This window comes from Pseudomonas sp. IPO3774, from assembly GCF_013386835.1.
Classification (GTDB): Bacteria; Pseudomonadota; Gammaproteobacteria; order Pseudomonadales; family Pseudomonadaceae; genus Aquipseudomonas.
In genome coordinates this window covers 42,709-98,270 of the sequence record NZ_JACAQY010000011.1, presented here as the reverse complement: position 1 = coordinate 98,270, position 55,562 = coordinate 42,709, and the positions used below count along the sequence as shown (strand labels likewise).

Sequence of the window (55,562 nt, the reverse complement as noted above, 5' to 3'; positions counted from 1 at the left end):
GCCAGGCAAAACAGGAAGACGATGCCCAGGGTCACGGCGGAGCACACCGGGCAGGCGAAGAAGTTCGACCAGCTGCTGGCCGTCGGATTGCCCAGGCCGGCATCCGAGGCCGGCGCCTTGGTACCCAGGCTTGAGCAGAACTGACCGCCCAGGCCATTGAGCTCAAGCCCCATCATCTGCCCATGGCCCAAACCGCAGACGAACACATTGAACAGGACGCAAAAATACAGGGTCCAGGCAATGAGTGAACGGTCCGGGCGGGAGAGTTTCATGGCGGCGACTTTACCATTCCCCCTGTAGGAGCTGTCGAGCTTTAGCGAGGCTGCGATGCAGGCGCCACGGTCTTGCAGGAATACCGAGCCGATCCCTTCGCAGCCTCGCTCAAGCTCGACAGCGCCCACATTTGGTCTTGCTCGGCAGGGCCTGTGACAGAACGTCGCAGATTACGCCCAGAGGCCCGGGTTGTTAGAATGCCACGCTCTCCTCGCCTGATTTAACGCTTCGTGGTACCCAGGCGCTTCACAGGATGCACAGTTGATGAGTACGTTATTCACCCGCCGCAAAGTCCTCTCCGGCATGGGATTGCTGGGCCTGGGCCTGCTGGCCGGCTGTGACAACAGCCCGAAACTGAACTTCAAGTACGGCAAGGATCTGAGCGACAAGATCATGGGCCGTACCTTCAAGCTCAAGAACACCGACGGCGAGACCGTCACCTTGAGCTCTTTCCGTGGCTTGATGCCGGTGGTGTTCTTCGGCTTCACCCAGTGCCCGGCCGTGTGCCCGACCACCCTGGCGCGCATGGCCCAGGCGAAAAAACTGATGGGCCGCGACGGCAAGATCATGCAGGTGGTGTTTATCACCCTGGATCCGGAACGCGACACGCCCAAGATACTCGACGCCTACGTCAAGGCCTTCGACCCCAGCTTCCAGGCGCTGTACGGCACCCCGGAAGAAATCGCCGTGGCCGCCAAGGAATTCGGGATCTTTTATGAAAAGATCCCCGCCGGCGACAGCTACACCCTCTCCCACACCGCCACCAGCTTTGTGTTCGACACCCGGGGCACCCTGCGCCTGGGCTTGTCTGCCTCGCTTAACGCCAAAGAGTGCGCAGAAGACCTGCTCACCGTCATGGAGGTCTGCTAATGACTGCCGTTCAACACCTCAAGCGCTTCGCCCTCGGTCTCTCCCTGCTGGGCCTCGCCGCCCACGCCAGTGCACAGGCAGTGGTCACCGACGCCTGGGTACGCGCCTCGGTACCGGGCCAGCCGTCCAGCGGCGCGTTCATGACCGTTACCGCCGACAGCGACAGCAAACTGCTCAGCGTGGCTTCGCCGGTCGCCAAGACCGTGCAGATCCATGAGATGACCATGAAGGACGACGTGATGCGCATGGGCCCGGTGGACTCGGTGCCATTGCCCGCCGGCAAGGCCGTCAAGCTCGACCCGGATGGCTATCACGTGATGCTGATCGACCTCACCGCCCAGATCAAGGAAGGCGACCAGGTGCCGCTGACCGTCACCGTGGAAAATGCCAAGGGTGAAAAGCAGTCGATCGAAGTGAAGGCCCAAGCCCGTGCGTTGAATGCGACGGAAACCATGGATCACAGCAAGATGCACTAAAGCGCAGATCAAAATGTGGGAGCGGGCTTGTGTGGGAGCGGGCTTGCTCGCGAATGCGGTGTGACAGTCACCGGATGTATTGACTGATCCACCGCTTTCGCGAGCAAGCCCGCTCCCACATTGGCCCTTCAATGCCTGAAAAATCGGGCGTCCGCTTCATACTTTTTTCGTCTCGCATCAACACTTTCTATATATTTTCAATCTGCAATACAACTCGTTAGCCTGCGCAAGCCGGACGCGTCTCCCTGTCGCCGTCCGGCCAGATAATTCTAAAAATAAGCAGCAGACAACGGGAATAACAATGAACAAATCCCCCATTACCCTGGGCTTGACTTCGGCCACCCTCGGTTTGACCCTCGCCTTCCCAACCTTTGCCGAAGCTGACTTTTTCAAAGACAGCAAGGCCGACCTCGAATTTCGCAACTTCTACTTCAACAGCGATTACCGCCAGCCCAACGCGAGCCAGTCCAAACGCGATGAGTGGGCCCAAGGGCTGATCCTCAATTACCAGTCGGGTTACACCGAAGGCCTGGTGGGCTTTGGCCTCGATGCCATCGGCCTGCAGGGTTTGAAACTGGACTCAAGCCCCGACCGCCAAAACACCGGCCTGCTCCCCGTGGGCGAGGATGGCGCACCGGACAGCTACAGTCGAATGGGCGCCACCGCCAAGGCGCGGATCTCCAAAAGCGTGCTCAAATTCGGCACGCTGATCCCCAAGCTGCCGACCGTACTGCCCAACGATGGCCGGCTGCTGCCCCAGACCTTTCGCGGCACTCAATTGACCAGCCAGGACATCGCCGGCCTGACCTTCGATGCCGGGCGCCTGACCAGCAACACCCTGCGTAACGACAGCGGCCATGCAGACATCGAAGTCGACGGCAAAGGCATCAAGGGCGCCGTGCCCAGCGATAAATTCGACTTCGCCAGTGCCAGCTACGCCTGGACCAAAACCCTGGTCACCGGCTACCACTACGCCAACCTCGAGAACAACTACAAGCAACACATCTTCAACCTGGTCCATACCCTGCCACTGGGTGACGCGCAGTCGTTCAAGACCGACCTGCGTTACGCCGACTCCAGCAAGGAAGGCAACAGCAACATCGACAACCAGGCCTTCGGTGCCAAGTTCACCTACAGCCTCCACGGCCACTCGTTCGGCGCCGCCTACCAGCGCATGAAAGGCACCACCGGCTTCCCCCACCTGGACGGTACCGACTCCTACCTCGTCAACTACGTGATGATCTCGCCGGACTTCGCCAACCCCGAGGAAAAGTCCTGGCAGGCCCGCTACGACTATGACTTCGCCGCCCTCGGCATCCCCGGCCTGACCTTCATGACCCGCTACCTCAAGGGTGACAACTTCGTGCGTACCCGAACCCTGGAAGGCACCGAGTGGGAGCGCAACACCGATATCGGCTACGTGTTCCAGAGCGGTGCCCTGAAGAACCTTGAAGTGAAATGGCGCAATGGCACGTATCGCAGCAATGGTAGCGGCAGCGATATCGACCAGAACCGCTTTATCGTCAGCTACACCCTGCCCTTGCTGTGATTTTTCCCGGAGCGTTGCACATGAATAGCAGAAAAAGCCTGATCCACCTGGCCGTCGCCTTTGCCCTGTTCAGCAGTTACGGCGCCCACGCCGCCGACACCGGCGCGTTGCCCTGCAAAACCACCGAAGAGTGCGCCGCCCAGGCGGCCAAAGTCGGCGCCACGCCGGGCTCCTCGCAAAGCGCCCACAAGGCCAAGGGCGACCCGACCCAAACCCAGTTCGCCTGGTTGAACCGCATCAACAAAGCCTCGATCGTGATGCTCACCGAAGAAGGCATCGTCAAGCCGGACATGGGCCACAAAATCGCCGGCGGCGTGCGCTTTGCCATCGACCAGGCCGACCAGCCCGATGGCAAGCGCCCGGAAGACGTGCTGCAACTGGAAAAAATCATGACCGACAAGATCGGTCCGGAAGCGTCGCTGATCCACTCCGGCCGCAGCCGCCAGGACATGCTCGCCACCTACCGCCTGGCCAAACTGCGCTCCCAGGTGCTGGCCTACAGCGAGGCACTGAACGCCACCCGCCAACGTATCCTGAACATCGCCGACAAGAACATCGACACCCTGGTGCCCGCCTACACCAACGGCGTGCAGGCCATGCCCATCAGCTATGCGCACTACCTGCTGGCGTTCGAAGCCGCATTTGATCGCGACGGCCAACGCATCCGTGAACTCTACACCCGCCTCAACCTGAGCCCGATGGGCACCGCGGTACTGGCGAACTCCGCTTACCCGCTGAACCGCGAACGCCTGGCCGAGTTGCTGGGGTTCGACGGCGTGCGGGAAAACTCCCTGGATTCGAGCCAGGTGTCGACCTACGACATCCCGATCGAGGCGGCCAACCTCGCGGCGTCTTCGGCGATCCGCATCGGCGCGATGATTGGCGATATCCATACCCAGTACCATCAGATCCGCCCCTGGTTGCTGCTGGACGAAGAGTCCACCTACACCAGCAGTGCGATGCCGCAAAAACGCAACCCGGGGTTGTTGATGCGCACCCGGGAATCGGCCTCCGACGTGGTGGGCCTGGCGCAAACCGTGACCTTGCGCGCGCATAACGTCACCACCGGCATGACCGACTACAAGTTTGCGTTCGATTCATTGGGACTGTTCCAGTCCACCGATGACATGTTCAAAAGCATGGATGCCGTGCTGGATGCGCTGCAGATCAACCCGCAGCGAGCGCTGGATGAGCTGGAGTCGGAATGGACCACGTCCATGGAGTTGGCCGACACCCTGGAGCGTCAGTTCAAGGTGCCGTTCCGCATTGGCCACAGCTTCGCCTCGTTGATCGTCACCGAGGCGCGCAGCAATGGCACCACGCCGAAGACCTTCGCGTATGCGGACGCGCAGAAGCTGTACACCCAGGCCGCGGACAAATACAAATGGACGCCGAATACGTTGCCGCTGGATGAGGCCGGTTTCCGTGCTGCGCTGTCGCCGACCACGATGGTCAAGACTCGCAAGGGTACGGGTGGGCCGCAGCCGGAAGAGGTCAAGCGGATGCTGGTGGAAGCGCGCAAGAATCTCGACGCGGACCAGAGTTGGTTGAAGGAGCGTCGTGAGAAGCTGAAAGGTGCTGAAGGCAACCTGGACAAGGCCTTCGACAAGTTGCTCAACGCCAAGGGCTGAAATGCGATCTGAATGTGGGAGCGGGCTTGCTCGCGAAGGCGGTGTATCAGTTAGCAGATTTATTGGCTGACCCACCGCATTCGCGAGCAAGCCCGCTCCCACATTTGACCGCGTTTGGGTCTGGAAAGCATGTTCGGCTCAGTGACTCAGTTCCCGCTTCAACACCTCATGGTCAATCGACTTCTGCCACCCGCATATCGCCAGGCACGCCACACAATTGCCCAGCACATTGGTCAACGACCGACACTTCATCAGCCGCTCCACTCCCAACAGCAACCCCACCCCTTCCAGCGGCACCAGTTGCAGGATGTTCAAGGTAGCAATCAGGGTAAACAGCGCCGAGCCCGCGACACTGGTAGACCCCAGCGAGGTAAACAGGCAGATCACCAGCACCGCCAGCAACTCGGGCACGGCAATCTCCACCCCGGCGAGGTGCGCCAGGAACATAATGGCAGTGGTCAGGTAAAGATTGGTACCGGCCAAGTTGAACGTATACCCGGTGGTCAACACCAGGCGCACTAATTGGCGATCACAGCCCAGCGCCTCAAGTTTGCTGACGCAACCTGGAAGTGCGGCCACTGAAGAGCCGGTGAACGTCACCAACAACAACTCTTCTTTCAAGTAAGAAATTAGCCTACTCAATTTAACGCCGAGCAGGCGGGTAATCGTGGCGAACACTAGAATGACGAACACCGCGCAAACCAGGTAAATAACAACAATGAACTTCAAGAGCGGCAGCACCGAACTTAAACCGTACTTTCCCACCACAAATGCCATCGCCCCAAACGCCGCCAGCGGTGCGAACTTCAGGATAAACCGCAGCAACCAGAACAACCCGGCGACCGCCGCTTCCAGCCAACCGAGGCAGCGGTTTGCGACCTGGCCGCCACGCCCCAGCAGCAGGCCGCACAGCACCGCCACCAGCATCACCTGGAGCACCAGGCTTTGGGTGAAAACCTTGTAAAGACTGGACGAAATCGAGGTCATCGACAGCTCGTGCAGCAGCGTTTCGGGCGCGGCAGGCGGTGTCAGATGATCAAAATCCAGGTTGGCCACTGCCGTATGATCCAGGCTGAACAACCACCCCGTCGACATTCCCAACACCAATGCAGCAAGGGACATCAGCTGGAAATACACCACGATCCGCCCCACTACATGCCGATGGTGGGGCTCGCGCTTGATACCTGCGACACCGGTCGACACCAGCACAAACAACAGAAATGGCATCAGTAACCCGACCACTTTTATAAAGGCGTCACTGAGCAGCTTCATCTCGATTGCCACGCCCGGATAAAACAGCCCTACAACCATGCCAAGAGCAATGGCAATCAAAATAGGCAAGGTAGCATTATTGGCAAGTCGGGTTGGCATCAATGCTCCATGGTCTTTTTATTTATTGTTATTGTCGGATCAGGCCACTTTCGGCATATTGGTCGCCAAGGCGCACTCAGGCCACAAATAATAAAGTCTTGTCACGGGATATACCACCATGGAACTTCGCCATTTACGTTATTTCATCATGGTGGCCGAAGAGCGACATTTCACCCGCGCCGCCGCTCGCCTGAACATGCAGCAGCCGCCCCTCAGCCAACAGATACGTGCCCTCGAACAAGAGCTGGGATTCGACCTGTTCAAGCGCCACCCCAAGGGCGTCGACCTGACTGCCGGCGGGCTGGTGTTTCTCGATGAAGCGCGAGTGATCCTCGCCCGCGTCGAGCAAGGTTCCCTCAAGGCGGCTCGCGCTGCCCAGGGTATCGAAGGCACGTTGGTCATTGCCTTCACCAGTTCCGCCGCCGCCCACCCGCTGATCCCGCGAATCATCCGCGCCTACCGCGAGCAATACCCGGGCGTGGAGCTCTCGATCAACGAAGGCAGCGCCCGGGAAGTCACCGAAGACACCATCGAAAAACGCATCGACATCGGCATCCTCCGCGCACCGGTGGGCGACCACCAAAGCCTCACGTTCCACCGATTGCTCAACGAAGAAATGCTGCTGACCCTGCCCGTCGGGCATGCGCTGCTCAAGGGTGCCGAGCCAAAAATCACCATGGCCGACCTCAAGGACGAACGCTTCATCCTGGTCCGCCGCCCCGGCGCGCCGGGGATGTACGCCAACCTGATCAAGGCCTGCCAGAACGCCGGCTTCGAGCCGAAGATTGCCTTTGAAGTGGAGCGCATGCTGACCAACGTCAGCCTGGTGGCCGCAGGCGAAGGCATCTCGGTGGTGCCGGCGTCGATGCGCGACGTGCATCGCGAAAGCGTGGTGTACTGCCGGATCAGCGATGCACGGCCAAGGTTGCTGGCACCGATCACCCTGGTGCGGCGCGCGTTCAATCCGTCGACGCCGTTGCAGAATTTCATTGGGCTGGCGCGGGAGTTGGCGGGGGTTTATCGCAAGGGTTGAAGGGCGATGGAACGTCAATCGACCACAAATAACTTTGCGCCAATGGCAGTGGAGGAACGATGCCCCTCCATGTCATTGCCCACCTGATAACTCATCCCGGCAGTCAGCGTGAACTGCCGGCCATCCTCCAGCTCGGTGTGCAGCTCACCTTCCAGGCACAGGAGGATATGCCCGCGCCAACACCAGTGATCCGCCAGGTAACCGGCGCTGTATTCGACCATGCGCACACGGGTTGAACCGAACTGGCAAGTGCGCCAATACGCACTGCCGGTTTCGCCGGGATGCATCACCGGCTCGAGGGTCGACCAGTCGGTGGTGCCAAAGGGGATTGCGGTCAGGTCCATGGTTTTCTCGGCATTGAATAGGTATGGATGAACCGTATCCATAAGGTGAATGCCGCGATAGAGACAGATCCGCTGCATTTGCGGGATACAGGGCGATGACTCTTGGTATCCTGCCAAGCCTCTTCGCATGGAAGCCCGTCGATGAAGATCGATCCATCCTTTGTTGTGCATGAGACCGAGCACTGGCTGCTCAATCACCACCTGTCATCCGCACTGCCGGGCTACCTGATGCTGGGTGCCAAGGCGCCGGTTGACTCACTGGCCGAGATGCCCGATGCGGCGCTCGCGGAGCTGGGTGGGTTGCTGGCCAAAACCCAGCGGGTCATGGAGGCTCAGTTGAAGCCCAAGTGGCTTTACATCAGCCGGTTCGGGCATATGCCGGGCTTCCCGCTGCACTTTCATTTCATACCGGTGTATGGATGGGTTGAAGCGCTGTTCTGGCAGGATGAGCGCTATCGGGTGTTGCAGAATTTCGGGACGCAGCAGAAGGCTACCGACGGTGCGGAGCTGACGCTTTTTATCTGGCGGGAGTTTGGTGAGAGCCCTACGCCGCCGGTGGTTCAAGGAGCTTCGGTGAGCGAGGTGATCAGGTGTTTGCGTACGGAGTTCAATACCCAGGACGACACATGACCTGTGGCGAGGGAGCTTGCTCCCGCTGGGCTGCGCAGCAGCCCCAGGAAGGTCAGCGAGTTCTTTCAGTCAGATTGCGATAGCTTTATTGGGGCAGCTTCGCGACCCAGCGGGAGCAAGCTCCCTCGCCACAGCAAGCGCCCTCACCACAGTTTTTCCGTGTCAGCGCAAACGGCGCAGGTGTTTACACATAGGAATACAGGCCAACTGCAACCCCGATGGCGAGTGGTAGATCGCCTGCTCATCGCCCACATACCCACACCGTCGATAAAAATCCGCCGCGTTCAACGTCGCGTCCAGGATCACTTCCTCGATCCCCAATTCCTGCGCCAACGCTTCCAGATACGCCAGTATCTGCTTGCCAATCCCGCGTCCGGTAAACCCGGGCAGCACAAACAGCGCACCGATTTCGTTGTTCGCCAGATCCAGCATGCCGGTAGCGACCGGCTCACCGTCGACAAATCCCAGGTAAAAATGCTTGTCCATCAGCGTGTCGTAACCGTCCTTGGCTGCGCCTTGCGTCCACAACATCATCTGCTCGGACGTATAGGCGCCGATGCATTGGCTGCGTATGGCCAACAGGCGAATGTCGAAGGCTGCCTGTGCATCTTCCAGCGTGGCGCGTCGTATCTCGAGCATCTGTCCCTCCATGGACGTCAGGCGTTCTCGTCACCCGGTCGGGTAAACGAATAGCGATCAATATCGGTCCTCAACTGCCAGCCCTGGCCCTGCCAATAACGGGCAGCGCTGTCGTTGGTCTTGAACACATCCAGGTGGCATTTGCGGATGCCCAATTGCGCCAGGCGGGTGAGGCAGCGCTCAACCAACGCGTTCGCAATACCCTGGCGCCGATACGCGGGCAGCACCAGCAGGTGCTGCAAATACCCGCGCCGGCCATCGTGCCCGCACATCACGCACCCAACCAGCCCCCCATCGACCTCGGCGACGAAACTCATGCCTGGATTGCGCTCCAGGTAACGCTCAGTGGCCTCGCGGGAGTCGGCATCGCGCAGGGAGATGCCAGGCGTTTTCTGCATCAGTTCGAGCACGGCGTCGTAGTCGGCAGTGCTCATTACGCGAATAGTGACCATGGTGTTCAAAGCCCTCTGAGTTCGCACTGATTTTGCCTGTAGTTGTGCCGGTCGCGCACGCATAAATACACGACCGGATAACCGCTTGAGTCAACGCAGCTGAAACCAGGTGGTTTTCAGCTGCGTGTACTTGTCAAAAGCGTGCAGCGACAAATCACGCCCGAACCCGGATTGCTTGCCACCACCGAACGGCACCGCCACATCCAGGGCGTCGATGGTGTTGACCGACACCGTCCCGGCATTCAGGGCACGGGCCACGCGGTGCGCACGGTTGAGGTCATCACTCCATACCGAGGCCGCCAGGCCGTAGAGGCTGTCGTTGGCCTGCTGTATCGCCTGCTCTTCCGTGTCGAAAGCGCTGACGGCAAGCACCGGGCCGAACACTTCATCACGGGACAGGGCCATGTCGCGGGTCACGTCGGCAAAAATGGTTGGCTGGATGAAGTTGGAGGAGCCATTGATGGCCAACTGTTCGCCACCGCACAACAGCCTGGCGCCCTCCCCCTGGGCCTGGCTGATGGCGTGCATGATGCGTGCGGTTTGCTGACTGTCGACGATGGCACCGGCCGCACTGCCCGGGTCCAGCGGATCACCCGGCATCCAGGCGCGCGACTTGGCGATCAGGCGCTCGACGAATTCGTCATGGATGGAGCGTTGCACGTAGAGACGGGAGTTGGCCGAACACACTTCGCCCTGGTTGAAAAAGATGCCGAAGGCGGCCTTCTCCGCCGCAAGGTCAAGGTCCTGGCAGTCCTCAAACACCAGGTTCGGGCTCTTGCCGCCACACTCCAGCCACACCTGTTTCAGGTTGGACTGGGCGGAGTACTGCATGAAGTATTTGCCCACCTGAGTGGAGCCGGTGAACACCAGGCAATCCACGTCGGGGTGCAGCCCCAGGGCCTTGCCGGCACTGTCGCCGAGGCCGGGCACTACATTCAACACACCTTCCGGGACACCGGCTTCCAGGGCAAGCTGGGCCAGGCGCAGGGCAGAAAACGGCGACTGCTCGGCAGGTTTCAAGACCACGCTGTTACCGGCCGCCAACGCCGGCGCGAGTTTCCAGGCGGCCATGTCGAGCGGGAAGTTCCACGGCACCACCGCCGCGATCACCCCCAGTGCTTCACGCGTGATGGTTGCCAACGCGTTGTGAGCGGTGGGCGCGACTTGATCGTAGAGCTTGTCGAGGGCTTCGCCGTACCAGGCAAACACATTGGCGGCGCCGGGCACGTCAACGTTGTAGGCGTCCATCACCGGCTTGCCCATGTTCAGCGAATCGAGCAGCGCCAGTTCCTCGCGGTGGGTCATCAGTAATTCGGAGAGCCTGATCAAAATTTTCTTGCGCTCCACCGGCGGCATCCGTCGCCAGGGGCCGGTCTCGAAGGCCTGGCGTGCGCCGCGCACGGCCAGGTCGACTTCTGCGTCACCGCAGGCTGCAACCCGCGACAGCAACTGCTGGGTCGCAGGGTTAATGGCATCGAAGGTCGCCCCGGATGCCGCATTCACTGAGCGGCCACCGATCAGGGCGGTGTTGATGAACGTCTGGCGGGCAACACGCTGTTGCCAGTAGTTAAGGTCGAACACGTTGTACTCCCAATGAATGGCGATGGATAAACGAGGGGTTCACTCGGCGATCTGCAGTTCCGGCATCTTCACGCGCAGCCCCCGCGTGATGCCCAGCAGGCACAGGAGCCCAAGCCCCATCCAGCACAGGCCGATGGTGAACGACAGGCTGGAAAGGCTGCTCCATAGCCAGATCGTGCTGAGGAACCCAAGCGCCGGCACAACGGCGTACAGCAAGTAGTTCCTGGTGCCGCGCAACTTCTGGTCGACCAGGTAGTGCTTGATCACCGCCAGGTTCACCGCCGAGAACGCAAACAGCGCACCGAAGCTGATCATGTTGGCGACGGTATCCAGCGTGATGAACAAGGCAATCAGCGAGAACAGGCTGACCAGCACGATGGCCGTGGCGGGCACGCGCTTTTTCGTCACCAGCTTGCCGAGTACGCGGGGCAGCGCGCCGTCACGCCCCATGGCGAACAGCACCCGCGACACACTGGCCTGGGAGACCATCGCCGAGGCGAAGCAACCGGCGACATAGGTTGCGGTAAAGGCGGTCACCAGCAGTTCGCCGCCCACCCGGCGCATCACATCCACCGAGGCGGCATCCGGGTCGACGAAGCTGTTCCATTGCGGGAACACCATTTGCGCGAAATACGAAACCAGCAGGAACAGCAGTCCGCCGAACAGCGACACCACCATGATCGCTAACGGGATGGTGCGGCGTGGGTTGGGGGTTTCCTCGGCCATGGTCGACACCGCATCGAAGCCAAGAAACGACAGGCACAGCACCGCGGCGCCCGCCATGATCAGCGGCGCGCTGAAGCCTTCATGGTGGAATGGCGCCAGCAGCGACACGGGTGCGGACTGCTCGCTCAGGGTGTGCACCGACAACGCCACGAACACCACGATGAACACCAACTGAGCGACGATGAGTATCCAGTTGACCCGGGTGATGGACTCGATGCCCACCAGGTTCAGCGTGGTCACCAGGGCAATCGAGCCGAGCACCCACACGGCGGTCGGCACCCCGGGAAAACACTCGGACATGTAGATGCCGATCAGCAAATAGCTGAGCAACGGCAGGAAGATGTAGTCCAGCAACAGGGTCCACCCGGCGATGAAGCCGAAGTAAGCGCCAAACGCCTTTCGGGTGTAAGAGTAGACCGAGCCCGAATAGGGATGCGCCTGGACCATGCGCCCATAGCTGTAGGCCGTCAGCAGCATGGCGGCGAGAGTCAGCATGTAGGCGGTCGGCAAGTGGCCCTTGGTCATTTGGGTTACCAGGCCGTAGGTGGTAAACACCGCCAGCGGCACCATGTACGCCAGGCCGAACAGCACCAGCCCGATAAGACCCAGCGGCTGACGGAAGCGGCGGGACGAGGCGGCTTTGGGTGAGGATTGATGAGCGGGTGTATCGGTCACGTTTGTTATTGTATTCATGGGTGACTCCTGGAAATGGGGATGCAGGGCGTCGCGGCATTCGATGGCATCGATGCCGTTCAGCGTTGCCTGATGGAGGTTGCGCACCACCCCTCGCCTGGGGTGGCGCGCTGGTCACTTCAGAGTTTTCCCGCGATCCGTGCGGTGCGATCCACGGCGATGCGGGTCTTTTCAACCAGCTCGTCCAGCTCAGTGCGCGTGGCCACCAGTGCTGGCGCCATGATCATGCGGCCCAGCGTCGAGCGAATGATTACGCCCTCTTCGAAACCAAACGTGCGGCACTGCCAGGCCAGGTCATTTTCGTTCTCGAAGCGCTTGCGGGTGCTCTTGTCTTCAGCGAACTGCAAGGCCGCGAGCAGGCCCGTGCCCTGGATCTCGCCGATCATCGGGTGATTGCCAAACACTTCATGGAGGATTTTTTGCAGGTACGGTCCGGTGTCGTTCTTCACCTGGCGCACGATGCCTTCGTCCCGCAGCGCCTTGAGGTTGGCCAGCGCCACCGCCGCCGCCACCGGGTGCCCGGAATAGGTCAGCCCGTGGGCAAACACGCCGCCGCGCTCCACCAGCGCATCGGCCACGCGCTTGCTCAGCACCAGGCCACCCATCGGCAGGTAACCGGAGGTCAGGCCCTTGGCGATGGACAGGGTGTCGGGCTCGAAACCGAAGTGTTGATGGGCGAACCATTCGCCGGTACGGCCAAAGCCACCAATCACCTCATCGGCACACAGCAGCACATCGTATTGCCGGCAAATGCGCTGGATCTCGGGCCAGTAGCTTTCCGGCGGGAAGATCATGCCGCCCGCGCCCTGGAACGGCTCGGCGATAAACCCGGCGACGTTTTCAGCGCCCAGCTCGAGGATTTTCTCTTCCAGCTGCAAGGCGCAGCGGCGGCCGAACTCGGCAGGCGTCAGCTCACCGCCATGGGCGTACCAGTAGGGTTCGTCAATGTGTGCCACGTCGGGAATCAGGCCGCCCATCTCGTGCATGAACTTCATGCCGCCCAGGGCAGACGCCGCCAGCGTGGAGCCGTGATAACCATTCCAGCGCCCGATCATGATTTTTTTCTGCGGTTGGCCGACCACTTGCCAGTAACGGCGCACGGTACGGATCAGTACTTCGTTGGCCTCGGAGCCGGAGTTGGTGTAGATCACGTGGCTGTAGTGGCCCGGCAACAGGCTGAAGAGCAACTCCGACAGCTCGATCACCGCCGGGTGGGTGGTGTGGAAGAACATGTTGTAGTACGCCAACTGGTCCATCTGGGCGGCGGCGGCAGCGGTCAAGTCCCTGCGACCGTAACCCAGCTGGGTGCACCACAGGCCCGACATGCCGTCCAGGTAACGCTTGCCTTCGCTGTCCCACAGGTAAAGGCCCTCACCGCGCACCATCACCCGCGGGCCTTCGGCATTCAGCGCTTTTTGATCGACAAATGCATGGATGTGGTGGGCCGCATCCGACTTCTGGTAGTCCTCGGTCAGGCGGTTCAGTTGGGCGGGTACGTTCATGGTATTTCTCTCTTATTAGTAGTGACGCAAGGGCGAGCAACGCCGCTCAGCGGTGCTTGCTCATGTAGCTTTCAAGGGGGTCTTTGCTCAGCACTCCCTGGGCTTCGGCCAGCGAATCGATAAACAGGGCAAACAATTCCGATTGCGCGCCGATATCGAGCTTGGTGTAGATGTGTTTGCGGTGGGACTTGATGGTGTCTTCCGAGACGTCGAGGCGTTCGGCCAGCGAACGGGTGGAATGCCCGCGCAGGATCAGTTGGGCGATCCGGCATTCCCGCTCGGTCAATATCGACGAGCCGAAGTTGTTCAGCGCCGAGTGAATGCGCTGCTCCAGCAGGTTTTCGAATCGCGCCCCCTGGGCATCCAGGCCAACGAAATGCTTGCCCAGCACCGCCAGCACCCACGGCGCGATGCGTTTGAATTGGCCGGTGATGGTGGCGTCGAGCTTTTGCGTAAAGGCCAGCGACACCGCCAGGCTCGAGCCGTTGCTCGACTGCAGGATGTAGTTCAGCTCATCCTCCAGATGCGAGTGGCGGTAAAACGACTGGAAGTATTCGCTGAGCTCGAAGTGATCGGGGGCGACCTCGGCCAGCTCGTAACACCCGGAGCTGACGCCCTCCACACAGGCCCCGTAAAACGGGTCGAGCAGATAAAACCCCGACAGGTACTGGCGCACATTGCCTTGTGGCAACCATGGCCCGTCCAGCTCGAACAGCGCACTGGGCATGCCGCCGCGCGGGTAGAAATACAGCGTGGTGGCCTGGATCGGCTGGAGATAACCGAGAGCCTCGAACAAGGTCGCGGCGAACCCCGATTGCCCGATGCTATCGGTCACCCGGGCCATCTGTTCGAACCATTGCGCAGAAGAAAGCCGGTCGTTTTCCACTTCAAACACTCGCTGAAAGAACTGCAAGGATGGTTGCACACCCGCTCCATCCTCGAAATCACCCGATAGGGTGAGCCTGCATCCGATATTTATGCTCACTTCCCAGCTTAATAATATTTTATTAAAAACCGCGCTCCCCCTAGCCTTGAAGCCATGCCCAAGCTGAATCCAACTGCATTACGCAAGGACAGACACATGACTCAAGCAATAACAAAAACAGACACGCTGGTGGTGGGAGCCGGTCAGGCTGGCGTCGCCATGAGCGAGCACCTGAGCAAGCAAGGCGTGCCGCACCTGGTGCTGGAGCGCAGCCGTATCGCCGAGCGCTGGCGCACCGGCCGCTGGGACTCGCTGGTCGCCAACGGCCCGGCCTGGCATGACCGTTTTCCGGGCCTGGCCTTCGATAACGTCGCCCCCGATGGCTTTGCGCCGAAAGAGCGCGTGGCGGACTACTTCGAAGCCTATGCACGCAAGTTCAATGCACCGATTCGCACCGGCGTCGACGTGACCTCGGTGGTGCGCAATGTCGGTCGTCCTGGCTTTACCATCCACACCAGCGAAGGCGTGATCGAAGCCAACCGCGTGGTGGCGGCCACCGGGCCGTTTCAGAAGCCGGTGATTCCGGCGATTGCCCCTCAAGACAGCGCGCTGCACCAGATCCACTCCGCCGACTACCGCAACCCCGCGCAACTGCCGGCCGGCGCGGTGCTGGTGGTGGGGGCGGGTTCCTCCGGGGTGCAGATCGCCGATGAACTGCAACGCTCCGGGCGCCAGGTGTACCTGTCGGTGGGTGCTCACGACCGCCCACCGCGTGCCTATCGCAACCGCGATTTCTGCTGGTGGCTGGGCGTGTTGGGTGAGTGGGACCAGGCCGCGATGAAACCCGGCCGCGAGCACGTGACCATTGCGGTGAGCGGCGCCCACGGCGGCAAGACCATCGACTTCCGCGAGCTGGCCCAGCAAGGCATGACCCTGGTCGGCCTGACCCAATCCTTCAACGGCAGCGTTGCGAGCTTCCAACCCAACCTGGTGGAAAACCTGGCCCGCGGCGATGAGAACTACCTGGCCCTGCTGGATGCGGCGGATGCCTATATCGAGCGCAACGGCCTCGACCTGCCGCCAGAGCCCGAAGCGCGTCGCGTGTTCCCCGATGCCGAGTGCATCAAGCACCCGATCCTGGAACTGGACCTGGCCAAGGCCGGTATCACTTCAATCATCTGGGCCACCGGGTTTGCCGTGGATTACAGCTGGCTGAAGGTCGATGCATTTGACGCCGCCGGCAAGCCACAGCACCAGCGCGGCGTGGCCAGCGAGTCGGGCATCTACTTCCTCGGTTTGCCATGGCAGTCGCGCCGGGGTTCGTCGTTTATCTGGGGGGTGTGGCATGACGCCAAGTACGTGGCCGACCATATCGCCATCCAGCGTCAATACCTTGAATACCGCGAGCCCGCACCGGTTGTTCACACCTCACCTGTCAGCGCCTGATCACTTTTTTCTGGAGTTTTTTTGATGCCTACTCACACTCGCATCCGCATGTTCAACACCAAGGAAACCTACCCTAACCAGAGCCTGGACAATGACCTGTGCCAGGCCGTACGCGCCGGCAACACGGTGTATGTACGGGGCCAGGTGGGCACCGATTTCGACGGCAACCTGATCGGCCTTGGCGACCCGCGCGCGCAAGCCGAACAGGCAATGAAAAACGTCAAGCAACTGCTGGAAGAGGCCGGCAGCGACCTGAGCCACATCGTCAAGACCACCACCTACCTGATCGACCCGCGCTACCGCGAGCCGGTGTACCAGGAAGTCGGCAAGTGGCTAAAAGGCGTGTTCCCGATCTCCACCGGGTTGGTGGTTTCGGCCCTGGGCCAGCCACAGTGGCTGATGGAAATCGACGTGATTGCAGTCATCCCCGAGTAATCCAAGGAGGCACGACATGACCTTTTCAATCGTCGCCCGCTGCGCGGAAACCGGCCAGATGGGCATTGCCATCAGCTCATCGAGCATCGCCGTAGGCGCCCGCTGCCCATGGCTGCGGCCCGGCGTGGGTGCGGTCTCGACCCAGAACATCACCCTGCCCGCCCTCGGCCCGGACGTACTCGATCTATTGGAGCAAGGTCTTGCCCCTGCCGATGCCGTAGACAAGGCCCTGACCCGCAACGGCTACAGCCAATACCGGCAACTGACGGCGATTGATCACCTCGGGCGCACGGTGCATTTCAGCGGCAACGAAACCCTTGGCACCCACCATGCGGTGTCGGGCGAACAGTGCGTGGCCGCCGGCAATATGCTCGCCGACCGCGCGGTGATCGAGGCGATGGTCAAGGCCTTCGAGCAAGGCGAAGGCCAACTGGCAGACCGCCTGCTGGCCGCGATGCATGCGGCCATTGCCGCCGGGGGCGAAGCCGGGCCGGTGCATTCCGCCGCGCTGGTGGTGGTGGGCGAGCTGACCTGGCCGATCATCAACCTGCGGGTGGATTGGGCCGACGAGCAGCCGATCGCCGAGCTGCAAAAGCTCTGGGACGCCTACCGTCCACAGGTGCAGGACTACATCGACCGCGCCCTCGCCCCGGACCGCTCCCCTGGCTACGGCGTGGCCGGAGACGACCGATGAGCACCAGCCGCGAACTGCTGCAGGCGCTGGTGGGGTTTGATACCACCAGCCGCGAATCCAACCTGAAGCTGATCGAGTTCGTGCGCGATTACCTGGCAGGGTTCGGCGTGCCTTGCGAGTTGATCTACAACGATGAGCGCAGCAAGGCCAATCTGTTCGCCACCCTCGGCCCGGCGAATGTGCCCGGGATTGTGCTGTCGGGGCACACCGATGTGGTGCCGGTAGATGGCCAGCCGTGGACGTTGCCGCCGTTTGAGTTGACCGAACGCGACGGCAAGCTGTTTGGCCGGGGCACGGCGGACATGAAGGGCTACATCGCCTGTGTACTGGCGCTGGTGCCGGCCTTGGCAAGCGCAGACTTGCGCATGCCGGTGCACATCGCCCTGTCCTACGACGAGGAAGTCGGCTGCCTTGGGGTGCGTTCGTTGCTCAAGGTGCTGGAACAATGGCCGGTGAAACCGCTGCTGTGCATTATCGGCGAGCCCACCGAGTTGAAGCCGGTGCTGGGCCATAAAGGCAAGCTCGCCATGCGCTGTGAAGTGCATGGTGAGGCCTGCCATTCGGCGTATGCGCCCCAGGGCGTGAATGCGATCGAGTATGCGGCCGAGTTGATTGGTGAGCTGGGGCGAATCGGCCAGCGGCTCAAGGTGCATCAGGACGAGCGCTTTGACCCGCCGTTCAGCACCGTGCAAACCGGGGTAATCTCCGGGGGCAAGGCGTTGAATATCGTACCTGCCGATTGCCGTTTTGACTTTGAAGTGCGCGCCCTGCCCTCGATGGACCCGGGTGAAGTGGCCGAGGAGCTGCAAGCCTATGCGATGCAGCAGGTGTTGCCGCGGATGCAGGCGGTGAGCCGGCAGAGTGCGATTCGCTTCAGTGAGTTGTCGGCGTACCCAGGGCTGGCCACCGACCAGCGCAGCCAGGCGGCGGAGCTGATTGCGGCGTTTTGCGGCTCGCGGGAATTTGGCACCGTGGCGTTCGGGACCGAGGGTGGGTTGTTTGATGCGGCGGGCATTCCGACGGTGGTGTGCGGGCCTGGGAGCATGGACCAGGGGCATAAGCCGGATGAGTTTGTGAGTGTTGCGCAACTGAAGGCTTGCGATGCCATGTTGTTGCGCATGCTCGACTCGATTCGCGCCTGAAACGCGGGCCAAATGTGGGAGCGGGCTTGCTCGCGAATGCGGTGCGACAGTCACCCGATGTATTGACTGATCCACCGCTTTCGCGAGCAAGCCCGCTCCCACATTTTAGTTCTGTGTCTAACCTAACAACCGCGCCAGCTCTTCCCGGCAATACTCCACAAACAACTGCACCGGCTTGGTCAACGGCGCCCGCCGCAACCACACCGCCGACAATCCCGACCCCGTCACCGTCTCCGCCAACGGCACGCACACCAGTTTCTGCCCGTCATAGGAATACGGCGAAAACGGCTTGGTCACCAGGATCGAAAACCCGAACCCGCGCCCCACCATCCCGCGCACCATCTCGATCGACGGCGAACTGAAGACAATATTCGGCGTCAGCCCACGCTCTTCAAAGATGCTTACGAAGTACGTCCGGCTCGGCAGCACATCCAGCAAAATCATCGGTTCCAGCACCAAGTCCGCCAACGACACCTTGGCCTGCTGCGCAAACCGGTGATCCGCCGGCAGCAACGCATAGGGTTGCTGCGGCGGCATCAGCGGCGTGGTCTCGATGGCGCTGCCAAGGTCATGCTCAAACAGCATCGCCACATCGATACTGCCGGCCGTCAGCGCCTGCACCAGTTCCTGTTGTTCGCCATCGCGCAGACGGATTTCCACCCCCGGCCAACGCTCCCTGAAACCGGCAATCAAGCGCGGCAAATACAGCGGTGCCACGGTTTCGAAGCAACCGATATCGATCTGCCCCGCCACCACGTCATTGTCTGCCAGGGCGTTCTGCTCAAACTCATGGGCCACCCGCAGCAGCTCCAGGGCTTTACGATAGAACCGCGCACCGCTTGGCGTCAGCGACACCCCTTGGGCGTGATGGCGGATAAACAGCTGCACACCGAAGCTGTCTTCCAACTGCTTGATGGCCGTCGACACCGACGGTTGCGCGATATAGAGCTTGCGCGAGGCCTCTGCCACGCTGCCGCACTCGGCCGTGGTTACAAAATATCTGAGCTGGCGCAGGTTATAGGCAGCCATCGGGACCTCCATAAACGTGGGATTTCGCCCCAAACAAGTGCGTGAAAATCGGCTTTTTCACACTGATTCAAGTGCATGCAACATACCGGAGCAAAAAACCCCGCGAGATATTATTTTTAAGGTCTATAGCAACAAACTTACTAATTTACCTCCCTGTGACCATTGCACATGATCACTCCAACAACAAAAGCGACGCACACGCGCCGCCCAGCGAAGTACGTCAACGTACTCACCTTGCCTTGGAGCTCGTCATGGTTACCACTGCAACATCCTCCGCCCCGCTTATCGAAAAACACACGATTGGATACGTGCCCCCGGAAGATCGCCACGGAAAGGTAAGAGACCTGTTCACCCTGTGGTTCGGCGGCAACATTGCGCCGTTGCCCATCGTCACCGGCGCGCTGGCCGTGCAACTGTTCGGCCTGAACCTGGTGTGGGGCATCATCGCCATCCTCGTCGGCCACCTCGTCGGCGGCGTGCTGATGGCGCTGCACTCGGCCCAGGGCCCGCAGATGGGCATCCCGCAAATGATCCAGAGCCGCGCCCAGTTCGGCTCCCTCGGCGCACTGCTGGTGGTGGTGATCGCCGGCGTGATGTACATCGGCTTCTTCGCCTCCAACATCGTACTGGCGGGCAAATCCCTGCACGGCGTCGTCGACGTGATCCCGGTACCGGTAGGCATCGTCATCGGCGCCATCGGCTCGGGGATCATCGGCATCATCGGCTACCGCTTTATCCACGTCCTCAACCGCATCGGCACCTGGGTGCTGGGCGCGGGCATCGTGCTGGGTTTCGGCTACATCTTCACCCATGTGCAAACGGCCGACTTCCTGACACGCGGTAACTTCAACATTTCCGGCTGGCTGGCCACCGTGTCGCTGGCCGCGCTGTGGCAAATCGCGTTTGCGCCGTACGTTTCGGACTATTCGCGCTACCTGCCGGCGGATGTGCCGGTGGCGTCGACCTTCTGGACCACCTATCTGGGCACCGTGCTCGGTTCCAGCCTGTCGTTCATCTTTGGTGCGGTTGCGGTACTGGCTACGCCGGTGGGCATGGACACCATGGACGCAGTCAAACTGGCGACCGGCTCCATTGGCCCGCTGATGCTGTTGCTGTTCCTGCTCAGCGTGATCAGCCACAACGCACTTAACCTGTACGGCGCCGTGCTGTCATTGATCACCCTGGTACAGACCTTTGCCTACCGCTGGATCCCGACCGCCAAGGCGCGTGCCGTGATCTCGGTGCTGGTGCTGGCGGCGTGCTCGATTGCGGCGGTGTTTGCGTCGAAGGATTTTATCGGGCACTTCGTGGACATGGTGCTGGTGCTGCTGGTGGTACTGGTGCCGTGGACGGCGATCAACCTGATCGACTTCTATGCGATCCATAAGGGCAAGTACGACATCGGTTCGATCTTTCGCGTGGATGGAGGGATCTACGGGCGGTACAACCCCCAGGCGCTGGTGGCCTATGCGGTGGGGATTGTGGTGCAGATTCCGTTTATGAATACGCCGCTGTATGTCGGGCCGATTTCGGCGCATATCAACGGGGCGGATTTGTCCTGGTTGGTGGGGTTGGTGGTGACGTCGCCGTTGTATTTCTGGTTGGCGAGTCGGGACAGTGCGTATAAGCGTCGGTTGGAGGGGGGGAAGTTGGTGGGTGGGGTTTAATAGAGCCTGGCTCAGTTACGAGAAAACCCGCATTTGCGGGTTTTCCAGTTATCCGGCTTGGCGAATATTGATGGTGCCAGGAAGGCCGCCATCGCGGCCTCGCTAAAGCTCGACGGCTCCCACAGGGGGTCGGTGGTGTGAGTGGGTTTTGTGTTCGGCGGTGCTGTCGGGGTGTTCTTTCTTTATCATGGGGGCCGTCGTTCAACTTCTCCGGTAACCCAATGCACGCCCTCACCTTCCGTAACGCCAACCCCGCAGACGCCAACCGTTGCTACGAGATCGAAATCTCGGCCTACGAAGGCGATGAAGCCGCGACCCTGGGAAAGATCGCCACGCGCATTGCGCTGTACCCGCAAGGCTTTCTGATTCTGGAGGCGGATGGTGTTGTGGTCGGTTTCATCAACTGCGGTTGCGCCGATGAAGTGGTGATGTCGGATGAGGCCTTCAAGGAGTTGGTCGGGCATTCAGCCGATGCGCCGAATGTGGTGATCATGTCGGTGGTGGTGGATCCCGCCCAGCAAGGCAAGGGCTACTCCACGCGCTTGATGACGGAGTTCGTGCAGCGCATGCAGGCGATGGGCAAGAAGACCATTCACCTGATGTGCAAGGACCGGCATGTGGAGCTGTATAAGCGCATGGGCTATCGCTATGTGCAGCCGTCGGCGTCGGACCATGGCGGGATGGCGTGGCATGAGATGGTGATGGATCTATGAAGCCGCATCTGATTGAGGTCGGCGACCAGCCAGACGCCAAAGCCGAGCAGCTCCTGGGCAGCGGCCTCGCCGCCTTCAACGAGCACGTCACCGGGTCCAATGACCGACGTCCGTTGACGGTGCTGATCAAGGATCCCGACACCGGTGAAACCCTCGGCGGCATCACCGGAAAAACCAGCCTCGGCATGGCCTTTCTCGACCTGTTTTATCTGCCCGAGGCCCTGCGTGGCTCAGGCCTGGGCACAACGCTGCTGAAAGCATTCGAAGACGAAGCCCGTCATCGTGGCTGCCGCTCGGCGATGCTGTACACCCTCAGTTTCCAGGCCCCGGAGTTTTACGAGAAGAATGGCTGGGTGCGGTTTGGTGAAATCCCGTGCGACCCGGAAGGCAGCAGCCGGGTGTTCCTGAGCAAAATGCTCTGAGGAACTTACTTCACTCGATGTCGAACATACGCTCAATCAGCTTTATCGCCTGACGCCCATCCGCCGCATACAACCCAGCTAGCGCTTGTTGATCCGAAAGCCGGTGCAAGTCGAAGTGGTTGTAGAACGCTTGGCCGGTGCGCTGCGATTCAAAATGACTCGCCTCAAGAAGGCGCAGGAACTCCAGATAAGCCAACTTCTCCAGTGCGAGGCGCTCAGCCATCACCCTGTCCTTCCAACGGAAAAATGACTTCCTGAGTATCCAGGTTCTTGATCGTCGAGTACGTGCGGTACTCCACGCTGTAGGCACCCGGGTAGCCCTTGGTGCTGGCGGTCATGCGGAAGGTCACGACATACCGCTGGCCCCCGGCAAACACCACATCATCGGCGCCTTTGTTGCAGAAGGCGCCGCCGGTGCCCAAGGCGTTCATCGACACGTTGCACCAGCGCAATGAATGCTTGCCCGGAGCCAACTTGAGCGCCTGTTCACCGGACACATCAAGGATTGAACGTCGACCGGCGCCCGGGAGCGCAACGCCGTCTACTTCCGTGGCCAACACCAAGCGGTGAAACGGCACGCCCAGTTCACGTACCCGGAACGTTTCGAAGTACACCAGCGCTGCATTCGGGTGGTTGTCGGAGAGGTCGACCGGTTGCATTTTTTCCGGGGCCCAATCGCCTTGGTAGTTCTTGTAGTGGTAGTCGGAACAGGCGCCGAGCAGCGGGAATACACAGGCAACGGCGAGCTTTAACACTTTCATCGGATAAACGGTCCTTGTGAGCGATGACATCATATCGACATTATTTCGATTTTCTTAAGTGCAATTGCTCACGCGTTAAGACTGAAGTCTTTTACCAAACAGCCGATTTTCATGGGTTTCATTCTGGAACGTATACGTAGGCGCCCCCAGTAGCTCATAACCACGACGCGGGTAAAAACCCAGCGCCCGCTCGTTGCCGACCCACACCGTCGCCCACAACAAAGAAGCGCCACCCTGCCCTGCGCGCTGTTCAGCCGCTTGCAGCAAACGGTAGCCGAGTCCGAGCCCGGTAAACCGTTCCTGGATGTAGAGCCGCTGCAACTCCGCCGGTTTCGGGGTTGAGATCAGCGCATGGCCGGTGTCCATCGCCACCTGGGCAAACCCCACCAGATGCCCGTTGGATTCAGCGACGATGATGGCCGTGCCCGGCTGGGCGATCAGCGCGGAAATCGTCTGGGGCGAAAACGCTTGCAGCGCCTCGGCGGCGATTGAGTCGCGAATGCCTTCGGTGGCGTAAGTATCGAGAAAAACCTGCATGCCCAGCACACCAACGCATAACGCGTCTTCAGGCCGTGCATCGCGGATAAGCATGTCGGGAAGCATTCGAGGGGTACTCTCAAAATCAGCAAAGGCAACGTTTTAACACAACTGCACATCTCTTCAATTGCCAGCCTGAATTTGCCCCAGTAGGGTTGTCGCTTCCCCCGCCAACAGGAGCCAGCAATGACCTGGTTTTCAGATCCCGACGCTGTCGCCCGCTACGCCGAAGGCCCGGTGAGGCTGGTGCCGGGTTTCGAGTCCTTGCAGCGCATGAGCACGCTGCTGCTGCGCGAAAGCGTCCCAGCCACCGGCAAGGTATTGGTACTCGGTGCAGGCGGCGGCCTGGAGTTGAAGAAGTTTGCCGACAGCCAGCCCGAGTGGCAGTTTGTGGGGGTGGACCCGTCTGCCGAGATGCTGAAGCTGGCCGAGGCCACCTTGGGTCCGCTGATGGCCCGGGTGCAGTTGCATGAAGGCTATATCGATACCGCGCCCGAGGGGCCGTTCGATGCCGCCACGTCCTTGCTGACCTTGCACTTCATCCCGGCCGAAGAGCGTCTGCAAACCCTGAAAGAGCTGTGGCGGGGCTTGTCGCCGGGCGCGCCTTTGATTGCGGCGCATCACAGCTTCCCCCAATCCTCGCCAGAGGAAAAAGCGCGCTGGCTGAAGCGTTATGCGGCCTATGCGGTGGATTCCGGCGTACCGGCTGAAGATGCGCAGCGGGCGATTACCGCCATCAGCAGCCACTTGCCGGTGCTGTCACCCAACGACGATGAAGCGCTGCTACGGGAGGCAGGCTTCGAAGGTGTGGAACTGTTCTACGCGGGCTTCAGCTTCAAGGGCTGGATTGCCTACAAGCCCGCCTAGCTTCCGGGGGAGGCTTACCAACTCCCCGACGCCCCACCCCCACCACTGGAACCACCACCACCCGATGAGCTGCTGCTGGAACTGGAACTCGAACCGGAGGAGCTGGAGCCCCCACCCGACCCCGACCCCGACCCGCCGCTGATACCGTGGGCAAAGATGAACAGCGCCGCGAACGAAGCGAATGGGAACGCCAACAGCCATCCCGTGGCGCCCTTGTCAATCAATGCCCCAGCGACCCCGTACAACACCAGCACCGCCAACAGCCGCGCGATAAAGCCCACCTGGCTCTCTTGCCACATGCTCTTCATCACCAGGAACAGGCCGAGATACAGGCCCAGGACCAGCAACCCTGCGAATGGATAAGCCAGCCAGTGAATAAGGGATATCTCGCGCACGAAGTTATCGGTCAGCAGCACGCCGGCGATATAGCCCAACAGCACCAGCACGGTGTAAAACGCCGCCCTCGCCTGCCACAACGCGCCGAAAGTAGCGCCACCGATCAGCATGCACAGGGGCAGCAACAGCAAATAGACCGGCCAGTCCTTGCCGCCCGCAACCGCGACCAGCACCACGGTGACACCGACCACCGCCATCAGGGCCCGGCGCCAAGGGAGTTTTTCGGCCCCCATCAATACCCCGACCACCCCGCCAAACATGAATGCCAGGAGTACCGCATACGCTTCAGGCGGGAAACCGGCCTTGGCCACCTCGGGCAAATTGCCCCCGTCCACCAACAGTGTCAGGTCGTCCACCGCCTGCTGCACGCCGCCTGCGTAATCGCCCTGGCGAAACGCCGGGGTGATGTGTTCCTCGATGATGCGGTGGGCCAGCAGGTCGGTGACCACGCCCTCCAGGCCGTAACCGACTTCGATCCGAACCTTGCGATCGTCTTTCGCCACCAGCAGCAGGATGCCGTCGTTGACGTCCTTGCGCCCCAGCTTCCAGGCACGGAACAGTTGGTTGGCGAAGTCCTCGATGCCAACGCCCTGGGTGCTCGGCAGCAGCATCACTGCCACCTGTGCGCCCTTGCGTTGTTCCAGACCGGCGAGTTGCGTGGTCATACGCGATTGAGTGGCAGCGTCGAGGGTTTGGGTCAGGTCGATCACGCGCTGGTCCAGCGCAACCGTGACCGGCGCCGGGGGAACGGTATCGGCCCACACTTGCGAGCCGGAAACGATCAGCAGCAAGCCCAAGACACATTGCCGTAGGAACACCATCATGTTTTGTTACCTGAAGTTTCATCCTGAATCGGCCGACTTTACCCTATCGACGCTATAAACAGGTGACCCGACGCCACCGACTATCTAGACTTACGCCACCCCCACACACGCCCTACACGAGAACGCCATGGACCTTCAGCAGCGCAACAACGTCAGGGTGTATGGCAGCGGTCCCTCGACCCTGGTTTTCTCCCATGGCTTCGGGTGTGATCAAACCATGTGGAATTATCTGTTTCCTCATTTCACCGGGCGTTTCCGTGTGGTGCTGTATGACCTGGTGGGGGCTGGCCAGTCCGACCTGGGCGCGTACGACAGCGAAAAATACAGCTCACTCGCCGGCTACGCCCATGACTTGGGCGAGATTGTTGATGAATACGCCGTGGGCCCGGTGGTGCTGGTGGGGCACTCCGTCAGCGCGATGATCGGCGCCCTGGCCGATCGCCAGGCGCCCGGAACAATCGCCGCCCATGTGATGATCGGTCCTTCGCCGTGCTATATCGATTCCGGCGACTACACGGGCGGGTTCACCCTCGATGATATCCATTCATTGCTCGATACCCTCGACAGCAATTACCTCGGCTGGTCCAGCACCATGGCCCCGGTAATCATGGGCGCACCCGGGCAACCGGCCCTCGGCGAAGAACTGACCAACAGTTTCTGCCGCACCGAGCCCGACATCGCCAAGCGCTTCGCACGGGTGACGTTCCTGTCGGACAACCGCCAGGACATCGCCGGCCTGATGACCCCCACCCTGATTCTGCAATCCACCGACGACTTGATCGCACCGGTCTGCGTGGGTGAATACCTGCACGCGGAGTTGCCCGCCAGCACGTATTGCCTGGTCGATAACGTGGGGCATTGCCCGCACATGAGTGCACCTGGGGCCTGCTCAGTGGCCATGGACAGTTTCCTGTTGCCATGGGTAGGTGCCGATGCCAGCCGATAACCTGTCGTTGCCGGATGCTCAACGTTTGTTCGACGGCGCGCCCTGCGCCTTGGTGGTGACCCGGGAAGACGGCACCATCGTGCAGGCCAACCAGTGCTTCAGCGACTGGACCGGCTTCAGCGTCGAGGAGTTGAAGGAACGACGGTTCCAGGACCTGCTGACGATGGGCGGGCGGATCTTCCATCAGACGCACCTGGCGCCGCTGATGAAAATGCAAGGCTCCATCGCCGAAGTGAAACTCGACCTGCTGCACCGTGACCGGCGCACCGTCACGGTATTGCTCAACGGCGTCAGGCACGAACATGCCGGTATTGCCTACAACGAACTGGCCCTTTTCGGCACCACCGACCGCGACAAGTACGAGCGCGAACTGCTCAACGCCCGCAAACTGGCTGAAGCCTTGCTGCAGGAAAAGACCGCCGCTGAAGTCGCGCTGCATCAGGCCCAGGCCGAACTGAGCAGCGCCTATGAAATCGCCCAGCGCCGGGCGCTGTTTGCCGAGCAGATGGTCGCGATTGTCAGCCATGACCTGAAGAACCCGCTTACCGCGATCAAGATGGCCTCGGAGTTCCTCGCCCGTGGCGAGCGCAGCCCCAAGGAGCGCCAACTCCTGGGGCATATCGGCCTGTCCACCGAACGGGCGCAGCGGATGATCGCCGACTTGCTGGACTTCACCCAGGCCAGAGTCGGCCAGGGCATCAGCATCAATCCCGTAGCACTCGACCTGCACGCCGTCACCCGTGACAGTCTCGACGAGTTGCAAGTGGCGTTCCCCACGGCGACCCTCGAACATCACGCCACGGGCAGCGCCCGCACGTTCCTGGATGCCGACCGCATACAACAAATCATCGGCAACCTGGTGGCCAACAGCGTGGCGTACGGCGACCTGCAACAGCCGATTACCGTCACCTCGCACCAGGACGCACAAGAGAGCCGGCTCTCGGTGCATAACCAGGGGCCGGCGATTCCCGAAGCGTTGATGGCTGGCTTGTTTGAGCCCATGACCCGAGGCACGGAGCAGGACAGTGAGGTGCGTAGCGTTGGCCTGGGGCTGTTTATCGTGCGGGAAATCGCCAAGGCCCATGATGGAGGTGTTTCGGTGAGCTCAAACCCGGACCGGGGCACTACCTTCAGTGTGCACTTTCCATTGCGCCACCCATGAGCGCGGCAGCCACAGTGCCGTGAACAACGGTTTGGACAGCCCCCGTCAACACCACGCCGCCGTGCCCGTCCCACTGCACTGTCAGGGTACCGCCATCGCATTGCACGTCGACGGTGTCATCCAGCAGCCCTCGACGAATCCCGTTGACCACCGCGCCACAACAGCACGAGCCCGAGCCTTGCGGGATGCCGCCGCCCCGCTCCCAGATGCGCAGGCGGATATGGCTGCGATCCAGCACTTGCACGAAATGCACGTTGGTGTTGTTGGGGAACAGCGGGTGGGTTTCCAACGACGGCCCAAGCGTCGCGATATCGACCGCCGCCAGGTCGTCGACAAAGAAGGTGCAATGCGGGTTGCCCATGCTGCACGCCGCCGGGTCGCCCTCCAGCGGCAAGCGTTCGGTGTCCATCGCCTGCGCCAGCGGAATTTTTTCCCAGCCCAATGAAGGCAGCCCCATGTCCACCGACACCCGCTGTCCCGATTCGCGCACGCACGTCAGCAGCCCCCGGTTGGTTCGCAGCACGAGGGTGGCAGTGCCGGCTTCGCGCATCAGCATGTCTGCAACCCCGCGGGTGGCGCTGCCGCAGGTGTCGAGCGGGGTGCCGTTGGGGTTCCAGAATGTGATACGGGCGGCCGCGTCAGTGCAGTCGAGCACCACGGCCAATTGATTGAAGCCGATGCCGCGATGACGGTCACCCAGGCGGCGGGCGATTTCAGCGGTGATCGGGTCATCCTGGCCGCGCCGGTCGATCACGATGAAATCATCACCGTGGGCGTGCATCTTCACGAACTGCAAAGTCATGGGGCGTCCTGTTCTCGACCGGGCAAGGCCTGCAAGGATAGAGGGCTGGCGGGTATTTCATCAAATTCCCATCACGGGCATGGTAGCGTGACTTTGCCCCGCCCGGGTCAATCCATCCCTGAGGAACAGCATGCTCCAACGCCCTCTGCACACCGTGGCCCTCGCCGCGCTGCTCGCCGCGTTCGCCAACGCCGCCTTTGCCGCGCCCCAGGTCCTGAGTGCCTGCCAGCCCGCCACCTCGAATCCGACCTCCAAATCGCTGCTGGCGGCTGCCCAGCGCCACCTCGGCGACCAGCCCGACGCCCTGCCCCATCTGCACACCGAAGGTACCCTGCCGAACCACGGCATCCGCGAGCAAAGCATCGCCGCCGAGAAGGATTGGCCAGTCATGCGCCAGGCGGCCCTGGCCTGGCGCCTGAGCCGTGACACGCGCTACCTCAAGCAAGTGGATGACTACCTGAGCGCGTGGGCCAGCACCTACCAGCCGGACTTCAACCCGATCGACGAAACCAACCTCGACATGCTGATCAGCGCCTACGCCCTCACCGCCAGCGACCTTCGCCCCCAGACCCGCGATGCCACCCGCGCGCTGCTGACCAACCTGGGCAATGGCTATATCGAGCGCATCAAGCAGTTCCACGGCGAAAAGAAAGCCACCAACACCAATAACTGGCAGAGCCACCGCGTAAAACTGGTCACGGTGGCCGCCGCCGCACTGGGCGACCGCGAGATGCTCGAACAGGCCTTCCAGCTGTTCCGGCAACAGATCAACGACAACGTACTGCCCGACGGCTCGGTGAGCGACTTCCAGGACCGTGACGCCCTGCACTATGTGGTCTACGACCTGGAGCCGCTGGTGCAGGCGGCGCTGGCGGCCAAGCCCTACGGCATTGGCGGCAACTGGCTGGACGTCACCGCGCCCCACGGTGGCTCGCTGAGCGAAGCACTGGACTGGCTGGCGCCGTATGCCAAAGGCCAGCGCAGCCACGAAGAGTTCGTGCATACCCACGTGCAGTTCGACCGGGACCGGGCCCGCGTAGGTGAGCCTGGCTACAGCGGCGAATGGAACCCGAAAAGCAGCAATACGCTGTACTGGCTGGCGGCGCAGTTGGACGCCCGGTATCTGCCAGTGGCCGAACAACTCGCGCCCAAGCCTTCGGACTGGATCAGCGCCTGTTATTTGAAGTGAGTCGCCCGGTAGACTGAGCCGACTCACCCCTTCGAAGGATCGACCATGCTTATTGTGTTCAGCGGCCTGCCCGGCACTGGGAAGACCACGATTGCCAAGGCCCTTGCCGGCCAATCCGGCGCCGTGTATCTGCGCATCGACACCATCGAGCAGGCCATCCGCGATGCAGGGGTTCTGGAGCAAGGTGTGGGCAGCAGCGGTTACCAGGTGGCCAATGCGCTGGCGTTGAGCAACCTGTTGCTGGGCCGCACGGTTGTCGTCGATTGCGTTAACCCGGTGGCTGAAAGTCGTCAGGCGTGGCGCGACACTGCGCTAAGCGCCGGTATGCCGCTGGTGAATATCCAGGTGGTGTGCTCCGACCCACACGAACACCAACGCCGCGTGGAATCACGCACCAGCGATATTCCGGGGCTCACGCCGCCCACCTGGCAGTCCGTCCTGGCCCATGAATATGAGCCATGGGCCGAGTCGCCATTGACCGTCGATACGGCGCGCTTGCCTCCCCATGAGGCGCTGACGATGATCAACGCTCAGCTAAGCGCCTAGAGCGCACTCTCCATCGCTTTCATCAACACCGGGTCGCGCCCGTAAATGTCCGGCGCGTAGAGCAACGCGCCCTTGCCATCGACCTGCACCGTCCAGTACCCCAACAACACGGGTACCGGCGTCGCGAGCCGGAACTCGTGGGTGGTTTCCGTCGCCAGCAATTCTTCGGTGCGGATCTTCTCCGCCGGGCTCACCAGGAAGTCGCGCAACAGCAGCGGCTGCTCAACCCTCACACATCCCGAACTGAAGGCCCGCGGGCCCTTGGAGAACAGCGGCTGGCTCGGCGTGTCGTGCAGGTACACCGAATACGGGTTGGGAAAGCGCAGCACGATCCGGCCCAGCGGGTTGCGCGGGCCGGCGCCCTGGCGCAGCAGGATGTTGCCGGGGTGCGACCAGTCGACCTGTTCCGGTGCCAGCGGGTTGCCCTGGCTGTCGAGCACTTGCAGGTTCTGCTGGCGCAGGTATTCGGGGTTCAGGCGGATCGCCGGCAGCTTGTCCTCGCGCATGATGGTGGGCGGGATGGTCCAGGTGGGGTTCAGGGTCAGCCGGGTGATGCGCGACTTCAGCAGCGGCGTCTGGCGGTCGGCGCGGCCGACTTGCAGGCGGGTTTGCCACACGGGCACGCCGCCCTGGTAGAAGCTCAGTTGCGCCGCTGCCACGTTCACCAGCACGCCCTCGGGTTCCAGGTCCCGGGACAGCCAGCGAAACCGTTCAAGGTTGATGCGCAATTGTTCGCGGCGAATCGCCGGGCTGATGTTCAGCTCGGTGACCGTGCCGGGGCCGATCACGCCGTCGGCTTGCAGGGAATGGCTTTGCTGGAAGGTCTTGACCGCGTTGACCAACTCGCCACGGTATTGCGTCCCCGCGGAGGTGGCGCTCAGGTAGCCGCCATTGACCATGCGCCGCGCCAGTTGCGGCACTCGCGAATCGTCCATGCCGGGGCGCAACAGCGGGCCGCTGGCCACGGCTTGCCAATGCTGCAACGGTTGCTGGCGCAAGGCGGCGTAGGCACTGCGCAGGCCAAGGTATAGCGGCGCGCTCGGGCGGGCCTGGTCGAAGGCTTGGGCGACGTTCTGCATGCCGGCCTCGGCCATGGCCAGCAATTGGGTGTCGGGGTCCGGGGCCGGTTGCGAATGCCAGACGGGCTCGAAGCGCGACTGCTGCAAGCGGCCGAAATGCAGGTCCTGCAGGGCTTGCAGGTACTGCTGGCTGGTACCGATATCGATGCACAGCACGTTCCCCGTGGCATCCGCCGGGGGCAGTCTATAGTGAGTCGGGTCCAGGCCATCGTCGGCCAGCAACTGCAGTTGGGCTAGCAATGCGGCGCGGCGATCCCCCTCGGACCACAGCACCACGTCGCCCTGCTGCTGATAAAACGCCTGCAAACGCGCCAAGGAAGGCGCATCGACCTGCCCGGCCGGGCCTGGGCAAACGGTCGACAATTGCGAGAGCGCCAATTGCACCGGGGCCGGCGACACCACCAACAGGTCTTCGGCTGTCGCGACCAGCGGTGCAACGAGCAGGCAAATGCTCAAGTAACATGCGTGTTTTTTGAACAATCGCTTAGCTCCCATCCACGGCGGAGATGCTTTATACATGCTGACCTTTTGCTGCCGACTCGGCCTGATCATCTCGACCTTTGCCTCGCTGAGCACCGTTGCGCTCGCAGACACGGGTAAACCTCTTACTCTGTATAGCAGCCTCGCCCACGCCGCTCCAGAACTCAACCCCGATGTACTGAAAAGAGCCTTGAGCGCCATGCAATGCGCGGTGGGCAATGGCATCGAACAGTCCGACCGGCTGGCGGTGATCGACTATTCCCAACCTTCGACCGCTCGTCGCCTATGGATCTTCGACCTGCGCAAGAAGACATTAGTGCTGCGGGATTTGGTGGCCCACGGACAAAAATCCGGGGAAAACTTCGCCACCCAGTTCTCCAACCGTGAAGGCAGTTACCAGTCCAGCATTGGCTTGTTCCGCACCCAGGAGAGCTACGAAGGCGCCCACGGCTACTCGCTGCGCATGGACGGCCTGGAGCCGGGTTTCAATGACCGTGCACGGGACCGCGCCATCGTGATCCATGCCGCCGACTATGTAAGCCCGTTGTGGAGCAAGCGCGAAGGCCGTATCGGCCGCAGCCAGGGCTGCCCCGCCGTACGCCCGCAGGTAGCGCGCCAGGTGGTGGACAAACTCAAGGACGGCCAGTTCATGTTTTCCTGGTACCCCGACCAGCGCTGGCTGAAGTCCTCGGCTTACCTCAACTGCAAGCCGCGCCAGATGGCGAGTGCCGGTACGGTCAAAGGCGGTTGATGCTCTCGCTGTTGCCGTGCACCATGCGGCTCACGCCACCAGGAACTCCACCGTGTTCCTGGGCTTGATGAGAGAGAGAACCTGAGATGCTTTTACATCAATCCACCTGGATCGAGATTGGCCAGTTTCTGGAACGCAGCCGCAGCATCGTGATTCCCATCGGCTCCAACGAACAACACGGCCCCACCGGCCTGTTGGGCACCGACTGGATGTGCCCGGAAATCATTGCCCATGAAGCGCAGAAGAACGCCGACATCCTGATCGGCCCGACCTTCAACATCGGCATGGCCCAGCATCACCTGGGCTTCCCGGGCACCATTTCCCTGCGCCCTTCGACCTTTATCGCGGCGATTGGTGATTGGGTACGCTCGTTGGCAGGCCATGGTTTCGAGAAGATCCTGTTTCTCAATGGCCACGGCGGCAATATTGCCTCGATCGAAGCGGCGTTCTCCGAGCTGTATGCCGAAGCCAGCTTCAGCGGGCGCCCGTCGGGTTATGCGCTGAAACTGTGCAACTGGTGGGACCTGGAAGGCGTGAACGAGCTGGCGCACCAGCAGTTCCCGGTGGGCCATGGCAGCCATGCCACGCCGTCGGAGATCGCCGTGACCCAATGGGCCTACCCGGACGCGATCAAGTCGGCTGACTACTCGCCGCAAATCGCCAACACCGGCCCGATCCGCGAAGCCCGCGACTTCCGCGCGCGATTCCCGGATGGGCGCATGGGTTCAGACCCGGCGCTGGCCACCCCGCAAAAAGGCGGTGAGTTGGTGGCGTTGGCGGCCAAGGGGTTGGTGAAAGCGGTCGAGACGTTCAGCAGCGAGCCAAAGCCGAGCTGAATCATTCGCTCAGACAATGAAGACCAACTGTGGGAGCTGTCGAGCCTTAGCGAGGCTGCGATGGGATCACCTCGGTGTCACTGTCAGACCGCAGTGATGCTATCGCAGCCTCGCTGGGGCTCGACAGCTCCCACAGACTGGCCCCAGTCGATTACAGGCAATCCTGCGCCGCATGCTCGAACCGCGACGGCTTGAACGTCGATGCCAACGGCTTGCGCTCGTACAGGAACACCTTGCCGCCGTCCTGGGACTTGTAGACTTCGAGGATGTTGTCCGCGGCGATCTTGCTGCTCACCACGATCCGGGCATGCCGCGAATTCTGCGTGACCGTGGAGGTCATGCCGTTTTTCTCGAACTTGGGCACCACGCACTGCACGTAGGCTTCAGGGTCCTTGGCGGTTTGCAGGGTAAGGGTTGGGGCATTGGGGGCGGATGCACAGCCCGTCATCAATAAAGAAGCAGAAGCCATCGCTGGCACTAACAACACGCGCATAAAAATTCCTGAAAAATAAACGAAGTGGGCTAACCGGCAGCGACCAACGCCTTGAGCGAGGCATCGAACTGCTTTAATGCGTTCAACTGAACGTCGCGCTGCTGCCCAATCTGTGCAGCGATCTGGGGCGCCGTTTTGTCATGTACCCACACATTAGGCAAGTGCATTTGCATCGAACCCTCGGCTTTGGCGATGTATTGCAGGTCAAGGTCATAGAACTTGGCAACAAACCGCGCTTCCACCAGGTCGTTACGCTGGGTCAGCAATTGGTTGTAGGTATCGAGCATCACCACCACATCCGGGTGCGCCTGCAACAGCGCATCAAGGTTGTCGTAACGGGTGACCGAGGCAAAGGTGTGCCGCAACGAAGCCATCAGCCAGTCAATCGCCAGGTCCGGGTCGGAACTGTCGACGAAAGCCTGGCGAATCTGCTCGTCCAGCTGGCCCTTGGCACCATTGACCGCCATGGCGTGGTAGCGCGCCAGGTACTCAAGGTTGTCGAGGGTGTTGTCGCTGTAGAGCACGCCGACCGATTGCGAATGCTGCAACCCGACCGGGCTGGCGACGATTGGCGCCAGGTGGCTGGCTTGAAGCCCCCCGGCCGACGCAGAGCCAACCATTGTGCTCATCAGCAGCGCCACCAGGGCCAAACCGGTAAAAGTCCTCATCGCAGGGTCCTTGCACATCATGTTCAATGATGGCAATTGTCCTCCTTTTTCAGAAAAACAGAACTCGCAATACTTGATGGTGACTATTATCTAGAGCAATAGTGTCGTGCAGGCCGCCTCACACAAAATGATAAGGAACGCCTATGAAACCCCACCAGAAAACCTTCGATCGCATCCGTGAAGCTGTGCTTCCGGAGTTTCGCGAGCGGGTTGCCGATTACCTGGTCGACTATGAGGAAGTGCTGCTGGACAACGCCGCCGAACCGGAAGTGGTCTACGCGATTGCCCAGCAATTGCGTGGCTACTTGCGCGGCTTGAACACCACCCGGGTGCTGGGCATGGCCGACTGGGAAGACCTTGACCGCCGGGTGGTGCAAAGCTGGCTGGTGCTGCTCAAAGCCGAATAGCACCGCGCCTCAAGCTCAGCGTATATCCACGCGATAACGGAAATGTTCGGCGTGGCCACGGCCGCGTCGCAACTCCAGGGGTTGGCCGGCGTAATCCCGGGCCAGCCGCTCGATCACCATCACCGGGCTGCCCACCGGCACCTGCAACCAGCGGGCCCACACGTCATCGATGGACTCGGCAGTCAGGGCTTCCTCGGCAGAAGCGACTACTTGCCCGCAGACTTCTTCGTAAGTGGGGTACAACAGCAATCCCTGCCGGGTCAGATCCACGTCCAGCAGCGCCTGGAACCGCTCGCGCGGCAGCCAGATTTCCTCGGCCAGCACTGGCCCGGTGTCCAGCACGTGTACCCGCACGATGCAGATTACCGGCGCATCCGCTGCCAGCCCCAGCACCTCGCTCACCGACAACGGCGCCTTCACCGGCTTGACCGACAGGATCCGGCTCTGCGGCAGCTGGCATTCACCGCCCGGGCCCTGGAAGCGGAAACACCGGAACAACGACGACTGAAACTTCGGGCGGCGCACAAACGTACCACGGCCCTGCTGGCGCTCCAGAATGCCCTCGCCCACCAACGCCTCGATCGCTTTACGCACGGTGCCGGTAGACAGCTGGTACTGGGTGGACAACACCGCTTCAGGGGGAATAGCCGCACCGGCACGCCAGTGATTATTGGCAATCTGCTCAATCAGATGATCCCGAAAACGCTGGTACAACGGCAGGCGGGAGTCACTCGACAGTATATTCATGGACCAGGATTCACTTTGTAATTGAGGAGTGTGACTACAGCGACGGTCGTGCCTGCTTGACCCATTCCTGGACCGAAGGCCGTTGCCATTGGCGCTGGGCGTACGCCACCAGGTTGGCGGGTACGGTGTCACCGTTGAGGATCAGCCGGTTGAGCATCACGGCCAGGTCCACGTCGGCAATCGACCACGCGCCGAACAGGTAGTCGCGACCGTCGGCCAACAGCGCCTGCGCCGCGTTGATCAGCGTGTGGGCCGCTGCTTCAGCAACCGGCGACAGCGGTTCGCCCTTGAGCCCGTAAAACACCACCAGGGTCGAACGTTCCTGCCGAATCGGCATCAAGTCACTGCGCAACCACGCCTGCACCTGCCGCGCCCTCGCCCGCTGGCGGGGTTCGGCCGGGTACACCGGCACCTGCGGGAACACATCCTCCAGGTACTCGGTAATCGCCGATGACTCGGACAGCGCAAACTCACCCTGCACCAGGGTCGGCACGCGCCCCGTCAGCGACAAGTGCGTGTACGCGTCAGTCTGGTTCTCGGCCGTGTCGAGGTTCAACGTGAGCAGTTCAAATTCAAGGCCCTTTTCCCGCAGGGTCACAAACGCCGACATCGCGTAGGGACTGGTGAAATGGGCGTCAACGTACAGGCTCAGCGGGCGATGGTTCACGGCGACATCTCCTTGGTGGGAGCACCACACTACGAGATCGCGCCGCGCAAATGAAATGCGCGGTTTTTATGGGGGCATTCCTGGCTGGAATACCATCGATAATGGCAATACTATGGCCCCTTGAACCCCACCCGTAACGCCCCGAAAAGCGGATCAAGGAACGATCACTAGATGAAACAAGCGGTTATCGTCATCCACGGAATCGGCGAGCAGCGCCCGATGGATACCCTGCGTGGCTTCGTCGAAGCGGCGATCCCGGCGGACACCCCCGAGGCGACGCCTTTCTACTGGAGCAAACCCGACCGGTTTTCGCGCAACTTCGATTTGCGCGTGTTGAAGTCGGCGGGTCGCAACACCACCGATTTCTACGAGTACTACTGGGCCCACAAGATGCAGGGCACCAAGGTCGGGCACCTGCTCAGTTGGCTATGGGACATTTTCAAGCGCCCGCGCCGGGATATCCCGACGGCCATCGTGCCGATCTGGCGCGCCACGCGCTGGGCCTTGCTGGCCCTGCTCGTGCTGCTGGTCAGCGGAACCCTGGCGACGCTGTATGGCCGATTCCCCCACAGCGACAACCCCTTCGCCCTGATCCCGGTGCTGCTGGCGGTGATCGGCCTGGCCTTGAAGTACTCGGCACTGTCATACCTTGGCGATGCCGCCCGCTACCTGAGCCCCAACCCGCAGAACGTGGTGGTGCGCGAACAGATCCGCGCCGATGGCGTCGACCTGCTGCGCGCCCTGCATGACAAGGGTGATTACGACCGCATCATCGTCGTCGGCCACAGTTTGGGCAGCGTGATTGCCTACGACATCGTCGGCTACCTGTGGCACGAGCATCACGATCAGTTACGCCCCGGCGGCCCGGAACTCGCCGCCCGCTACGCCAACCACGAGCGACTGCAACCGGTGGTCCAGGACACGCTGCCAAAGGCTGGAAACGCCCTCGACGGCCGCCTGCAAAGCCTCCTCAGGTTCCGCGAACAGCAAGCCGAAGCCTTTATCGAACAACGCAACCTCGGCAACCCGTGGCGCATCACTGACCTCGTCACCCTCGGCAGCCCGATGGCCCACGCCAGCCTGTTGCTGGGCCGCAGCGTGAGCGACTTCCAGCGCCGTATCGAACGCCGCGAAGCCCCCGCCTGCCCGCCGACGCTCGACGATAAGGGCTACGGCTACAGCGGCCGGCTGCCCGTCACCGTGGGCGGTCGCCCATTTTCACCCCTGTACTTGCACCATGCCGCGGCCTTCGCCGTGACCCGTTGGACCAACCTCTACTTCCCCGCGCCCCTGGGCCTGTTTGGCGACATCGTCGGCGGCCCGGTCAGCCCGGTGATGGGCCCCGGCGTACTGGACCTGCCGGTCAGCGTGGGCAAATGGAAAGGCTGGCTCGCCAGCTCCTGGCTCAGCCACACCCATTACTGGAGCGAACGCGGCGGCGCCAAGGGCTACCTGAATAAACTGACCACCGATGACGCGGCGATTACCCAAGGCGAACGTCCGTCGGCGACTGAAGCGTTGCGCTGGGCGATTGATCTCAAGGGGGTGCGGCGTTTTCGCCAGGCGGGCGTCAGAGACTTAGTGGCTGAACCCGAGGCCTAGCCCGAAAAGCCACCGTCCTCCAGGAACGCCCGCTCCTCCTCTGTCGTGACCCTGGCCAACACCTCATTACGATGAGGAAAGCGTCCGAACCGCTCGATGATGCGGGCGTGCTCCTTGGCCCAGCGGTAGGTATTGGCATCAAGGTCCTTGTTCAGGGCCACCGACAGCTGTTGATCCCCGGGATCTTCAGAATGCTCGAAGGGCAAATAACAAAACGCCCGCAACGGGGTTTCGATCGACTTGTCCATCCCCGCCTCGACCATCTGCCGCGCGTACAAACGCGCCAGCGGGTCGGTGGCGAACATATGCGCCGTGCCACGGAAGGTATTGCGCGGGAACTGGTCCAGCAGTAACAGCAACGCCAGCGCGCCTTCCGGCGTTTGCATCCAGCTCTCCAGTTCGCGCCGGGCCGCCTGCAAATGCGTGGTGTAGAAAGCCTCGCGAAAACGCCGGTCAAACCCTTCATCCTTGGCAAACCAGAGCTTGGGCCCCGCCTGTTTCCAGAACTGAATAACCGCCATTGCTGCATTTTCGATCGTCGTCACAATCCTCTCCTCACTCACTCCACAAATTTCATCATCACTCTAAACAAAATCTATAAAGTTTCGGAACGTGTCTGAATGTTTCCACCGCACACAGGTAGTGTTGATGATCCTACGCCTTGCCCAGATTTTCAGTGACTCCAGCACCCAGGTTCGCGCCAAGCTGTTTGGCATCTACGGGTTGTTGATCGGCATTAACGTGGTCGCCTGGATCTGGGCGCTGGTGGCGTTCCATGAGCACCCGGTGCTGCTCGGCACCGCGCTGCTGGCCTACGGTTTCGGGCTGCGGCATGCGGTGGATGCCGACCATATCGCCGCCATCGACAACGTGACCCGCAAGCTGATGCAGGAAAAGAAACGTCCGGTGGCGGTGGGCTTCTTTTTCTCCCTGGGACATTCTTCGGTGGTGGTCCTGGCATCCATTGGCGTCGCGTTTGCGGCCTCGATGATGCAGGCGCGGTTTGAAGGGTTCAAGGCCATCGGCGGGGTGATCGGCACGTCGGTCTCGGCCTCGTTCCTGTTGGTCATCGCCTTGATGAACCTGGTGATCCTGCACGCGATCTACAAGGCCTGGCGCCATGTGCGCCAGGGCGGTGCGTATGTGGAGGACGACTTCGACCTGCTGCTGGCGGACCGGGGTTTCATGGCGCGGATTTTCCGCCCGGTGTTTCGCCTGATCAGCCGCAGCTGGCACATGTACCCGTTGGGTTTCCTGTTCGGCCTGGGCTTTGATACGGCCACGGAGATCGGCCTGTTGGGGATTTCTGCGACCCAGGCCTCTCAAGGGCTGTCGCCGTGGGCGATCATGGTGTTCCCGCTGCTTTTCAGCGCCGGCATGTCCCTGGTGGACACTCTGGACGGCCACCTGATGCTGGGGGCATACGGCTGGGCGTACATGAAGCCGATCCGCAAGATCTACTACAACATGACCATCACCCTGGTATCGGTGGTGGTTGCGGTGGTGATCGGCAGTATCGAGGCGTTGGGGTTGATGGGTGACCAGTTGGACCTGAAGGGATCGTTCTGGAGTTTTATCGGCTCGCTGAACGACAGTTTCGGGATGCTGGGCTACATGATCATCGGGATCTTCGTGGCCAGTTGGGCGATCTCGGTGATGCTGTATCGCCTCAAGGGCTTTGACCGGATTGAGGTGAATGCGGGTTGACCGAGGGACATTCAGCCTTGTTGTGGCGAGGGAGCTTGCTCCCGCTGGGTCGCGAAGCGGCCCCAATAAGGCAATCGAGAGCCACCTGAAAGAACACCGTGTCCTTTTTTTGGGGCTCCTTCGCAGCCCAGCGGGAGCAAGCTCCCTCGCCACGGGTTGTTCATTCACCCGATAGGTTTTCCCAGGCTCAGAAATCCACCGTCGCCGACAATTTCACTGTCCGCGGCTCACCCTGGGTCAGGTAGTTATTGGCCGTCGACGCCGACGACCAGTACGCCTTGTTCGCTACGTTTTCGACGTTGGCGCGCAGGGTGATGTATTTGTCATCCGCTTTGAAGCCATAACGCGCCCCCAGGTCGACGCGGGTCCAGGCCGGGATACTCAGGCTGTTGGCGGCGTTGACGTATTCGCCACCGGTGCGCAGCATCCGTGCGCTGACCGCCGCACCCTGGATGCCCGGCACATCCCAATCCGCACCGATGTTGTACTGGAAGCGCGGCACACCCGCGGCGCGGTTGCCGTCGGTGGCGCCGTTGGAAGTGCTCTTCTGTTCGGTGTCCATCCAGGTGGCACCGGCCAGCAGGCGCAGGCCGTCGATGGGCTCGCCGAACACGTTGAGTTCCACGCCTTTGTTGATCTGTTCACCGTCGACAGTGAAGGTGTCGAACTTCTGGCCCGGGAACCGGGTGGTCGCGTTGTTCGGCTGTTCGATGCGGTACACACCCAGCGTGGCGCCATAGTTTTCCCAGTCCAGCTTCACCCCGGCTTCCGTCTGCTTGCTGCGCTTGGGCGGGAAGACTTCGCCGGGGTTGGTCACGTTCGTGAGTGGCGCCGTCGGGCCCTGGGCCAGGCCTTCGATACGGTTGGCGTAGAACGACACGTGCTCCCATGGCTTGATTACCAGCCCATAGACCGGTGTGGTGATGGACTCGGAGTACGGTGTACCCCGTGCCCCCGTGGCCGTGTTCCAACTGTCCACCTCGATGGTCTGGCGCCGCACGCCCAGGGTCAACAGCACCCGATCATCCAAAAAGCCCAGGGTGTCGGACACCGCCGCACTCTTGATGCGGTTCTTGCCGACAACCCGCGGGTCGTGAATATCACTGCCGAAATAGGTGTTGGTAGGTCGCGGCGTTTGCGTCGGGTCGTACAGGTTGCCGGGCTGGCGGTTGGCTTGCAGGATCGCCTCGTAGGACGAGCGCTGCTCGCCCCAGATCCCCGACAGCCCGAAGTTCATCTGATGGGTCACCGGCCCCGTCGCAAAGTGCCCGTTCAAGCCGGCCATGGCGCTTTTGTTGTCTTCGTCATGGGGTGAATAGAGGAAGCCCACCTTGGCGCTGCCATCGTTGGCGACATACAGCGACGAATACTGGCCGTTCTCCCGAGTGTGCTTGGCGCCACCTGCCGCGTAGACCGTCCAGTTATCGTTCAAGTCATATTCGGCGTTGACCATGCCGTAGGTGTCTTCCAGCTGCGACCAGCTCCAGTCCTGGGCGTAGTTGTTCTTGGCCGACGGCGGGCTGGGCACTTTGGTGCCGGTCAGGTAGACCACCGAGCGGCCGTTATTGATGCGTTCTTTCTGGTAGCCAAAGTCGGTGGAGACCCGCAAGCGCTCGCCGCGATAATCCAGGGCGACGGCGATCAACTGCGAGCTTTTGTTTTCGTCATCCACAGCGGTTTCGCCGCCGTGCCGCGCCAGGTTGACCCGGGCGCCAAAGCGGTTGTCTTCGCCAAAGCGTTGGCCGAGGTCGATGTGGCCGCCGGCCTGGCTGTCGCTGGCGTAATCGAGGGTGACGCTGCGGGTGGGCGTGTCTTCAGCGCGCTTGGGCACCAGGTTGACGCTGCCGCCGATCCCGCTGCCCGAGGGCGACACGCCGTTGACGAAGGCATTCGGGCCCTTGAACAACTCCACCCGTTCCAGGGCTTCGGTAGTGATGATCTGCCGGGGCAGCACGCCGTACAGGCCGTTGAATGCGATGTCATCGGTGCTCAGCGGCAGCCCGCGAATGGTGAACACCTGGGAGAAGTTGCCAAACCCGGACGACTGGCGCACCGACGCGTCGTTGAGCAAAACGTCGCCGACGGTTCGCGCTTGTTGGTCGGCGATGGTTTTCGAGGTGTAGCTGACCACGCTGAATGGCACGTCGTTGATGGACCGATTGCCCAACACGCCGAGGCGTGCAGAACGTGCCACCTGGCCACCGGCATACGTGTCTGCCTGCGCCCCGCTCGCTTCACCGCTGATGGTGGTGGCGCCCAACTCCAACGCACCGCCGCTGGCCTGGGGCACCACGGTATAACCGTTGGTGCCGGTGCCTTGCAGGGTGTAGCCGCTGCCTTGCAGCAACTGGGCAAAACCCGATTGTGCGCTGTAGCTGCCTTGCAGCCCCGGGCTTTGTTGATCGTTGAGCAACGTGGAATCGAACGACAACGGCACCCCGGACAACGCCGCAAACTGCGCCAGCACATTCCCCAGCGGCCCCGCCGCGATGTTATAGCTGCGCGCCGCACTGCTTGGCGCAGCATCTTCTGCCTGGGCGTTCTGCAGCGGTGCGACGGCGGCAAGGGCGACCGCCAGGCTCAGAGCCTTCAACGGACGGGGGCAGTACGGGAGCGGTCTGGCGGTCATGGGCATTCCTGTCGGCGCGGAGCAATGTTGAGGGTTCTCCCCTACACCGGGCGACAACGAAAAAGGTATCAGCGAAAGTTGAAAAAGATCAGCGCGGCTCGACCGTCACCCAATACCCCGTCAGGCTGCTGACCTTGACCGGCAAAGTTTCCTGCAACAGGTGCAGGCTGGCATCGGTGTCGCGCAGGGGAAACGCACCCGACACCGTGAGGTCGGCAACCGAGGCATGGCAGCGCAATACGCCGGCGCGATAACGCCCCAGCTCATCCAGCAGGTCCGCCAGGCGCATATGCTGGGCCAGCAGCATGCCGTTCTCCCAGGTCAGGGTGCTGACGTCCAGCGGCTCGACGGCGGCTACCCGGTCAACACTGAAGGCGCCCTGCTCGCCCGCCTTGACGATCACCCCCTGGCCGGCATGCGCCGCCAGCAACTCCACCGCGCCTTCGGTCACGGCCACTCGGCTTGCCTGCTCACCCACCCGCACGCTGAATCGGGTGCCCAAGGCCCTGGCGGTACCGTGGCGGGTCTGGACGATGAACGGGCGATGGGCCGAATCCTTGGCGGTGGTGATCAGCACTTCGCCCTTGAGCAGCTCGATACGCCGCACCTGCTCGGAGAACGCGATATTCAGCGAGCTGCCGGTGTTGATCAGCAAGCGAGTGCCGTCGGGCAAAGTGAGGTTCCTTTGTTCGCCGATGGCCGTGTGCTGGTCGGCGGTCCACTGCTGCCACGGCACCTGCCGATACGCCAGCCAGGCCGCCGGGCCGGCCGCCAGCAACAACCCGAGCGCCTGGCGTCGGCCGAGGGATTTTTTGCGCCCGATGCGCTTCAAGGTATCGCCGGCAATCGCCGCCGGCACGCTGTTGAAGTCCCCCAGAATCGCCTGCGCCCGTTGCCAGGCCTGGGCATGCTGGGCGCTGCGGCCCTGCCATTGGGCGATGGCGCGGCGGTCCTCATCGGTGGCGCTGCCGGACTGCAACTGCACCATCCAGTCGGCGGCTTCACCGAGGATCAGCGGATCAATCGACTGGCTCATGCCACGCTCAGGCAGGCCAGGAAGGCATCGCGCATGTAGCGTTTGACCGAAATCAGCGACACACCCAGGGCATCGGCAATCTGCTGATAGGTCAGGCCGTCGATCTGCGACATCAGGAAGGCCTGGCGGGTTTTTTCCGGCAGATCCCGCAGCATCGCCTCAATGCGGTACAGCGCTTCGAGGATCAGCCAGCGGGTTTCCGGCGAAGGTACATGCTGTTCGGGCAGGTGGGCGATGGTTTCCAGGTAGGCGCGTTCCACTTCCTGGCGGCGCCAGCTGTCGATCATCAGGCCCTTGGCGATATGGGTCAGCAATGCCCGTGGCTCGGCGCCCAGGTTGCCGGTGGTTTGCCGGGTCAGCAGGCGCATGAACGTGTCATGGGCCAGGTCGGCGGCATCGCTGGCGTTGCCCAGCTTGCGGTCCAGCCAACGGTGCAACCATCCATGGTGTTCGCAGTACAGGTCCTGGATATGCAGATTGAGGGGAGACGACATGCCGATCACCGGGGCGCGCCGGGCGGTGAGACCCAAGCGTAATTAAGAATTGATCGCATTCTAGTCTGCGCGGGGTAATGCTGGCAATTTCATGATTTTGATAACGCCGGTGACCCAATGTGGGAGCGGGCTTGCTCGCGAATGCGGTGGGTCAGTCGACATCTCCAGCGGCTGATACTCCGTATTCGCGAGCAAGCCCGCTCCCACATTTTTGAGCTTCACCCGGCGTTTGATTCCGGGTGTCTGGATCAGGCCAGTTCGGCCCGCAGTTGACGCGCCGCTGTCACCATGTGAATCAGCGCCGCTTCAGTCTCCGGCCAGCCACGGGTTTTCAGGCCGCAATCCGGGTTGACCCACAGGCGTTCGGCCGGGATGCGTTTGGCTGCCTTGCGCAGCAGGTTGGCCATTTCCGAGGCATCCGGCACCCGTGGCGAGTGGATGTCATACACACCTGGGCCAATGTCGTTCGGGTAAGCGAAGGCTTCGAATGCCTCCAGCAGTTCCATGTCCGAGCGCGAGGTTTCGATGGTGATCACGTCGGCATCCATCGCCGCGATAGACTCGATCACATCGTTGAATTCGCTGTAGCACATGTGGGTGTGGATCTGGGTTTCGTCACGCACGCCGGAGGCGCACAGGCGGAACACTTCAGTGGCCCAATCCAGGTATTCCTTCCACTGCGCCTGGCGCAACGGCAAGCCTTCGCGGAACGCGGCTTCATCGATCTGCACGATCTTGATCCCGGCGGCTTCCAGGTCCACCACTTCGTCACGAATCGCCAGGGCGAGTTGCCGCGCCTGTTCTTCGCGGCTCACGTCTTCACGGGGGAACGACCACATCAGCATGGTCACCGGGCCGGTCAGCATGCCCTTCATCACCTTGTTGGTGAGGCCCTGGGCGTAGCGGATCCACTCCACGGTCATGGCTTTCGGACGACTCAGGTCACCGAAAATCACCGCCGGTTTCACACAACGGGAACCGTAGCTCTGCACCCAGCCGAAGCGGGTAAATACATAACCGTCCAACTGTTCGGCGAAGTATTCGACCATGTCGTTACGTTCGGCCTCACCGTGCACCAGCACGTCCAGGCCAAGGTTTTCCTGCACTTCGACAGCGTGGCGGATCTCGCTGTGCATGGCTTCGACGTATTCGGCTTCGCTCAACTTGCCGGCTTTGTAGGACTGGCGAGCCAGGCGGATCGAAGCAGTTTGCGGGAACGAACCGATGGTGGTGGTCGGAAACAGCGGCAGGTTCAGGCCGGCACGCTGTTTCTCGATACGTTGGGCAAACAGCGAGTCACGCTGGCTGTCCTTCGCGGTGATCGCCGCCACACGGGCTTGCACCGCCGGCTTGTGGATACGCGGCGAAGCGGCACGGGCCGCCTGCACGGCACGGCTTTCGGCCAGGGCGGCGATCACGTTCGGCGCTTCAGGCTGGTTCACGGCCTGGGCCAGCACCGCCACTTCTTCGCACTTCTGCACGGCAAACGCCAGCCAGCTTTTCAGCTCGGCATCCAGCTTGTCTTCACGGCACAGGTCTACCGGGCTGTGCAGCAACGAGCAGGATGGCGCCACCCACAGGCGATCCCCCAGGCGCTCATGAGCATGCTGCAAGGTGGCCAGGGCTTTTTCCAGGTCGCAGCGCCAAACGTTACGGCCGTTGACCACGCCCAGGGACAGCACCTTATAAGCCGGCAGGCGATCGAGGATGGTCGGGTACTGATCCGGTGCACGCACCAGGTCGATGTGCAGGCCGTCCACCGGCAGGTTGGCTGCCAGGCCGAGGTTCTCTTCCAGGCCGCCAAAATAGGTGGCCACCAGCTTCTTCAGCGGGTCGCGCTGGATCAGGTTGTAGGCACGCTCGAAGGCGTTTTTCCAATCCTGCGGCAGGTCCAGCACCAGGATCGGCTCGTCGATCTGCACCCATTCCACGCCCAGGTCCGCCAGGCGCTGGAAGATCTGGCCGTACAGCGGCAGGAGGCGGTCCAGCAGGTCGAGTTTGTCGAAATCACCACCCTTGGCCTTGCCCAGCCACAGGTAGGTCAGCGGGCCGATGACCACTGGCTTGACGGTGTGGCCGAGGTCGCGGGCTTCCTTGACCTCTTCGAACAGTTGCTCCCAACCCAGCTGGAATTGCTGGTCGGCGCTGAATTCAGGGACCAGGTAGTGATAGTTGGTGTCGAACCACTTGGTCATTTCCTGGGCGTGGGCACCGCCGCAGCAGCTGTCACTGACGCCACGGGCCATGCCGAACAGGGTGTGCAGGGTGGCTTTGCCGTCGGCCGGGCGGAAACGCTCGGGGATCACACCGAACATCAGCGAGTGAGTCAGTACCTGGTCGTACCAGGCGAAGTCACCGGCGGGCAACAGTTCGATGCCGGCTTTCTTTTGCAGGTCCCAGTGCGTCTTGCGCAGTTCACGACCTACGGCGTGCAGGCCGGCTTCGTCGAGCTCGCCCTTCCAAAACGCTTCCTGCGCTTTTTTCAGTTCACGATCGCGACCAATGCGCGGGAATCCAAGGGAATGGGCAACAGCCATGACGTAAAGCTCCAATGTGTTTGTATGGGAGCCATTGTCGGGATCGAGTGATAGTGAGACAAACTCATTTTATTTGAGATGATCACAAGCTCCACTCATGATGAAATGCACCGCCCAGGCCTGAGTGATCGCGCGGCGCTCACGCCCCACGCGCGCGGGAGTGGGTGGGCCTTCGTTTTTGCTTATCACTGAAATAGCTGGCGGCGTCTGTTTCGGTGCCCGGCCGCTCAGCATACTTTTGCTTCCCAAGCCCCAAGGAAGCCCCCACATGGAACAGCACCAGCCACTGACCACCCTCCTCGTTCACTTCGTAGCCCTTGGGCTCACACTCCTCGGCATCGGCAGCCTGGCGCTGCTGATGGCTTGGGCCGGGCGTCTGATTTTCTAGTTCAATCGGCGGGAATATCGGCGCTCAACGTGCGGATCAACGCTTGCGCCTGAGAGTCCCGCTGCGCCGTATACAGCACCACTTCACGACTGGGCAGCGGCGGCAGGTCGAAACGCTGCTCCACGTCGACGCAGCCACCGGGCGCCATCCGCCCCACCATCGCACCGATGCCAATCCCCGCCACCACAGCAGCGCCGATCGCCAGGATCCCGCTGCCCACGAACGCCTCTTCCCAGGCACGGTTCTGCTCGGCCAGCGCCGCCATCACCATGCTGCGCATGCCGCAGGGTTCCGGCTGGATCGCCAGGGGCAACGCCCCGCCCTGGCGCAATTCGAAGTCGTGGGAAGCCATCCAGCCAAAGCGTTCGATGCCCACCACTTCGCCGTCCTGGCGACGGTTGTCGTGCCGCAGGATCATCGCCACATCCAGCTTGCCCTGCTCGTAGTTCATCAACATATCCCGCGAGGTGCCGAGGCTGAACGCCACGATCACGTCCGGGTCGGTGGTCGCCAAACGTCGCAGCCACAGGCTGAGATCGGCGCCGACAATGTGGTGGCTGACGCCCACGCGCAAGGTGCGTTTCTGCGGGCCAAAACAGTTCATCGCTTCCTGGTAGTTGTCCAGCAAGCGGCGGGCACTGGCCAAAAACATCTGGCCATGGGCCGACAGCGTGACCCGTCGCGGCGTGCGTTCCAGCAGCTTGCGGCCAAGGCTTTCTTCGAGGCGTTTTATCTTCAGGCTAATAGCCGCCTGGGTGCCGCCGATGGCATCGGCAGCGCGGGTAAAGCTCTTGAGTTCGGCGACCAGGACGAACGCCTGGATGGCGTCGATATCGGGCATTTTCATGGATGGGCTGGCGATAGAGAGTCAAGACGTGACGTTAGCATGCCGCGCCTGCTGACCAAACCACTGCATGATCAGCACGCAGCCTGGGTGTGACGCCGCCGATGACTGCAAGCACAATGCATACACCCCGCCGGTCACCAGCGGCTGACCAAACGGCACCACCAACACACCCCGTTCGATCGACTCGGCCGCCAGCGTCAGATCCGTCATCGCCACCCCAAGCCCGCGCGCGGCGGCATCCAGCGCCAATTCGTCAAGGTTGAACGGGATATGCCGGTAGTCGTCCAGCGACCGCGCGCCATTGGCCGCCAGCCAGGTCATCCAGTCCTGCTTGTCGGCTGAACGATGCAGCAGCGCAAAGTGTTCGAGCTGTTCCACGGAAGCCAGTGGCCCCAAACCCGGCGCGCAGACCGGCACCAATGATTCGTGGAACAAGGTCAGCCGCGCAGGATCGTTGTCGGGCTTGGGCAGGTAAAGGATGTAGGCATCGCTGTCACTCGCCGGCTCGACCACCTCGGTGGCGACGGTCTCGATTGCCAGGGAAATATCGGGATGGTTGCGATAGAAATCGCTGAGCTTGGGCAGCAGCCAGCGCACCGCCAGCGACACATGCAGGCGGATGCGAAACGGACGTTTACGAGGCGAGAGCCGATCCTCCAGCCCCTTCAGTTGCGCCAGGATGCTCCGGGCACTGGCCAGCACCTGCTCACCTTCGGAGGTCAGGCGCAGGCTGCGGCTGGTCCGGGTGAACATCGGCACGCCGAAATGGCTTTCCAGTTGCTGGATTTTGCGGCTCACCGCGCTTTGGGTCAGGCACAGCTTCTGCGCAGCCACGGTGAAGCTCGCGCAGTCGCTGACTTCAACCAACGCCTGAAGGCCCTGCAGCGAAGGCACGTGACGGATGTTATCCATGCGTTTTCCGAATGGCTGGATGATTTTATAACGTTGGTTGTATCACCGCAGGCCCTATAGATTCCAGCTGCAGCCCGAACTTATTTATGCCAGCAACGCATACAGCCGAGGATCTTCATGGAAAACACATGTGGCTGGATTGCCCAGACTGAAAGCCTCCCCGCCCGGGACCGACTCACCGGCCTACAAAAAGCCGACTGGCTGGTGATCGGCGCCGGCATCACCGGTTTGTGTGCGGCGCACAACCTGGCCGAGATGCACCCCGAGGCGCGCATCGTGATCGTCGACCGCCAGCGCGCCGCCCAAGGTGCCTCAGCGCGTAATTCCGGTTTTGTGGTGGCCCATGAGCATCCCGCTGCAAGTGAACTGATGGGCAACGCAGGCTTCGCTGACTTTGAGGTGGACACCGCGATCTCCCGCGCAGCCAGCGATGAAGTGCGCGAGCGCATCGCCCGCCATGCCATCGACTGCGACTTTCGGGACAGCGGCTACTACTTCGCCGTGCACGATCGCGACAAGCTTGCGCATGTGGATGCCAAGTTGGCGACCTTGCGTGCCGCGGGTGCTTCAGCGCAGTTCCTGCAAGGTGCCGCACTCGCGCAGACACTCGGCACCGAGCATTACCAGGCCGCCATCTGGTGCGGCCACGGCAACGCCTTGCTGCAACCGGCGAAGTATGTGAAGGGTTTGCTCGAAGCGCTGCCGGACAACGTGACGCTTTATGAGAACACCGACATCACCGGCCTTGAGCGCATGGCCAATGGCGGCATTCGCGCCAACGGCCTGGACGCCAGCATTGAAGCCGGCCAGGTGCTGGTGTGCCTCAACGCCTTTATTCCACGGGTGGGCCTTGAGGCCAGTGCGACGTTCCCGATGGAACTCAGCGCCAGCCTCACCCGCCCTCTCAGCGATGAGGAATACCGCCGGATCGGCGCAGTGGAACCGTGGGGCGTGCTGTCCACGCGGCCACTGGGTGCCACGGTGCGCCTGACACCGGACCATCGGGTGATGATCCGCAACACAGCGGAGTACCGCACCCGGGACTTGTCCAACGGCGACCTGTTGCACCGGCGCCAACACCATGTAAAGGGCATGCAGCGACGCTTCCCGTGGCTGACCGAACAAGACATCCACTACACCTGGACCGGCCACTTGAGCGCCTCCCGCAGCGGTCAACCGTATTTCGCGCGGGTCGAAAGCAACCTGTATGCCGTCGCGGGCTGCAACGGTTCAGGCGTGGCCCGCGGCACGCTGTGGGGTCGACTGCTGGCCGAGTGGGCGTCGGGCCAGACTTCCTCGCTCCTGCACTCTGTGATGCACAGGGCACAGCCCGGCTGGCTGCCACCCCGGCCGTTGTTCGACATCGGTGCCATGCTGCGTATGGGCGTGGAAACGGTTCGAGCACGGACAGAAATCTAGAACAAGAAACCTCGATAAAGGTGATTCACATGCACATCAACAGTCTGTCCCTGGCGGTCATCCTCAGCGCGCTCCCGGCGGCTGTGTACGCCGCCGAAGAAGTGAACATTTCCAACTGGAACGGCTACATCGCCGATGACACCTTGACCAGTTTTACCAAAGCGACCGGGATCAAGGCGACCTACGACATTCACGACAGCAATGAAGTGCTGGAATCCAAGCTGATGACCGGCAATACCGGTTATGACGTGGTGAGCCCGTCCAACCACTTCCTCTCGCGGCTGATCAAGGCCGGGGCGATCCAGAAGCTCGACCGAAGCCAACTGCCCAACTGGAAAAACCTCGACCCGTTGCTGATGAAAAAGCTGGAGACCAACGACCCGGGCAACCAGTACGGCTTCCCGTATATGTGGGGCACGGCGGGGATTGGCTACAACGTCGAGAAGATCAAGGCGATCTTCGGCACCACCGACGTCACCCATTCCTGGAGCCTGTTCTTTGATGAAAACAACATCAAGAAACTCAGCGCCTGCGGCGTGGCGATTATCGACAACCCCACGCAGATCCTGCCGATCACCCTCAACTACCTGGGCCTGCCGCACCACAGCCACGAACCGGCCGACTACAAAAAGGCCGAGCAGGCGCTGTTGAAAATCCGCCCCTACATCCAGTACTTCCATGCCTCCAAGTACATCAGCGACCTGGCGAACGGCAATATCTGCGCAGTGATCGGCTTTAACGGCGACGTGGTACAGGCAGCCGCCAGCGCCAGGGAAGCGAAAAACGGTATCAGCATCGCCTACTCGATCCCGGACGAGGGCTCGACATTGTGGCTGGACATGGTGGTGATGCCCAAGGGTGCACCGCACGAGAAAAACGGCTATGCCTATATGAATTACCTGCTGGAGCCCAAGGTGATTGCCAACATTAGCAACAGCATCCACTACGCCAACCCCAACAGCGCGGCGGATGAGCTGGTGACCCCTGAGGTGAAGCAAGACCTGGCGATCTACCCGCCGAAAAGCGTGATGGACAAGCTGTTTATCGTGGAGGACCTGCCGCCAGCGATTGCGCGGCTGGCCACTCGGTTGTGGACCAAGTTGAAGACCAATACGTGATACCGAAAACCGGACTTGCTCAAGGCTCATGGGAGAGCGGTATAGTCACTCCATTGAGCTTGGGATTGAATCAACATGGAAGGACTTCACCAGGATAGCTGCCTGTGCGGCGCGGTCAGCTACCGAGTACCGACACCGCTGAAAGCTGTGACGCATTGCCACTGCAAAAAATGCCAAAAGAGTCATGGCTCCGCCTTCGCGACATACGCGAGTGCTCCGAAATCGTCGGTGCACATCGAGTCTTCGCTGCAAACGCTCAAGGCTTATGAATCTTCCGAGGGTGTGTTTCGTGAGTTTTGCTCACGCTGCGGCTCGTCGATGTTCTGGTCCGATATCAATGGTGTTTACCCAGACTGGGTCTCGATAGCAATCGCTACACTCGATACGCCGCTCTTGCCTGGCAAGCAGGAGCACTCCTGCGTTGACTCTAAGGCCGCTTGGCTGGATCTGGAGAATCGCAGTGGCTGAATCAGAGGACGGTTTGTCGATACGCACCCTCTCGGCGTTGCCCGAAGAGATCCTGGTATTGGAAGCAGAAGCCGTCGCCGAAGGATTCAGGTTTCTCACGCGACTCGTTGCAGAGTGGTCCAGCGGCGCCAACCGTTTTGACCAGCCAGGCGAATGTCTTTTGGGTGTATTCAGCAACGGGCAGTTGATCGCCGTTGGCGGTTTGTCCCATGACCCTTACGCCGGTCCGGAGGTTGGCAGGCTGCGCCGGGTGTACGTCGCACAGGCATCAAGGGGACGCCAGGTGGGCAAAGCGTTGGTGGGCCAGCTTTTGGCACGCGCTGCGCAATCCTTCCATGTCGTGCGCCTGTCTACCGACACCCACGAGGGCGCAAGCTTTTATCTGCGCTGCGGGTTTGTGCCGGTACAGGACGAACATGCAACTCACGCTAAATCATTAATTGATCAGGAGGCTTCATGCAGGTGATCAACGACAACCGGCCTGAATACGTTCGGGGGGAGATGACGGTTTGATGTCAGTGTGGGTGCGTTTTTGTCATGTGGGAGCTGTCGAGCTTTAGCGAGGCTGCGATAGCGGTGTGTCAGGCAGCTTATTTATCGGCTGTGCCGCCGCCTTCGCAGCCTCGCTGAGGCTCGACAGCTCCCACAGGGGATAGGGGTTGTTTGGTGGGCTTGTATTTCAAAGTCAGGCCAGCAACCCCGCTTTGGCGGCGTTGGCGAGTATGTCTTGGGCGGGTACATTGACCCATGTGGCGGCGTCCACCTCGCCCTGCGTTGCCAGCCAGGTTTCCACCATCTGGTAGCCCAGCGTGTACCCCAGCCATCTTGGCCGCGCGCCGGTACCAAAGAACCATTCACTGTGGTCGTAATACGTGGCCTCGAGAAGCTGGCGGTCTACCGGGGCACTCAGCAGTTCCTGGGGGGCAAGCGCCCGCTCCCACAACTCCGGCTCACTGCCCAGCACCTGCCGCACAAACTGCCCGGCCAGGCCTTCACTGACCATCGCCTCCCCCAGCGTCCAGCCATAACCGGGGCCCGCCATGCGCAGGCAATGGTGCACCTCATGCACCACGTGTCGACGCAATGCACCGCTTTGCAGGCTGGTGAGGAAATTCGGGTTATCGGGATCAAGGGTCATGCTGAACATCGTGCTGCGATAAGCACGGCCCACCAGGCCGAGTTCCGGAAGGGTCTCCCCCGGCAACCGCTGGATCAGGATGTCCAGCCGCGGCGGCGGCAGCAGTTGCGCGATTGCCTCGTAGGCAACCTCAAACTCTCGGATCAACTCCGGGCGAAACTGCGCCAGGCTCCCCGAAGCTTCCAGCCAATGCAGCGTCCATGCGTCCATTCTCACCTCTCGTCGCCCAAGCCGTGGTCCGTTATCAAAGCGGCTCATCATACCTACGGCCTGTCATATTCACAGGCCAGCTTATAACCGGGCCAGCAAATTCCGCTGACTAACCTTTCGATCTGTCCCAAGTGCGGGCACAATGCGTGTCCTTTTTTGGCAGGCACCGCCGCAGGCTCTGAAAATGATCAAAACGCCGTACTACCTCATCGACAAACAGAAGCTTCTGGTCAACATGCAGAAGATCGCCTACGTGCGCGAACAGTCCGGCGCCAAGGCTCTTCTGGCCCTCAAATGCTTCGCCACCTGGTCGGTGTTCGACCTGATGCAGGAATACATGGACGGCACCACCTCGTCGTCGCTGTACGAGCTCAAGCTGGGTCGCCAGAAGTTCGAAGGTGAAGCCCACGCCTACAGCGTGGCCTGGGCCGACGATGAAATCGAGGAGATGCTCGACAACTGCGACAAGATCATCTTCAACTCCATCAGCCAGCTGCAGCGCTTTGCCGATCGCAGCGAAGGCAAGACCCGCGGCCTGCGCGTCAACCCGCAAGTGAGCAGCTCCGACTACCTGCTGGCCGACCCGGCGCGCCCGTTCAGCCGTCTGGGCGAGTGGGACCCGGTGAAGATCGAAGGTGTGATCGAGCAAATCTCCGGCTTCATGTTCCACAACAACTGCGAGAACGGTGATTTCAACCTGTTCGACCAGATGCTCAACACCATCGAAGAACGCTTCGGCGCGCTGCTGCACAAGGTCAACTGGGTCAGCCTCGGCGGCGGCATCCACTTCACCGGTGAAGGCTATGCCATCGACGCCTTCTGCCAGCGCCTCAAGGCGTTCTCGCAGAAGTACGACGTGCAGGTGTACCTGGAACCCGGCGAAGCGGCGATCACCAACAGCGCCTCCCTGGAAGTGACCGTGCTCGACACCCTCTACAACGGCAAGAACCTCGCCGTGGTAGACAGCTCCATCGAAGCCCACCTGCTGGACCTGCTGATCTATCGCCTGAACGCCAAGCTGGCGCCAAGCAATGGCGAACACACCTACATGGTGTGCGGCAAGTCGTGCCTGGCCGGGGACATCTTCGGTGAGTACCAATTTGATCAGCCGCTGGCCATCGGCGATCGACTGTCGTTCATCGACACGGCAGGCTACACCATGGTCAAGAAAAACTGGTTCAACGGCCTGAAAATGCCGTCCATCGTAGTGAAACAACTCGACGGTACAGTCGAAGTGGTTCGTGAATTTGGTTACGACGACTACCTGTCCAGCCTTTCGTAAAGCGGACAGATAAAGGAGAGATAAAGCAATTGAAAAAGAACGTTCTTATCATTGGTGCAGGAGGTGTCGCCAAGGTGGTGGCCCACAAGTGCGCGCAGCACAACGACGAACTCGGTCGTATTGCTATCGCGTCGCGCAACATCTCCAAATGCCAGGCCATCATCGACAGCGTCAAGGCCAAGGGTAGCCTCAAGGTACCCGCCGACATCCAGGCCTTCGCGCTGAACGCTTTGGACGTGGAAGCGACCAAGGCACTGATCCGCGAGACTGAATCGCAGATCGTCATCAACGTCGGTTCCGCGTTCCTCAACATGTCGGTATTGCGTGCCTGCATCGACACCGGCGTGGCGTACCTCGACACCGCCATCCACGAAGAGCCGGGCAAGGTCTGCGAGACCCCGCCGTGGTACGGCAACTACGAATGGAACCACCTGGAAGAGTGCAAACAGAAGAACATCACGGCCATCCTTGGCGTGGGCTTCGACCCGGGTGTGGTCAACGCTTATGCAGCGCTGGCGCAACAAAAGCATTTCGACCGTATTGATTCGATCGACATTCTCGACGTCAATGCCGGCTCCCATGGCAAATATTTCGCCACCAATTTCGACCCGGAAATCAACTTCCGCGAATTCACCGGACAGGTGTGGAGCTGGCAGAACAGCCAGTGGACCAGCAACACCATGTTCGAAGTCAAACGCACCGACGACCTGCCTGTGGTCGGTTCGCAGAACCTGTACCTGACCGGCCACGATGAAGTGCACTCGCTGTCGAAAAACCTCGACGTGCCCAATGTGCGTTTCTGGATGAGCTTCGGCGAACACTACATCAACGTGTTCACCGTGCTGAAAAACCTCGGCCTGCTCTCCGAAAAACCGGTCACCACCGCCGAAGGCCTGGAAGTCGTGCCGCTGAAACTGGTCAAGGCCGTGCTGCCCGACCCGTCGTCGCTGGCGCCTGGCTACACCGGCAAGACCTGCATCGGCGACCTGGTCAAGGGCACCAAGGATGGCCAGCCACGCGAGCTGTTCATCTACAACGTGGCCTGCCACGAAGAAGCCTTCGCCGAGACCGACAGCCAGGGTATTTCCTACACCGCCGGCGTACCGCCGGTAGCCGCAGCGCTGCTGGTTGCCCGTGGCGAGTGGGACGTGAAGCACATGGCCAACGTCGAGGAACTGCCGGCTGAGCCGTTCCTGAAGGCGCTGGACGTGATGGGCTTGCCGACTCGGATCAAAGACGAGAACGGTGACCGTGCCTGGGATGCGATTGCCTGACAGGCGATAGTTGACCGAACAAAAAAATGCGCCCTCAGGGGCGCATTTTTTGTTGGGGCTCACATAAATATCAAAGAACAATGAAGATCAAAATGTGGGA

At 61.4% G+C, this 55,562-nt stretch carries 57 protein-coding genes (1 of these 57 running past the window's edge); 29 read left to right on the top strand and 28 right to left on the bottom strand.

The window, feature by feature from the left end; genetic code table 11:
* Positions 1-272, bottom strand: the 5' portion of a protein-coding gene (locus HYE77_RS05720) for a DUF2946 domain-containing protein (RefSeq protein ID WP_003207359.1). It extends 112 nt beyond the left edge of the window; the window shows 272 of its 384 coding nt (coding positions 1-272); it begins with the start codon at positions 270-272; its stop codon lies beyond the left edge, outside the window.
* A gap of 265 nt (positions 273-537) precedes the next feature.
* Between HYE77_RS05720 and HYE77_RS05715 the strand changes: the two genes are divergently transcribed.
* From HYE77_RS05715 to HYE77_RS05700, 4 genes are all read left to right on the top strand, one after another.
* A complete protein-coding gene (locus HYE77_RS05715) occupies positions 538-1,143 on the top strand; it encodes an SCO family protein (protein ID WP_003207358.1) in 606 nt (201 codons plus the stop codon).
* On the top strand, positions 1,143-1,619 hold the full coding sequence (locus tag HYE77_RS05710; protein WP_003207356.1) for a copper chaperone PCu(A)C: 477 nt from the start codon (positions 1,143-1,145) through the stop codon (positions 1,617-1,619). Before HYE77_RS05715 ends, HYE77_RS05710 begins: the two co-directional genes overlap by 1 nt.
* Before the next feature lie 301 nt (positions 1,620-1,920).
* The gene (locus tag HYE77_RS05705; protein ID WP_177008597.1) at positions 1,921-3,168 is read left to right on the top strand and encodes an OprD family porin; all 1,248 of its coding nucleotides are present in this window, start codon (positions 1,921-1,923) and stop codon (positions 3,166-3,168) included.
* Positions 3,169-3,188: 20 nt separating this feature from the next.
* Positions 3,189-4,799 (top strand): argininosuccinate lyase, encoded by a 1,611-nt coding sequence (locus tag HYE77_RS05700; protein WP_177068544.1) that lies wholly within the window; start codon positions 3,189-3,191, stop codon positions 4,797-4,799.
* 138 nt (positions 4,800-4,937) lie between these two features.
* On the opposite strand, the gene HYE77_RS05695 is transcribed toward HYE77_RS05700, so the two are convergent.
* A complete protein-coding gene (locus tag HYE77_RS05695) occupies positions 4,938-6,170 on the bottom strand; it encodes a cation:dicarboxylate symporter family transporter (RefSeq protein WP_177068543.1) in 1,233 nt (410 codons plus the stop codon).
* A gap of 118 nt (positions 6,171-6,288) precedes the next feature.
* Here HYE77_RS05695 and HYE77_RS05690 point away from each other — a divergent pair, with 118 nt between their 5' ends.
* Complete coding sequence (locus tag HYE77_RS05690; protein ID WP_003207349.1) at positions 6,289-7,203, top strand: LysR family transcriptional regulator; 915 nt, start codon at positions 6,289-6,291, stop codon at positions 7,201-7,203.
* A 14-nt stretch (positions 7,204-7,217) separates the two neighbouring features.
* Here HYE77_RS05690 and HYE77_RS05685 read toward each other — a convergent pair whose 3' ends face one another.
* Entirely contained in the window at positions 7,218-7,547 is a 330-nt protein-coding gene (locus HYE77_RS05685) for a DHCW motif cupin fold protein (RefSeq protein ID WP_087692424.1), read from the bottom strand.
* A gap of 141 nt (positions 7,548-7,688) precedes the next feature.
* On the opposite strand from HYE77_RS05685, the gene HYE77_RS05680 reads away from it, so the two are divergent.
* Positions 7,689-8,177 carry an HIT family protein gene (locus tag HYE77_RS05680; RefSeq protein WP_003207341.1) on the top strand — a complete coding sequence of 163 codons (489 nt, stop codon included), beginning with the start codon at positions 7,689-7,691 and terminating at the stop codon, positions 8,175-8,177.
* A gap of 162 nt (positions 8,178-8,339) precedes the next feature.
* Here the strand turns inward: HYE77_RS05680 and HYE77_RS05675 are convergent, their stop codons facing one another.
* From HYE77_RS05675 to HYE77_RS05650, 6 genes are all read right to left on the bottom strand, one after another.
* Positions 8,340-8,816 carry a GNAT family N-acetyltransferase gene (locus tag HYE77_RS05675; RefSeq protein ID WP_177068542.1) on the bottom strand — a complete coding sequence of 159 codons (477 nt, stop codon included), beginning with the start codon at positions 8,814-8,816 and terminating at the stop codon, positions 8,340-8,342.
* Between the two features lie 17 nt (positions 8,817-8,833).
* Positions 8,834-9,331, bottom strand: a complete 498-nt coding sequence (locus tag HYE77_RS05670) for a GNAT family N-acetyltransferase (RefSeq protein WP_256343956.1) — start codon at positions 9,329-9,331, stop codon at positions 8,834-8,836.
* Between the two features lie 27 nt (positions 9,332-9,358).
* A complete protein-coding gene (locus tag HYE77_RS05665; RefSeq protein WP_177068541.1) occupies positions 9,359-10,849 on the bottom strand; it encodes an aldehyde dehydrogenase in 1,491 nt (496 codons plus the stop codon).
* 39 nt (positions 10,850-10,888) lie between these two features.
* Positions 10,889-12,268: an APC family permease gene (locus tag HYE77_RS05660; protein WP_177068540.1), complete on the bottom strand. Its 1,380-nt coding sequence runs from the start codon at positions 12,266-12,268 to the stop codon at positions 10,889-10,891.
* A gap of 119 nt (positions 12,269-12,387) precedes the next feature.
* Positions 12,388-13,770: an aspartate aminotransferase family protein gene (locus HYE77_RS05655; RefSeq protein WP_008435341.1), complete on the bottom strand. Its 1,383-nt coding sequence runs from the start codon at positions 13,768-13,770 to the stop codon at positions 12,388-12,390.
* A 46-nt stretch (positions 13,771-13,816) separates the two neighbouring features.
* The gene (locus HYE77_RS05650; RefSeq protein ID WP_177022031.1) at positions 13,817-14,656 is read right to left on the bottom strand and encodes a helix-turn-helix transcriptional regulator; all 840 of its coding nucleotides are present in this window, start codon (positions 14,654-14,656) and stop codon (positions 13,817-13,819) included.
* Between the two features lie 153 nt (positions 14,657-14,809).
* On the opposite strand from HYE77_RS05650, the gene HYE77_RS05645 reads away from it, so the two are divergent.
* Genes HYE77_RS05645 through argE form a run of 4 tightly spaced genes read left to right on the top strand, consistent with a single transcriptional unit; the run spans position 14,810 to position 18,412 of the window.
* A complete protein-coding gene (locus tag HYE77_RS05645; RefSeq protein ID WP_371316147.1) occupies positions 14,810-16,141 on the top strand; it encodes a flavin-containing monooxygenase in 1,332 nt (443 codons plus the stop codon).
* A gap of 24 nt (positions 16,142-16,165) precedes the next feature.
* Entirely contained in the window at positions 16,166-16,576 is a 411-nt protein-coding gene (locus HYE77_RS05640) for a RidA family protein (RefSeq protein ID WP_003207327.1), read from the top strand.
* 16 nt (positions 16,577-16,592) lie between these two features.
* On the top strand, positions 16,593-17,270 hold the full coding sequence (locus tag HYE77_RS05635; protein ID WP_177068539.1) for a DUF1028 domain-containing protein: 678 nt from the start codon (positions 16,593-16,595) through the stop codon (positions 17,268-17,270).
* The gene (argE, locus tag HYE77_RS05630; protein WP_102606138.1) at positions 17,267-18,412 is read left to right on the top strand and encodes an acetylornithine deacetylase; all 1,146 of its coding nucleotides are present in this window, start codon (positions 17,267-17,269) and stop codon (positions 18,410-18,412) included. Before HYE77_RS05635 ends, argE begins: the two co-directional genes overlap by 4 nt.
* Positions 18,413-18,529: 117 nt before the next feature.
* On the opposite strand, the gene HYE77_RS05625 is transcribed toward argE, so the two are convergent.
* On the bottom strand, positions 18,530-19,441 hold the full coding sequence (locus HYE77_RS05625; protein ID WP_003210159.1) for a LysR substrate-binding domain-containing protein: 912 nt from the start codon (positions 19,439-19,441) through the stop codon (positions 18,530-18,532).
* A 251-nt stretch (positions 19,442-19,692) separates the two neighbouring features.
* Here HYE77_RS05625 and HYE77_RS05620 point away from each other — a divergent pair, with 251 nt between their 5' ends.
* From HYE77_RS05620 to HYE77_RS05610, 3 genes are all read left to right on the top strand, one after another.
* On the top strand, positions 19,693-21,108 hold the full coding sequence (locus HYE77_RS05620; RefSeq protein ID WP_008435358.1) for a cytosine permease: 1,416 nt from the start codon (positions 19,693-19,695) through the stop codon (positions 21,106-21,108).
* A 221-nt stretch (positions 21,109-21,329) separates the two neighbouring features.
* Positions 21,330-21,821, top strand: a complete 492-nt coding sequence (locus HYE77_RS05615; protein WP_177068538.1) for a GNAT family N-acetyltransferase — start codon at positions 21,330-21,332, stop codon at positions 21,819-21,821.
* Positions 21,818-22,243 carry an N-acetyltransferase gene (locus tag HYE77_RS05610; RefSeq protein WP_087692433.1) on the top strand — a complete coding sequence of 142 codons (426 nt, stop codon included), beginning with the start codon at positions 21,818-21,820 and terminating at the stop codon, positions 22,241-22,243. The genes HYE77_RS05615 and HYE77_RS05610 overlap by 4 nt, the downstream gene beginning before the upstream one ends.
* Before the next feature lie 10 nt (positions 22,244-22,253).
* Here HYE77_RS05610 and HYE77_RS05605 read toward each other — a convergent pair whose 3' ends face one another.
* The 3 genes from HYE77_RS05605 to HYE77_RS05595 form a co-directional block, all read right to left on the bottom strand.
* Positions 22,254-22,466 (bottom strand): hypothetical protein, encoded by a 213-nt coding sequence (locus HYE77_RS05605; protein ID WP_087692434.1) that lies wholly within the window; start codon positions 22,464-22,466, stop codon positions 22,254-22,256.
* The gene (locus HYE77_RS05600; RefSeq protein WP_017475120.1) at positions 22,459-23,004 is read right to left on the bottom strand and encodes a hypothetical protein; all 546 of its coding nucleotides are present in this window, start codon (positions 23,002-23,004) and stop codon (positions 22,459-22,461) included. The genes HYE77_RS05605 and HYE77_RS05600 overlap by 8 nt, the downstream gene beginning before the upstream one ends.
* A 75-nt stretch (positions 23,005-23,079) precedes the next feature.
* Complete coding sequence (locus HYE77_RS05595; RefSeq protein WP_256347117.1) at positions 23,080-23,595, bottom strand: GNAT family N-acetyltransferase; 516 nt, start codon at positions 23,593-23,595, stop codon at positions 23,080-23,082.
* Positions 23,596-23,727: 132 nt separating this feature from the next.
* Here HYE77_RS05595 and HYE77_RS05590 point away from each other — a divergent pair, with 132 nt between their 5' ends.
* Entirely contained in the window at positions 23,728-24,408 is a 681-nt protein-coding gene (locus HYE77_RS05590) for a class I SAM-dependent methyltransferase (protein ID WP_177068536.1), read from the top strand.
* A gap of 14 nt (positions 24,409-24,422) precedes the next feature.
* On the opposite strand, the gene HYE77_RS05585 is transcribed toward HYE77_RS05590, so the two are convergent.
* Complete coding sequence (locus tag HYE77_RS05585; RefSeq protein ID WP_177068535.1) at positions 24,423-25,628, bottom strand: YgcG family protein; 1,206 nt, start codon at positions 25,626-25,628, stop codon at positions 24,423-24,425.
* A 127-nt stretch (positions 25,629-25,755) separates the two neighbouring features.
* Between HYE77_RS05585 and HYE77_RS05580 the strand changes: the two genes are divergently transcribed.
* On the top strand, positions 25,756-26,574 hold the full coding sequence (locus HYE77_RS05580; RefSeq protein ID WP_177068534.1) for an alpha/beta fold hydrolase: 819 nt from the start codon (positions 25,756-25,758) through the stop codon (positions 26,572-26,574).
* A complete protein-coding gene (locus HYE77_RS05575; RefSeq protein WP_177068533.1) occupies positions 26,561-27,736 on the top strand; it encodes a PAS domain-containing sensor histidine kinase in 1,176 nt (391 codons plus the stop codon). Before HYE77_RS05580 ends, HYE77_RS05575 begins: the two co-directional genes overlap by 14 nt.
* Here the strand turns inward: HYE77_RS05575 and dapF are convergent.
* Positions 27,705-28,538, bottom strand: coding sequence for a diaminopimelate epimerase (gene dapF / locus HYE77_RS05570; protein WP_177068532.1), 834 nt, complete (start codon positions 28,536-28,538; stop codon positions 27,705-27,707). The two genes, HYE77_RS05575 and dapF, sit on opposite strands and share 32 nt — an antisense overlap.
* A 130-nt stretch (positions 28,539-28,668) precedes the next feature.
* Here dapF and HYE77_RS05565 point away from each other — a divergent pair, with 130 nt between their 5' ends.
* The gene (locus tag HYE77_RS05565) at positions 28,669-29,727 is read left to right on the top strand and encodes an alginate lyase family protein (protein WP_008435376.1); all 1,059 of its coding nucleotides are present in this window, start codon (positions 28,669-28,671) and stop codon (positions 29,725-29,727) included.
* Between the two features lie 45 nt (positions 29,728-29,772).
* Positions 29,773-30,273, top strand: a complete 501-nt coding sequence (locus HYE77_RS05560) for an AAA family ATPase (protein WP_177068531.1) — start codon at positions 29,773-29,775, stop codon at positions 30,271-30,273.
* Here the strand turns inward: HYE77_RS05560 and HYE77_RS05555 are convergent.
* On the bottom strand, positions 30,270-31,832 hold the full coding sequence (locus HYE77_RS05555; RefSeq protein WP_177068530.1) for a murein L,D-transpeptidase: 1,563 nt from the start codon (positions 31,830-31,832) through the stop codon (positions 30,270-30,272). The two genes, HYE77_RS05560 and HYE77_RS05555, sit on opposite strands and share 4 nt — an antisense overlap.
* A 37-nt stretch (positions 31,833-31,869) precedes the next feature.
* Here HYE77_RS05555 and HYE77_RS05550 point away from each other — a divergent pair, with 37 nt between their 5' ends.
* Together HYE77_RS05550 and HYE77_RS05545 are read left to right on the top strand one after the other, a co-directional pair.
* Complete coding sequence (locus HYE77_RS05550; RefSeq protein WP_023658766.1) at positions 31,870-32,583, top strand: murein L,D-transpeptidase catalytic domain family protein; 714 nt, start codon at positions 31,870-31,872, stop codon at positions 32,581-32,583.
* Positions 32,584-32,669: 86 nt separating this feature from the next.
* Positions 32,670-33,419: a creatininase family protein gene (locus tag HYE77_RS05545; protein ID WP_008435386.1), complete on the top strand. Its 750-nt coding sequence runs from the start codon at positions 32,670-32,672 to the stop codon at positions 33,417-33,419.
* 151 nt (positions 33,420-33,570) lie between these two features.
* Here HYE77_RS05545 and HYE77_RS05540 read toward each other — a convergent pair whose 3' ends face one another.
* Positions 33,571-33,912, bottom strand: a complete 342-nt coding sequence (locus HYE77_RS05540) for a hypothetical protein (protein ID WP_003210199.1) — start codon at positions 33,910-33,912, stop codon at positions 33,571-33,573.
* Between the two features lie 29 nt (positions 33,913-33,941).
* Positions 33,942-34,580, bottom strand: a complete 639-nt coding sequence (locus HYE77_RS05535) for an ATPase (protein WP_087692442.1) — start codon at positions 34,578-34,580, stop codon at positions 33,942-33,944.
* Between the two features lie 143 nt (positions 34,581-34,723).
* Here HYE77_RS05535 and HYE77_RS05530 point away from each other — a divergent pair, with 143 nt between their 5' ends.
* Positions 34,724-34,987 (top strand): hypothetical protein, encoded by a 264-nt coding sequence (locus HYE77_RS05530; protein WP_008435390.1) that lies wholly within the window; start codon positions 34,724-34,726, stop codon positions 34,985-34,987.
* Positions 34,988-35,002: 15 nt separating this feature from the next.
* Here the strand turns inward: HYE77_RS05530 and HYE77_RS05525 are convergent, their stop codons facing one another.
* Entirely contained in the window at positions 35,003-35,734 is a 732-nt protein-coding gene (locus tag HYE77_RS05525; protein ID WP_003210205.1) for a GntR family transcriptional regulator, read from the bottom strand.
* A gap of 34 nt (positions 35,735-35,768) precedes the next feature.
* Positions 35,769-36,401, bottom strand: coding sequence for a glutathione transferase (gene yfcF, locus HYE77_RS05520; protein ID WP_003210206.1), 633 nt, complete (start codon positions 36,399-36,401; stop codon positions 35,769-35,771).
* Positions 36,402-36,572: 171 nt separating this feature from the next.
* On the opposite strand from yfcF, the gene HYE77_RS05515 reads away from it, so the two are divergent.
* Positions 36,573-38,003 carry a hypothetical protein gene (locus HYE77_RS05515; protein WP_177068529.1) on the top strand — a complete coding sequence of 477 codons (1,431 nt, stop codon included), beginning with the start codon at positions 36,573-36,575 and terminating at the stop codon, positions 38,001-38,003.
* Here HYE77_RS05515 and HYE77_RS05510 read toward each other — a convergent pair.
* Positions 38,000-38,524, bottom strand: a complete 525-nt coding sequence (locus HYE77_RS05510; protein ID WP_177008699.1) for a DUF924 family protein — start codon at positions 38,522-38,524, stop codon at positions 38,000-38,002. The two genes, HYE77_RS05515 and HYE77_RS05510, sit on opposite strands and share 4 nt — an antisense overlap.
* A gap of 127 nt (positions 38,525-38,651) precedes the next feature.
* Here HYE77_RS05510 and HYE77_RS05505 point away from each other — a divergent pair, with 127 nt between their 5' ends.
* Entirely contained in the window at positions 38,652-39,710 is a 1,059-nt protein-coding gene (locus HYE77_RS05505; RefSeq protein WP_177068528.1) for a HoxN/HupN/NixA family nickel/cobalt transporter, read from the top strand.
* Positions 39,711-39,897: 187 nt separating this feature from the next.
* Here HYE77_RS05505 and HYE77_RS05500 read toward each other — a convergent pair whose 3' ends face one another.
* The 6 genes from HYE77_RS05500 to HYE77_RS05475 form a co-directional block, all read right to left on the bottom strand.
* Complete coding sequence (locus HYE77_RS05500) at positions 39,898-42,339, bottom strand: TonB-dependent receptor (protein WP_177067505.1); 2,442 nt, start codon at positions 42,337-42,339, stop codon at positions 39,898-39,900.
* A gap of 88 nt (positions 42,340-42,427) precedes the next feature.
* On the bottom strand, positions 42,428-43,375 hold the full coding sequence (locus tag HYE77_RS05495; protein ID WP_177019939.1) for a FecR domain-containing protein: 948 nt from the start codon (positions 43,373-43,375) through the stop codon (positions 42,428-42,430).
* Positions 43,372-43,869, bottom strand: coding sequence for a sigma-70 family RNA polymerase sigma factor (locus HYE77_RS05490; protein ID WP_102606001.1), 498 nt, complete (start codon positions 43,867-43,869; stop codon positions 43,372-43,374). Before HYE77_RS05490 ends, HYE77_RS05495 begins: the two co-directional genes overlap by 4 nt.
* Positions 43,870-44,117: 248 nt before the next feature.
* The gene (gene metE, locus HYE77_RS05485) at positions 44,118-46,406 is read right to left on the bottom strand and encodes a 5-methyltetrahydropteroyltriglutamate--homocysteine S-methyltransferase (protein WP_177068527.1); all 2,289 of its coding nucleotides are present in this window, start codon (positions 46,404-46,406) and stop codon (positions 44,118-44,120) included.
* A 389-nt stretch (positions 46,407-46,795) separates the two neighbouring features.
* Positions 46,796-47,641, bottom strand: coding sequence for a LysR family transcriptional regulator (locus HYE77_RS05480; protein ID WP_256344376.1), 846 nt, complete (start codon positions 47,639-47,641; stop codon positions 46,796-46,798).
* Positions 47,642-47,662: 21 nt separating this feature from the next.
* Positions 47,663-48,553, bottom strand: coding sequence for a LysR substrate-binding domain-containing protein (locus HYE77_RS05475; RefSeq protein ID WP_003210225.1), 891 nt, complete (start codon positions 48,551-48,553; stop codon positions 47,663-47,665).
* Positions 48,554-48,670: 117 nt separating this feature from the next.
* On the opposite strand from HYE77_RS05475, the gene HYE77_RS05470 reads away from it, so the two are divergent.
* From HYE77_RS05470 to HYE77_RS05455, 4 genes are all read left to right on the top strand, one after another.
* Positions 48,671-49,972, top strand: coding sequence for an FAD-binding oxidoreductase (locus HYE77_RS05470; protein ID WP_177068526.1), 1,302 nt, complete (start codon positions 48,671-48,673; stop codon positions 49,970-49,972).
* 29 nt (positions 49,973-50,001) lie between these two features.
* Positions 50,002-51,090, top strand: a complete 1,089-nt coding sequence (locus HYE77_RS05465) for a polyamine ABC transporter substrate-binding protein (protein ID WP_003210229.1) — start codon at positions 50,002-50,004, stop codon at positions 51,088-51,090.
* 75 nt (positions 51,091-51,165) lie between these two features.
* Complete coding sequence (locus HYE77_RS05460) at positions 51,166-51,558, top strand: GFA family protein (RefSeq protein WP_177068525.1); 393 nt, start codon at positions 51,166-51,168, stop codon at positions 51,556-51,558.
* The gene (locus HYE77_RS05455; protein WP_177068524.1) at positions 51,551-52,024 is read left to right on the top strand and encodes a GNAT family N-acetyltransferase; all 474 of its coding nucleotides are present in this window, start codon (positions 51,551-51,553) and stop codon (positions 52,022-52,024) included. The genes HYE77_RS05460 and HYE77_RS05455 overlap by 8 nt, the downstream gene beginning before the upstream one ends.
* 219 nt (positions 52,025-52,243) lie before the next feature.
* Here the strand turns inward: HYE77_RS05455 and HYE77_RS05450 are convergent, their stop codons facing one another.
* Positions 52,244-52,906 (bottom strand): DUF2268 domain-containing putative Zn-dependent protease, encoded by a 663-nt coding sequence (locus HYE77_RS05450; RefSeq protein ID WP_177068523.1) that lies wholly within the window; start codon positions 52,904-52,906, stop codon positions 52,244-52,246.
* A gap of 184 nt (positions 52,907-53,090) precedes the next feature.
* Between HYE77_RS05450 and HYE77_RS05445 the strand changes: the two genes are divergently transcribed.
* Both HYE77_RS05445 and HYE77_RS05440 read left to right on the top strand, forming a co-directional pair.
* The gene (locus HYE77_RS05445) at positions 53,091-54,188 is read left to right on the top strand and encodes a carboxynorspermidine decarboxylase (RefSeq protein ID WP_177068522.1); all 1,098 of its coding nucleotides are present in this window, start codon (positions 53,091-53,093) and stop codon (positions 54,186-54,188) included.
* Positions 54,189-54,217: 29 nt separating this feature from the next.
* Entirely contained in the window at positions 54,218-55,462 is a 1,245-nt protein-coding gene (locus HYE77_RS05440; protein WP_003211412.1) for a saccharopine dehydrogenase family protein, read from the top strand.
* Positions 55,463-55,562: the final 100 nt, after the last annotated feature.

What these genes read in the sequence shown, in the direction of transcription:
- HYE77_RS05715 (WP_003207358.1), top strand. Translation starts at nt 538, where the DNA reads ATGAGTACGTTATTCACCCGCCGCAAAGTCCTCTCCGGCATGGGATTG.
- HYE77_RS05710 (WP_003207356.1), top strand. Translation starts at nt 1,143, where the DNA reads ATGACTGCCGTTCAACACCTCAAGCGCTTCGCCCTCGGTCTCTCCCTG.
- HYE77_RS05705 (WP_177008597.1), top strand. Translation starts at nt 1,921, where the DNA reads ATGAACAAATCCCCCATTACCCTGGGCTTGACTTCGGCCACCCTCGGT.
- HYE77_RS05700 (WP_177068544.1), top strand. Translation starts at nt 3,189, where the DNA reads ATGAATAGCAGAAAAAGCCTGATCCACCTGGCCGTCGCCTTTGCCCTG.
- HYE77_RS05695 (WP_177068543.1), bottom strand. Translation starts at nt 6,170, where the DNA reads ATGCCAACCCGACTTGCCAATAATGCTACCTTGCCTATTTTGATTGCC.
- HYE77_RS05690 (WP_003207349.1), top strand. Translation starts at nt 6,289, where the DNA reads ATGGAACTTCGCCATTTACGTTATTTCATCATGGTGGCCGAAGAGCGA.
- HYE77_RS05685 (WP_087692424.1), bottom strand. Translation starts at nt 7,547, where the DNA reads ATGGACCTGACCGCAATCCCCTTTGGCACCACCGACTGGTCGACCCTC.
- HYE77_RS05680 (WP_003207341.1), top strand. Translation starts at nt 7,689, where the DNA reads ATGAAGATCGATCCATCCTTTGTTGTGCATGAGACCGAGCACTGGCTG.
- HYE77_RS05675 (WP_177068542.1), bottom strand. Translation starts at nt 8,816, where the DNA reads ATGCTCGAGATACGACGCGCCACGCTGGAAGATGCACAGGCAGCCTTC.
- HYE77_RS05670 (WP_256343956.1), bottom strand. Translation starts at nt 9,331, where the DNA reads ATGCGTGCGCGACCGGCACAACTACAGGCAAAATCAGTGCGAACTCAG.
- HYE77_RS05660 (WP_177068540.1), bottom strand. Translation starts at nt 12,268, where the DNA reads ATGAATACAATAACAAACGTGACCGATACACCCGCTCATCAATCCTCA.
- HYE77_RS05655 (WP_008435341.1), bottom strand. Translation starts at nt 13,770, where the DNA reads ATGAACGTACCCGCCCAACTGAACCGCCTGACCGAGGACTACCAGAAG.
- HYE77_RS05645 (WP_371316147.1), top strand. Translation starts at nt 14,810, where the DNA reads ATGCCCAAGCTGAATCCAACTGCATTACGCAAGGACAGACACATGACT.
- HYE77_RS05640 (WP_003207327.1), top strand. Translation starts at nt 16,166, where the DNA reads ATGCCTACTCACACTCGCATCCGCATGTTCAACACCAAGGAAACCTAC.
- HYE77_RS05635 (WP_177068539.1), top strand. Translation starts at nt 16,593, where the DNA reads ATGACCTTTTCAATCGTCGCCCGCTGCGCGGAAACCGGCCAGATGGGC.
- argE (WP_102606138.1), top strand. Translation starts at nt 17,267, where the DNA reads ATGAGCACCAGCCGCGAACTGCTGCAGGCGCTGGTGGGGTTTGATACC.
- HYE77_RS05625 (WP_003210159.1), bottom strand. Translation starts at nt 19,441, where the DNA reads ATGGCTGCCTATAACCTGCGCCAGCTCAGATATTTTGTAACCACGGCC.
- HYE77_RS05620 (WP_008435358.1), top strand. Translation starts at nt 19,693, where the DNA reads ATGGTTACCACTGCAACATCCTCCGCCCCGCTTATCGAAAAACACACG.
- HYE77_RS05615 (WP_177068538.1), top strand. Translation starts at nt 21,330, where the DNA reads ATGCACGCCCTCACCTTCCGTAACGCCAACCCCGCAGACGCCAACCGT.
- HYE77_RS05610 (WP_087692433.1), top strand. Translation starts at nt 21,818, where the DNA reads ATGAAGCCGCATCTGATTGAGGTCGGCGACCAGCCAGACGCCAAAGCC.
- HYE77_RS05605 (WP_087692434.1), bottom strand. Translation starts at nt 22,466, where the DNA reads ATGGCTGAGCGCCTCGCACTGGAGAAGTTGGCTTATCTGGAGTTCCTG.
- HYE77_RS05600 (WP_017475120.1), bottom strand. Translation starts at nt 23,004, where the DNA reads ATGAAAGTGTTAAAGCTCGCCGTTGCCTGTGTATTCCCGCTGCTCGGC.
- HYE77_RS05595 (WP_256347117.1), bottom strand. Translation starts at nt 23,595, where the DNA reads ATGCTTATCCGCGATGCACGGCCTGAAGACGCGTTATGCGTTGGTGTG.
- HYE77_RS05590 (WP_177068536.1), top strand. Translation starts at nt 23,728, where the DNA reads ATGACCTGGTTTTCAGATCCCGACGCTGTCGCCCGCTACGCCGAAGGC.
- HYE77_RS05585 (WP_177068535.1), bottom strand. Translation starts at nt 25,628, where the DNA reads ATGATGGTGTTCCTACGGCAATGTGTCTTGGGCTTGCTGCTGATCGTT.
- HYE77_RS05580 (WP_177068534.1), top strand. Translation starts at nt 25,756, where the DNA reads ATGGACCTTCAGCAGCGCAACAACGTCAGGGTGTATGGCAGCGGTCCC.
- HYE77_RS05575 (WP_177068533.1), top strand. Translation starts at nt 26,561, where the DNA reads ATGCCAGCCGATAACCTGTCGTTGCCGGATGCTCAACGTTTGTTCGAC.
- dapF (WP_177068532.1), bottom strand. Translation starts at nt 28,538, where the DNA reads ATGACTTTGCAGTTCGTGAAGATGCACGCCCACGGTGATGATTTCATC.
- HYE77_RS05565 (WP_008435376.1), top strand. Translation starts at nt 28,669, where the DNA reads ATGCTCCAACGCCCTCTGCACACCGTGGCCCTCGCCGCGCTGCTCGCC.
- HYE77_RS05560 (WP_177068531.1), top strand. Translation starts at nt 29,773, where the DNA reads ATGCTTATTGTGTTCAGCGGCCTGCCCGGCACTGGGAAGACCACGATT.
- HYE77_RS05550 (WP_023658766.1), top strand. Translation starts at nt 31,870, where the DNA reads ATGCTGACCTTTTGCTGCCGACTCGGCCTGATCATCTCGACCTTTGCC.
- HYE77_RS05545 (WP_008435386.1), top strand. Translation starts at nt 32,670, where the DNA reads ATGCTTTTACATCAATCCACCTGGATCGAGATTGGCCAGTTTCTGGAA.
- HYE77_RS05540 (WP_003210199.1), bottom strand. Translation starts at nt 33,912, where the DNA reads ATGCGCGTGTTGTTAGTGCCAGCGATGGCTTCTGCTTCTTTATTGATG.
- HYE77_RS05535 (WP_087692442.1), bottom strand. Translation starts at nt 34,580, where the DNA reads ATGAGGACTTTTACCGGTTTGGCCCTGGTGGCGCTGCTGATGAGCACA.
- HYE77_RS05530 (WP_008435390.1), top strand. Translation starts at nt 34,724, where the DNA reads ATGAAACCCCACCAGAAAACCTTCGATCGCATCCGTGAAGCTGTGCTT.
- HYE77_RS05525 (WP_003210205.1), bottom strand. Translation starts at nt 35,734, where the DNA reads ATGAATATACTGTCGAGTGACTCCCGCCTGCCGTTGTACCAGCGTTTT.
- HYE77_RS05515 (WP_177068529.1), top strand. Translation starts at nt 36,573, where the DNA reads ATGAAACAAGCGGTTATCGTCATCCACGGAATCGGCGAGCAGCGCCCG.
- HYE77_RS05510 (WP_177008699.1), bottom strand. Translation starts at nt 38,524, where the DNA reads ATGGCGGTTATTCAGTTCTGGAAACAGGCGGGGCCCAAGCTCTGGTTT.
- HYE77_RS05505 (WP_177068528.1), top strand. Translation starts at nt 38,652, where the DNA reads ATGATCCTACGCCTTGCCCAGATTTTCAGTGACTCCAGCACCCAGGTT.
- HYE77_RS05500 (WP_177067505.1), bottom strand. Translation starts at nt 42,339, where the DNA reads ATGACCGCCAGACCGCTCCCGTACTGCCCCCGTCCGTTGAAGGCTCTG.
- HYE77_RS05495 (WP_177019939.1), bottom strand. Translation starts at nt 43,375, where the DNA reads ATGAGCCAGTCGATTGATCCGCTGATCCTCGGTGAAGCCGCCGACTGG.
- HYE77_RS05490 (WP_102606001.1), bottom strand. Translation starts at nt 43,869, where the DNA reads ATGTCGTCTCCCCTCAATCTGCATATCCAGGACCTGTACTGCGAACAC.
- metE (WP_177068527.1), bottom strand. Translation starts at nt 46,406, where the DNA reads ATGGCTGTTGCCCATTCCCTTGGATTCCCGCGCATTGGTCGCGATCGT.
- HYE77_RS05480 (WP_256344376.1), bottom strand. Translation starts at nt 47,641, where the DNA reads ATGAAAATGCCCGATATCGACGCCATCCAGGCGTTCGTCCTGGTCGCC.
- HYE77_RS05475 (WP_003210225.1), bottom strand. Translation starts at nt 48,553, where the DNA reads ATGGATAACATCCGTCACGTGCCTTCGCTGCAGGGCCTTCAGGCGTTG.
- HYE77_RS05470 (WP_177068526.1), top strand. Translation starts at nt 48,671, where the DNA reads ATGGAAAACACATGTGGCTGGATTGCCCAGACTGAAAGCCTCCCCGCC.
- HYE77_RS05465 (WP_003210229.1), top strand. Translation starts at nt 50,002, where the DNA reads ATGCACATCAACAGTCTGTCCCTGGCGGTCATCCTCAGCGCGCTCCCG.
- HYE77_RS05460 (WP_177068525.1), top strand. Translation starts at nt 51,166, where the DNA reads ATGGAAGGACTTCACCAGGATAGCTGCCTGTGCGGCGCGGTCAGCTAC.
- HYE77_RS05450 (WP_177068523.1), bottom strand. Translation starts at nt 52,906, where the DNA reads ATGGACGCATGGACGCTGCATTGGCTGGAAGCTTCGGGGAGCCTGGCG.
- HYE77_RS05445 (WP_177068522.1), top strand. Translation starts at nt 53,091, where the DNA reads ATGATCAAAACGCCGTACTACCTCATCGACAAACAGAAGCTTCTGGTC.